Consider the following 57,671-nt stretch of genomic DNA (forward strand, 5'->3'; position numbering starts at 1 on the left):
AATTTTATACCGAAGGATTTTATTGAAAGATTAAATGATAATTCAGAAAAGAAAAATAATAAACTTATAACGTTATTGATAGTACTTAATATAATGTTTTTTCCGACAACCTTTAACAAAGTTATAATTAATAAGAAAGAAATCAATGAAGAAAAACTTAAAGTAGAAAAAGACTCAAATTTAGAAAAAGATATAAAAAGGGAAAACTTAAAGTATTGGGTAAATTCTATTAATTCAAACATAATAAATATGAAGATTCAAAATAGTAGTGGAATTATAAAGATAAAAGGAGAAGAAGAAGTATTCAAAATAGAAGCTGAAGAGGAGTTTAAGATTAAATCAATAATAAAAGAGGAAAATAACTCATTTATATTAGAGGTGAGCTTATGAAGAAAGTAAAAATAATATACTTATTAGTTATTTTTATAACAATTAGTCAACTTTTATTAGTAATTCTGAATAAAAAAGAAGAATCCAATAACGCTATTCAATGTATAACAGAAGTAAAAAATGCTAAATATATAAAGGACATAGAAAATGAGTTCAAAAATATAAATAATTTAACAATATTGAGTTATAATAAAATTAATGAAACAAATTGGGTAATTAAATGTGTTTTAAAGGGCAATAAGGATCTGATAATAAATGATTTAGAAAAAATAAATGGTTACTATGTTAATGAGTATAATTTAAGTTATGATAAAGAAAATATTTTATTAGAGTTGGAATTAATAAGTAAATAATGACAATATTTCTTTTTAGTTCGTATAAGTAATTGCATTTATTTGTGAATTTTGATAAAATATTTTTGTTATGTCATAAATATTGTTGAAGTTATGACGAATTAGATAACAAAAGGTTATGCTAAATATGGAATAAAGTTTTTGGAGGTATATTTAATGATATCAGCAGGAGATTTAAGAAAAGGTGCTACTTTCGAGTATGAAGGACAAGTTTATACAGTAATAGACTTCTTACATGTTAAACCAGGTAAAGGTGCAGCATTTGTAAGAACAAAATTAAGAAATGTTATTTCTGGGGGAGTTACTGATACGACATTTAACCCAACTGCTAAATTACAAGAAGCAGTAATTGAAAGAAAAGAAATGCAATATCTTTATTCAGATGGAGAATTATATTACTTCATGGATCAAGAAACTTTTGAACAAATACCACTAAACTATGAAAAAGTAGAGGATGCTATAAAGTTCATAAAGGAAAATATGTTTGCTATAATTAAGTTCTATAAAGGAGAAGCTTTCTCAGTAGAAGCTCCAAACTTTGTTGAATTATTAATAACTCAAGCAGATCCAGGAATAAAAGGTAATACAGCAACAAATGCATTAAAGCCTGCTACATTAGAGACAGGTGCAGTTGTTAATGTACCTATGTTTGTTAATGAAGGAGATGTAATAAGAGTAGACACTAGAACTGGTGAATACATGGAAAGAGTATAGTATAGTGATAAGGGGATGTCTGCGACATCCCCTTAATTTAGAATATAAATAAAAGAATAAAATTTTTTATAGATATTATCCAATTTTAGGGTATAATTTGAATAGATAGTATTTCTATTTAAAAGGAAGTGAAGATATGAGTAATATAAAAAATAAAATAGAAAAAATAAGAATGAACATTCATAGTATTAATGATGATAAATATAGTAATATCTTCAGCAATATTTTGTCTGTTTTAGATGATATGTCAAATGAAATTGATAATATGAGGGAGAGACAGGATTATTTAGAAGAAAGTGTTCAATATATGGATGAGGATATTACTGGGTTACAAGATGAGTTATTTGAGGAAGTTTCTATAGAAGATCTTATAGAAATGGAAGATGAATACATAGAAGTAAATTGTAAAAATTGTAATAAACCTATTTTTGTTGAAAAGGAATCTATAAATAATAATAAAGTAATACCATGTCCTTTTTGTAATAAAGAAGCAATGTAATTTAATAAATAACTTTAATACCTGCCAATTTTTTAATTGGCAGGTATTTTATTTTAGCTTAAATTTTTTTAGGTTAAATAAAAATATTTTACATATTTAATTATAAGTATGAATATTATTTGATAGAAAGAAATAAGTTTAAATATAACACTACAAAAGGAAGTGATAAAGTGAGGTATGAGGAAGAAATTTTAAAGGTACTACCTTTAAAAATAAGCAATGAAGTTAAAGAAATACTTTTAAAGGAACCTGTTCAAGAAATAAGAATAAAAGTTAATAAATCCATAATAATTAATACAGCACATAAAGAAATAATATTAAAATATGTTACTACAATTGAGGACATAAAGCAGATATTGGTAAAGGTATCTAATTATTCATTATATGCATATGAAGAAGAGATAAAACAAGGTTATATAACCATAAGGGGTGGACATAGAATTGGTATAGCAGGAGAATGTGTTTTAGTAAATGGAGAAGTTAGAACTATAAGAAATATCTCCTCTTTAAACATAAGAATATGTAGAGAAGTAATTGGATGTTCTAATGAAATTATGAAATACATAACTAAAGAAGATAGAGTGTTTAACACTTTAATAGTATCTCCTCCTAAATGTGGTAAAACAACAATTCTAAGAGACATAGCAAGAAATATTTCGTCAGGAATGCCACTTATAGATTTAAAGGGGAAAAAGGTATCTATCATAGATGAAAGAAGTGAAATAGCAGCTTGCTTTAATGGTGTGGCTCAATTGGATGTTGGGATAAGAAGTGATATTTTAGATAATTGTTTGAAAAAAGAAGGAATGATTATGGCCATTAGAAGCTTATCTCCAGATATACTTATTTGTGATGAAATTGGTACTGATGGAGACGTTGAAGCATTGCATATGGCTTTTAATTCAGGAGTAAATATTATAGTAACAATACATGGTTATAGTATAGAGGATGTTTATAAGAGAAAAGTATTTAAGGATTTATTAGAAAACTCTATTTTAGATAGAATAGTTGTATTAAGTAATAGAAAGGGTGCAGGAACAATAGAACAAATATATTCAATAGGAACGGAGGGGGAGTTTAAGTGCTTAAGATAACAGCAGTTATTATTATTTTTCTATCTTGTACTTATATAGGATTTTATTATGGTGAAAGCTTTAAAAAGAGAAGTAGGCAACTTAACTCAATACTGAAATCAGTATTATTTTTAAATAATGAAGTAATGTATACTAATACACCTCTGCCAGAGGCTTTAAAATATATTTCATTAAAGGTAGAATCACCTGTTAATTATGTTTTATCTAATGTTTCAGACAAACTTTTAAAAAGTGAAAGTACAAGCGTATATGAGGCTTTTGAAAAAGAATATAAGAAAAACAAATCAGAATTCTATTTGCAGGATGAAGATAAGAGGATAGTTAAAGATTTTTTAAGATCTCTTGGAGAATCTGGAGTATATGGACAAGATAAACTATTTAATTTGACAATAGAAAATATGAAATTAAATTGTAAATCTGCTGAAGAATTGGCAAAAAAGAATATAAAAATGTATAGAGTACTAGGAATATGTATAGGTGCGATGATATCAATTTTTTTAATTTAATAGGAGGGTAATAAATGCTAGATGTAAGTATTATATTTAAAATAGGGGCTATGGGGGTACTAATTATAGTTATTGATAAGGTTTTAAAGGCAAGCGGTAAGGATGATATTGCTGTAATAACCAATATTGCAGGAATAGTAATTATATTAATTACTGTAATAGGACTAATAAGTAATCTATTTAATACAATAAGAACCATGTTTATGCTATAGGTGTTATTATGGAGATTATTAAGATTGTTGCCTTTGCTTTTGCAGCATTATTTATATTTCTAGTTTTTAAAGATAGAAGAAGTGATATATCAATACTAATATCATTATCGGCAGGTGTAATAATTTTCTTATTCATCATTACACAACTTAATGATGTAATTTACTTTATAAAAGATATAGCTAATAAAGCTAATATTGATATGGTATATATAGGGGTTGTTTTAAAAATATTAGCCATAGCGTATTTAGCTACTTTTTGTAGTGAAATATGTAAAGATGCAGGTGCTTCTAGTATAGCAAGTAAGGTTGACTTTTCCGCAAAAATATTAATATTAACATTAGCAATACCAATACTTATGGCTGTACTTCAATCAATTTTACAAATATTGTAGGTGTTTTTATGATAAAAAGTATGTTTACAAATAGAGTTATATTAGTAATAAGTATAATTATCATAACTTTTATAATTCTTCCAGGTAAAAGTGTTTTAGCTAATGAAGATAATACAAACAACATAGAGATTAATACTGAAAAAAATATAGAGGAATTTAAATTAGAAAATGAAGAAATAGATGGTAAGTTAAATTCACTATATAACTATATAAATAATATGAAGTCTGATATTGAAATAATGAATGATTTGGATCCAGTTGAATATATAAAAGGCTATATTAAAAATGGAGAAGGAAATTTATCCTTTAAAACCATTAGTAATGCAGTTGTAAGCTTTCTATTTAAAGAAGTAAAAACAGTTTTAGCATTATCAGTAAGCATAATAGTAATTGCAATAATATGTGCACTACTTAAAAATTTACAAGCTGCTTTTTCAAGTGAAGGGATATCAAACATAGCATTTTTTGCATGCTATGCATTGTTAATAGTGATTTTATCAAAAAGCTTTATAGTTTCTATAAATATAGCTGTTGGTGTAATAAAAGATTTATCTGATTTTATGTCGGCTATTTTACCCGTATTGGTTATGATGATTGGTACAATAGGTGGATTTACACAAGCCGCAACTATGGATCCTATAGTTATTGGAGCTACACTTATTATTCCAAGAATTTATACAACTGTAATTATACCTTTAATACTTGTAACCTTTGTATTAGAGTTTGCAAATAATATTTCAACTGAAAATAAAATAAGTAATTTGTGTAAACTTACTAAGCAAATAACAATATGGTTTCAAGGAATAATATTAACGATATTTATAGGATTATTAACAGTAAGGGGAATAACTTCATCAACAATAGATGCAGTTACGCTAAAAACAGCAAAGTTTGCAATAGATAATTTTATTCCAATAGTTGGAAAAGCTTTTTCAGATGCAATAGCATCAGTTGCAGGATATTCATTAATAATAAAAAATGCTATAAGCTCTGTTGGGTTAATCATAATAATACTTATGATGTTGTATCCAATAATTAAAATAATCTTGATTTCATTTGTGTATAAAATAACTGCAGCCATAATAGAACCAATAAGTGATAAAAGAATTACAAATTCAATAGCAGCAGCTGGGGACTCATTAATACTAATACTATCATGCGTATTGTCTGTAAGTTTAATGTTCTTTGTACTACTTGCAATCATGGCATCGGCAGGGAAATTTGTTATAGGAGGGTAAAGAGAACAATGGAGGAATTAAAGGAATTTGTTATAACCCTAGTTACAATGCTTATATTGATGACTGCAGTAGAATTAATAGCGCCAGATAATAACATGAAAAAGTACTTAAAATTTGTTTTAGGGTTAATATTTATAGCAATTATGTTATCTCCTATAATTTCTGTCTTTACAAAGGGTGAAGAAAACATTTCAATACAGATACAAAAGTATATAGATCTAAGCAAAAATCAAAGTATTGAAGTTAATAAGGAATATAACAATAATAGCCAAAATACATTTAAGAAAAATTTAGAAGAAAATTGTAATAGAATTTTAAAAGAAAAATTTGATAATAATGAATTTTCAAGTGAAATAGATTGTGACGTTGATATGGATAACATTAAATACTCCATTAATACAGTTAAAGTTGGAGTTAAAAATAAAGATGTATCAAAAATACAAAAGATAATTATAAATACAAAAGAAGATAGCCAAAGCGTGTACTCCCAAGAAGATAAAGTAGAAAAAGAAGATGAAATAGTGAGTTACTTATCAGAAACACTAAATGTTTCAAAAGACAAGATAAAAGTTTATAAAGTAAATTGATAGGAGTGAGAAAATGGGGAAAGGTGATTGGAAAAAAGAGCTATCTACTATTATAAATGATAAAAAGTTTTTAAATGCAGTATGTATTGCATTAGTTTTAGCTTTTGTTTTATTAGCTATTAGTTTTTTAACTAATGCAAGAAAAAAAGAAGACAAACCAACAAATGGTACTAGTATTACAAAAAACTCATCAGATTTACAAGAACAAGTTGAAGAAACTATGAGTAATTTTGAAGCACAGGAAAAAAAGGAATTAAAAGATCTTTTAAGTAAAATTGAAAACGTAGGAGAAGTTGATGTTAAAATTCATTTTAAAAGTGGAGAAGTAAAGATTCCTGCAACAGAAGAAACAACCCAAGAGGCGACGACAGAAGAAACTGATAATCAAGGTGGAAAGAGAAAAAATACTAATCAAACTGATGGAACTAAAGTTGTTATGTCTGTAGATAATGGAAAGAATGAACCATATATTCTGCAAATAAATAAACCAGAGATAAGTGGAGTTATGGTAGTAGCAGAGGGTGCAAGTAGTGCAAAGGTTAAATACGATATACAAGTAGCTGTATCTGGATTATACGGTATTTCAATAGATAAGGTTAATGTATATCCTATGAAAAATTAGCATATAATTAAAATGAAAAATAGATGGGGGGAACCAAAAATGACAAGAAAACAATTTGGAATTATTTTCACGCTAATGGCTCTTATAGTATGTGTAGGAGTTATAGCAGCAAGACTAAACAAGACAGGACTAAATGATCCAACAGACTTTAGCCAAGTAATATCACAAGGAACAGAGGAAAATAAGGATAATGAAAAGAAAGATGATAAGGAAACATTAGGAACACAAGATTATTTTTATAGTTTAAGAAGCGAAAAAGAACAAAAGGATGCAGCAACACTTCAACAATTAACATCAATGAAAGACGATGAAAATGTATCACAAGAGCAAAAAGATATCGCTAATAACGAATATATAGAAAAAACTATGCTTATAGATCAAGAAGGAAGAATAGAAGTAAATGTTAAAAATCAAGGTTTTGAAGATGTACTATGCTCCATAGAAGGAAATAAGGTTAGAGTAGTTGTTAAAGCTGAAGAAATAACAGATGCTGACAGTTCAGCAATTCAAGAAATAGCAGAAAATGTTTCAGGAATAAGTGATGTTATAATAGAGTCAAAGAAATAATTCGTTGTAATATAATTATTGGTTTGATATAATGAACATAAGAAAAAAAGAGTTTTGTCATCAAAACCTTTAGGAGGTAAATATATGGAAAATAAAAATTATGATGATAATTTAGGAATAGTAAAAATTTCTGATGAAGTTGTTAGTGTAATAGCTGGAATTGCAGCAGAAGAAATTAAAGGCGTAGAAGACTTACAACAATTAGGTGGTAACAACATATCACAATTATTAAAAGGTAAGAAGAATATAGGAAAAAATGTTAAAGTAACATTAAATGAAAATAGTGCTGTAATAGACCTAAATTTAGCGGTAGAGTATGGAATAAAAATACCTGAAGTAGTAAATGCTGTTCAAGAAAATGTTAAAAGAACAGTAGAAACAATGACTGGATTAAACGTTGATTCAGTAAACATAAATGTTCAAAGCATTTATATACCAAAAACTGAAAAAGAAGAAAGTAAGGAAAATTAATTTCACCCTCTGATTTTTCAGAGGGTGTTTTCCTTGTGCTTTAAATAAATTTGTTGTAGTATATTTATGATTAGAAAGTTATAGAAAGTTAATAATAATAGTATGTAGATACTAAGGAGGATAAAATGAATAGAAAGAAATCTAGAGAAATAGCAATGGAATTGCTTTTTGGAATGACTTTAAGCAAGAATACATTAGAGGAAACCATTGAAACATTTATAGAAGATTATGAAATGAATTTAAAGACTATAGATTTAGAGTACATAAAAGAAATCTTGGCTAAGGTTGAAGAAAATATAAATGAAATAGACAAAAAAATTGAAGGCTCATTAATTAACTGGAAGTTAGATAGAATATCAAAGGTTAATATATCAATACTTCGATTAGCTATTGCAGAAATGATGTATTTAGAAGATGTTCCAGAAAAGGTTGCTATAAACGAAGCAATTGAGATAACAAAAAAATATTCAGATGAGAAAAGTGTTTCATTTATAAATGGAGTTTTAGATAGAGCTTTTAAAGAGTTATAAAAAATAATGGGGGAATTTTTTATGGGGAAAATTATAAATGGTAAAGAAATAGCAAAGGATATAAAAGAAGAAATAAAGGAATACATATTAAAAAGAAAAGAAAAAGGTTTTAGATCTCCTAAGATAGTATCTATTTTAGTAGGTAATGATGGAGGGTCTATATATTATATAAATAATCAAGAAAAGGTTGCGATTTCCTTAGGATGTAATTTTGAAAAATTGTTACTAAATGAAGAGATATCAGAAGAGGATTTGATTAAAGAAATAGAATTGCTAAATGATAATAAAGATGTGGACGGAATAATATTACAATTACCTCTTCCAAAATCATTTAATGAAAAGAAAATAATTAATATAATTTCCCCAAAAAAAGATATAGATTGTTTAACATATATTAATCAAGGAAAATTATACTGTGGTGAAAAAACATTTATACCTTGTACACCTAATTCTATTATAAATATTTTAGAAAGATCTAATATAGAGTTAGAAGGAAAAAATGTTGTAGTTATAGGAAGAAGTAATATTGTAGGAAAACCTGTATCACAATTATTATTAAATAAAAATTCTACTGTGACCATTTGCCACTCAAAAACAAGAAACTTAAAAGAAATTTGTAAATCAGCGGATATAATAGTTGTTGCAATAGGAAAACCTAAATTTTTAAATGAAGAATACGTAAATAGTAATTCAATAATAATAGATGTAGGAACTTCAGCTGTAAATGGTAAAATTACAGGAGATGCTGATTTTGATAAAATTTCTGATATAGTCAAAATGATAACGCCAGTTCCAGGTGGTGTTGGAGCTTTAACAACAACATTGCTTATTAAAAACACATGTGAGGCATTAGAAAATAATGAAAATTAAAACATTAACAGTTAGTGAACTTAATAGCTACATAAAAAAAACATTAGACAATGATTTTATATTAAATAATCTTTTAGTAAGAGGAGAGATATCTAACTTAAAGTATCATAGTAGTGGACATATATATTTTTCTTTAAAAGATTCAACAAGTAAAATTAATTGTGTAATGTTTAAGAGTAATAGTATAAGTTTAGATTTTAAATTGCAAGAGGGAATGGAAGTTATAGCTAATGCAAGATGTTCTATCTATTCAGAAACAGGTTCTTTGCAATTATATATAGAAAAATTACAAAAAGAGGGTATTGGTGAACTTCATATAAAGTTTGAAAAATTAAAAAAACAGCTGCAAAAAGAAGGCTACTTTGATGAAATTCATAAGAAAGCTATACCTAAAATGCCAAGAAGAATAGGTGTAGTTACATCAGAAACTGGAGCTGTAATAAGAGATATAATTAATGTTTCAAGAAGAAGAAGCAGCTTTGTTGATATTGTATTATATCCAGCTTTGGTTCAAGGAGAAAAGGCATATAAAACAATAATAGATGGAATAAAATTTTTTAATACAAATAAGAATGTTGATGTTATAATTATTGGTAGAGGTGGAGGATCAATAGAAGAATTATGGAATTTTAACGAAGAAGAATTAGCTAAGGAAATATTTAATTCTAAGATTCCAATAATATCTGCCGTTGGACATGAAGTTGATTTTACAATTTCAGACTTTGTAAGCGATTATAGAGCATCAACTCCATCTCAAGCTGCAGAAATTGCTGTACCATTAGAAAGTGATATAATAAAAGAAATAGAAAACTATAATAAAAGAATAAAGGAAATAGCCTTTAATAAATTTAATTATGAAAAAGAAAGATTATTTAATTATAAAAAAATATTACAATTAAATAATCCAGAGGTTACATTATCTAATTCTTATTTAGAAATAGATAATATACAAGATAAAATGAAAAAAATAATTAACAATAGAATAGAAAAAGAAAAACTAAAACTAAGATCTTTAAATGATATTTTAGAAGCGCATAATCCTATAAATGTTTTAAAAAAGGGATATACAATTATAGAGGATAATGATAAAAATATAATTTCATCTAAAAAAGCATTAAAAGACTTTGAAGAAATTAACATAATATTCAAAGATGGAAATGTTAAGGGGAAAATTATTTCTATTGAATAAGGAGTTGAGAATTTTTGGCGAAAAAAGAATCTTATGAAGATATGATAAAAAATCTTCAAGTTATTTTAAGTAATATGGAAAATAGCGAATTGCCACTTGAGGACTTAATGAAAGAATATGAAGCTGGAGTTAAACTTATTAATAAATTATATAAAACAATAAATTCTTTAGAAGGAAAGCTAATAACTATAAAAGAAAATATGGAAGTGGAGCTAAAGAATGAGTAATATTATAGATAATTATAGAGAAATTATAAATGATTATTTAACAGTATATTTTAAAGATAAAGGAAGTTATAATAAAATCATATATGATTCAGCAAGTTATAGCTTAAATATAGGAGGAAAAAGAATAAGACCTATATTATTTTTATTAACTTATAATCTATATAAAGATAATTACAAAGATACAATAGAAATGGCCTCAGCAATAGAAATGATTCACACATATTCACTTATTCATGATGACTTGCCATGTATGGATAATGATGATTTAAGAAGAGGAATGCCAACCAATCATAAAAAGTTTGGAGAAAATATTGCTGTACTTGCAGGTGATATGTTACTAAATGAGGCAATGAGTTTAATGATTAAATTTTCCATTGAACACGGAGAAAAAGCTTTAAAAGCAGCAAGGGAAATAGCAGAAGCAGCAGGTCCAGAGGGAATGATCGGTGGTCAAATAGTAGATGTTATAAATGAAGGAAAGTCCATATCTAAAAAAGAACTTCTTTATATGCATAACAAAAAAACTGGAGAATTAATAAGAGTATCTATTGTAGCAGCAGCTATTCTTGCAGGAGCTCCAACTAAAGATATAGAAATTTTAAATAAATTTGGAAATAAGCTTGGTTTAGCATTTCAAATAAAAGATGATATATTGGATATAATAGGAGATGTTTCAAAACTTGGCAAAAATATCAAAAGTGACGAGAATAATCATAAATCTAACTTTATAACATTATATGGACTAGAAGATTGTAAAAAAGAATGTGAAAATTTAACAAATGAATGTCTTGAATTGTTGAAGGGCCTTTCGGTAGAGTCTATTGATTTAGAAAATTTAACTTTAGATTTATTAAATAGGGAATTTTAACAGAAAGAAAGGTTTAATTATGGGAAGAATATTAGATAAAATTACTTCTCCAGAAAAGGTCAAAGAACTATCAAATGTTGAACTAGAAGTTTTAGCAGGAGAAATTAGAGAATTCTTAATAGATAGTGTTTCTAAGACTGGAGGACATTTGGCCTCTAATTTAGGAGTTGTAGAATTAACTATAAGTTTATTTAAAAGTTTTAATTTGGAAAAAGATAAGATAGTTTGGGATGTTGGACATCAAAGCTATATACACAAGATATTAACAGGAAGAAAAGATAAATTTAATGAATTAAGAAAATATAATGGTTTAAGTGGGTTCCCAAAAAGGTGCGAAAGTAAATATGACTGCTTTGATACAGGACATAGCAGCACCTCCATATCTGCTGCTTTAGGAATGGCAAGAGCAAGAGATATAAAAAAAGAAGATAGAGAAATAATTGCAGTTATAGGCGATGGAGCATTAACTGGTGGTATGGCTTTAGAAGCATTAAATGATGTAGGTTTTAATAAAACAAAGATGATTGTAATTTTAAATGATAATCAAATGTCTATTTCTCAAAATGTAGGTGGATTATCAACTCATTTAAATAATTTAAGAATGGCACCAAAATACAATAAATTGAAATCAAATATAAATGAAACTTTAAAATCTTCAAAAGCAGGCACAAAGGTCGCAAGTTATATATCTAGATTTAAAGACAGCATAAAGCAATTTGTAGTACCATCAATGCTTTTCGAAGATATGGGATTGAAATATATAGGTCCTATAAATGGACATGACATACAAACCATGACAGAAGTATTAGAGAAGGCAAAGAAAATTGATGAGCCTGTTATAATACATGTAGTCACAAGTAAAGGAAAAGGATATGATCTTGCAGAAAAAAATCCAAATAAATTTCATGGAGTAAGCCCATTTGATTTAGAAAGTGGAGAAGCTTATATTCCAAGTTCAAAAACTTATTCAAAAGCATTTGGAGATGCTATGATAGAACTGGCAAGAAGTAATGAAGATATCGTTGCTATTACAGCGGCAATGCCTGATGGAACAGGACTTAAAGACTACGCAAAAGAGTTTCCTAAAAGATTCTTCGATGTTGGAATTGCAGAAGCTCATGCAACAACTCTTGCAGCAGGATTAGCAAGTGCAAACTTAAGACCTGTATTTGCAGTATATTCTACATTTTTGCAAAGAGCATTTGATCAATTGATTCATGATGTATGTATTCAAAATATGCCTGTTGTATTTGCAATAGATAGAGCTGGGTTAGTTGGAGAAGATGGAGAAACACACCAAGGTATTTTTGATTTATCTTATTTATCACAAATACCTAACATGACAGTATTAGCACCAAAGCACTTAGATGAAATAAAAGTTATGTTAAAATGGGCACTTTCTCAAGATGGACCAGTTGCCTTAAGATTTCCAAGAGGAGCTGATTGCTGTAAAGAAATATTACCGTTAACTAAAATAGAATATGGTAAATGGGAAAAATTAATATCTGGGGAGAAGATAGCTATAATAGCAGTAGGAAAAATGCTTCAACACGCTTTATTAGCTAAAGATATATTGGAATCTAGGGGGATTAATCCAACTATAATAAATGCGACATTTGTAAAACCATTAGATACTAATATGATACAAGAACTTGTAAATGATGGATATAACATAGCTACAATTGAAGACAATATAACAAACGGTGGATTTGGCAGTTATGTGTTAATGAAATTAAATGAACTAGGATTTAAAAATAAATTCAAGTCATTAGGATTTAATGATAAATTTATACCACAAGGTGATGTAAACTTACTTTATAAAGAAAATAAATTAGATCCAGAAGGAATAGCAGAATCTATTATAGAACTTAACAAATAAAGGAGATAAAGATGTCTGGGAAAAAAGAAAGATTAGATATACTATTAGTTGAAAAGGGTATATTTACATCAAGAGAACGTGCAAAAACAAATATAATGGCAGGAAAGATTTTTGTTGATGGAAGAAGAGTTGATAAAGCAGGAGAAAAGGTCAATATTGATGCAGATATAATTTTTAAGGGACAAGAAATACCATATGTCAGCAGAGGTGGTTTAAAACTTGAAAAAGCTATAAAAGAGTTTGGGGTGAACTTAGAAAATAAAGTTTGTATGGATATTGGAGCATCTACAGGGGGATTTACTGATTGTATGCTTCAAAATAATGCAAAAAAAGTATTTTCTATTGATGTTGGTTATGGACAATTTGCTTGGAAGCTTAGAACCGATCCAAGAGTAGTCTGTATGGAAAGAACAAATATAAGATATGTTACCCCAGAAGAGTTGGGTGAAACAACAGATTTTGCTTCAATAGATGTATCTTTTATTTCATTAAAAAAAATAATGCCAGCTACTTTAAGTTTGTTAAATGATAATGGAGAAGTTGTGGCATTAATAAAGCCACAATTTGAAGCAGGAAAAGAAAAAGTAGGGAAAAAAGGCGTAGTAAGAGAAATAAGTGTTCATAAAGAAGTAGTAATAAATATAACTGAATTCTTAATTAGCCAAAACTTAAATATTTTAGCGGTAAGCTATTCCCCAATAAAGGGACCAGAAGGAAATATTGAATACTTAGTTTATTTTACTAAAGATGCAAAAAGAGAATCAAAGTTTACATTAGATGATATAGATAGAATAGTAAATGAATCTCATAATATATTGTAAAAATTATTATAGAATTAGTATATTTAAGGCTTCAAAATATTTTGAAGTCTTAAATGGATATGTTTGACTTGTAAAATAAAAATAAGGGGTGCTTTTGGATGAAGAGAGTTGCTATTGCAATAAACCCATCTAAAGATAAAGACAATAAAGTGGCTATAAAGGTTAGAGAAAAGCTTTATAAACATTTTAATAATATAGAGATAATTATGTTAAATAGTTATGATATAATAAATTATAAGTTTAAAGAACTGCTCGACCTTATAATAGTTTTGGGGGGAGATGGAACTATCTTAAGTGTTGCTAGAGGAATAAACGGCAAACTAGATGTACCAATCTTAGGAATTAATATTGGAAACTTAGGTTTTATATCAAGCATAGAAGTTTCTGAAATTGATAAAGCCTTTACAAAATTAAAAGAAGGGAGCTATATATCTCAAAAAAGAATGCTTTTAACTTGTGAATTACCACTAGAAAATATAAAAAGCGAATCCTTAGCATTAAATGATATAGTTGTAGCTAGAGGAACCTTGTCAAGAATGGTAAAATTTCAAATTTTTATAGATGGGAAAAAATATTATAGCTTCAAAGGTGATGGACTAATTATTTCAACTCCAACAGGCTCAACTGCTTATTCATTTTCAGCTGGAGGACCTTTTATTTATCCGGATGTTGATGTTATTGCACTAACTCCAATATGTCCTCATCCTAAGGGAATGCAAACTATAATCTTAAATAGTAGCAGTGAGGTTGAAGTTAGAGCAGAAAATGGGGATGAAGAGTTATATATAACATTTGATGGGCAAAAAGCAATAAAAACTACTAGTAAAACCATAATAAAGATAAGAAAAGCAAAAGAATATGCTAATATAGTTTTATTTGATGATTATGATTATTTTAAGGTACTACGGTCAAAAATTCTAAATAACTGGGAAGAATGTGAAGGTGATTAATTTGAAATTGAAAAGACATAATAAAATTTTAGAAATAATTAATGAGAAAGATATAGAAACTCAAGAAGAACTAGCAGAAGAACTTAAAATGGCAGGTTTTGATGTAACTCAGGCAACTGTATCAAGAGATATAAAAATATTAAAGCTAATTAAGATGCAAGGAGCTTCAGGCAACTATAGATACGTTGCATCATCAAAGGAATCAAAGGATATAAACGACAAATTATCTAGTATATTATCAAATGCAGCTATATCAGTAGAAAATGTAGATAAGTTTGTCGTAGTAAAAACTTTGACAGGATCAGCTATGGCAGTTGCAGAAGCAATAGATACATTATTTGATACAGAGGTTGCTGGAACCATTGCTGGAGATAATACAATTTTTATATTAGTTAGAAGTTTAGATAAAGCAGAAGAGTTAGTAGACAAAGTTAGAAAAATGATTTTATAAAATTAAAGGTGATTAATATGCTGTTACAATTAAATATAAAAAACTTTGCATTAATTCAAGAATTATGCGTAGAATTTGGAGAAGGTTTCAATATATTATCAGGAGAAACAGGTGCAGGTAAATCTATATTAATTGATACTATAGATTATGTATTAGGTGGAAAGTTTTCAAAGGATTTAATAAGATACGGAGAAGAAAAAACTTTTGTAGAAGCTGTTTTTTCAATTGAAAATGACGAGGTTATTGAAGTTTTAAAAGAATTAGATATTGAAGATGAAGGTATGATTATAATATCAAGAGAAACTACTTTATCGGGAAAAAGTATAATAAAGGTTAATGGAAAATCAGTAGTACTTTCTTATTTAAGAAGAATAAGAGAAGGACTATTAGATATTCATGGACAACATCAAAATCAAAACTTACTAAACAGAGCCTTTCACATATATTATTTAGATGATTTTATAGGAGAAGATTTAGATATTTATTTAAAAAAATTTGAGGACTTAAGAAAAGATCATAATTCAATTTTAGAGAAGATAAAAGAGCTAAATGGTAATGAAGATAGAGAAAAACTTGTTGATTATATAAGATTTCAAATTGAAGATATAGAAAAGGCTAAACTAAAAGTTGGAGAAGAAGAAAGTTTAAATGAAGAATTTAATCTACTTTCTAATGCAGAAAAGATATCTTTAGCCTTAAATAAAACCTACTCTCTTTTAGATAATCAAATGGAAGGTATTTCAGTTATAGAAGGTATATCAAAGGCTATAAATGAATTATCTATAGTTGAAAAACATTTTGAAAAGTTAAAAGATAAAAGAGAGAGAATGGAAGAAGCTTTATATACTCTAGAAGAAATATCTAGAGAAGTAAGAGATTTATCATCAGAAATACATTATGATGAATTTGAACTTGAGAAGATTAATTCTAGAATATATGAGATTAGTTTATATAAGAAAAAATATGGTGAGTCTGTAGAAGAAATTTTAAATTATTTAGACAAATTAAAATTACAATATGATGAAATGATTAATTCTGAAGAAATAATAAAAGAATTAAATTTAAAAAAAGAAATTATAGAAGAAGAAATGAGAGCAGTATCAGAAGAAATGCATAATATTAGAGTTACTAATGCAGTTAACCTTGAAGAAAAGGTTAGATATGAATTAGCTTATATTGGTATGGAAAAATCTCAAATTAAAATATCTATAGAAAAAAGTAAAAATTTTAATTTAAGAGGATTTGATGAAGTTTCCTTTTTAATTTCTACAAATCCAGGCGAACCATTAAAGCCATTAGAAAAGGTACTTTCAGGTGGAGAGCTTTCAAGAATTATGTTAGCACTTAAATGTGTTTTTGTTGATAAAGACAAAATCCCAACTCTTATATTTGATGAAATAGATACAGGTATAAGTGGAACTATAGCAAAGAGAGTTGGAGAAAAGATGTATCAGGTTTCTTGTAAGCACCAAGTTTTATGTATAACACATTTACCTCAAATAGCAGCTTTATCGGATTGTCATTATTTTGTTTCGAAAAAAGTTGAAAATGAAAAAACATTTACACAAATAAGAACACTAGATAAATACGATAAAATTAAAGAAATAGCAAAAATGACTAGTGGCGATGAAGTAAGTGATGTTACCTTAGAAAATGCATCAGAAATGGTTGCTTTTGCAGAATTAAAAAAACAAGAAATATTAAAAAGTTATTTATAAGTGACATACATAACTTATAAAAAAATGAACACACTAAAATCATGGTTATTTACCATGATTTTATTTTTTTATATTTTTAAAGTTATATACTAAAAATTTTTAACGTTTTTAACAAACTTAATACAGCATATAAGAATTAACATGAGGGAAAGTTAAATACAGAAGCAAAGGAGGAGGTAATATGAGAATGAAAAAATTTAAATATTTAGTTGTAATAATAACTCCAATGTTGATTCTGGGTTTAATTACTTTCTTTAGTTTAAGTAATATTCCGGAAAAAATATATATAAATGAGGCTATTCCAAGCTCAGATTTAATAGTATCAAATAATATTTTTATGAAAAATACTAAAATAAATAAGGATAAGCTTCAAATAAAATTATTAGGATTAATTCCTGTAAAATCAGTTTCAGTTTCAAAAATAAATGATTTAGAAGTATATCCAGGAGGAATAAATGTTGGTATAAAGTTATCTACTAAAGGTGTATTAGTAGTTGGGCATTCCGAAATACAATCAGTTGAAGGTAAAATAGAAAGTCCAGCAAAAACTTCAGGAATAGAACTTGGTGATGTTCTTATAAAAATTAATGGAGAAGAAATACAAAGTTCAAAAGATTTATCTAAAAAGGTAAAAGGCTTAAATAAATCCAAAATAAGCGTAGATTATCTTAGAAATGGGAATGTTGAAAGTAAAGAAATAGATTTAGAAAAAGAAAACAATGAGTATAAATTAGGACTTTGGGTGCGAGATTCAACAGCTGGAATAGGAACTCTTACTTTTTATGATAAAAACACTTCAATATTTGGTGCATTAGGTCATCCAATAACTGATGGAGACACAAATAAGCCATTTACAATAAGTGATGGAGATTTATTAAATTCATCAGTAATAAGTGTTAGAAAAGGAGAAAAGGGTTCTCCAGGCGAACTAAAAGGATTATTTGTAAATGAAAAAGAAAGTTTAGCTAAGATACAAAAAAACACTGAATCCGGTATATTTGGTGAAGCAAAAGTAGACTTGACTAATCCAGTATTTGATAAACCATTAAAGGTAGGTTTCAGAAATGAAATAGTAGAAGGACCTGCACAAATAATAACTACAATAGATGAAAATGGTCCTAAAATGTATGATATAGAAATAATAAAAATATTACCACAAGAAGAACCAGGACCAAAAAGTATGGTAATTAAAGTTACTGATGAAAAATTGCTAGAAACAACAGGTGGTATAGTTCAAGGAATGAGTGGAAGTCCAATAATTCAAAATGATAAATTAGTTGGAGCTGTTACTCATGTGTTAATTAATAAACCAGATGTAGGGTACGGAATATATATTGAGTGGATGTTAAAAGATGCCGGTGTAATAGAATAATAAGAGTTATTAATATTTTAGGTGTTATAATATAAATTAATGAGGATATATAAGTATTCTCATTAATTTGCTGTCATAAAAGTGAAGTTTATTAAAAGTTAAAATAAATTTTATAATAATATTTTGAAAAAATTGTAAAAAAACTATTAAAATTAAATTAATTGTGCTATAATTATATTAAATTTATTCTGTAAAGAATTGTTTTTTTATGTAATGTCTATATATAATATTTATAGATGAATTTAAAAGATAAATTAAAAAGGAACTTAGTATGGTACTCTTAATAAATGGAGTATTTTGGGAAGATGGGGGAGAAAAGTATGAATGATTCAAAAATTTCAGTTCTAATAGCTGATGATAACAAAGAATTTTGTAGTATCTTAAATGATTATTTATTAAATCAAAGAGATATAGTGGTTACTGCTGTTGCTAAGGATGGAAGGGAAGCCTTAGCCCTTATTGAGGAAAAGCAACCAGATTTAGTGGTATTAGATATAATAATGCCACATTTAGATGGTTTAGGAGTCTTGGAAAGACTTAATTCTATGAACTTAGAAAAAATGCCAAGAATAATAGTATTATCAGCAGTAGGTCAAGACAAAATTACTCAAAGAGCTATAACATTAGGTGCGGATTATTATGTTGTTAAGCCTTTTGATATGGATGTTTTTACTAAGAGAATAAGAGAAATGTTTAATGGGTCTTCTAATGAAGTGGTTAGAAAACCAACTACAGTAGTTGAAACAGAAGTTAGAAGTCAAAACAAAGGACCTATAGATTTAGAAACTGAAATTACTAATATAATTCATGAAATAGGTGTTCCGGCACATATAAAGGGATATATGTATTTAAGGGAAGCAATAACCATGGTTGTTAATGATATGGAATTATTATCAGCTGTAACTAAAGAATTATATCCATCAATAGCTAAAAAGTATAATACAACTGCCTCCAGAGTTGAGAGAGCAATAAGGCATGCTATAGAAGTAGCTTGGGGCAGAGGTCAAGTTGATGCAATAAACAAGCTATTTGGTTATACTATCCATAACGAAAAGGGTAAACCTACTAATTCTGAATTTATAGCTATTATAGCTGATAAATTAAGACTTAAGAATAAAGTATCTTAATATTGGTGTTTAAGCCATTATTTAAAAACCTTTATTTATTGACGTTTTGTCAGTAAATAAAGGTTTTCATTAATTTATTAAAAATTATAAATATAAAAGACAACAACCAATCATTAGAAAAAAATGATAAATTGTTGCCTTTTTTAGATTATGACTTAGAAATACATGCTTTAACATTTTTTATTACTTCATCAAGTTTATTCTTAAATTGATCTTCTGAATAAACACTTTGAGCAGTATATAAGCTTTCTGATATTACTTCTAAATCACCTATTGCGACATTAGGGAGAGCATCGGATAAATATTTGAATATTTCTTTTTTTGACAAGGGTACCTCCTAAATTGAAATATTTTGCGAAGCAAAATATTTCAGTTCACAGTGCACAATTCACGGTTCACAGTTTTTGAGATAAGGGAACAGGTAAAAGGGAACAGGAAACAGATTGTGATATAAATTGCAAAGCAAAATAGTGAATAGTGATGGAAAAAATCTTTATAGGATTTTGGAATAAAGAGTACTTAGTATAAAAACCTATCTACTGAAGCTTGCCCTAAAGTAGGTGTCTTTAATTTTTAATTAAAGTTTACACTTAGTACTTGATATCTGTTCTCTGTTACCTAAAAAGTGGAAACAACTGTAAACTGTGTCTTGTGAACTGTGCACTAGAAAATTGCTTCGCAATTTATTTATATTCTTTTAAATATAGAAAAGTACCTTTTAAAATTATAGATTATAAATTACCTGATATAAATATAGTAGAGATTCAGAGAATGTTATAGTGGAAAATATTTTTGATATTAAATTTTGGTAATGGTAAAATAAAGTAATAAGTTTATTTTATTATTTCTTGTCTTGAGTTTTAAGTAATTATCTACTTGGAAATAAAGAATAATTGAACTTATAGATATTTTATATTAAGGAGAAGGTTATGAATTTAAATGAAAAGATATTAAGCGAAAGATTAATTCACAAAGGAAATTTCATAGATTTTATAAATAAAGAGGTAGAATTGCCAAATGGAAGTAAAACCAATAGGGATATTATAAAGCATCCAGGAGCAGCAGCAATTATAGCTTTTTTAGATTGCGAAAATATAATTTTGGTAGAACAATTTAGATTGCCTTTAAATAAAGTAATTTTAGAAATTCCAGCAGGAAAGCTTAATAAAAATGAAGAGCCTATGGAATGTGCAAAGAGAGAACTTACAGAAGAAACTGGATATATTGCAAAGGATATAGAATATTTAGGTTCTATTGCAACAGCTCCAGGATTTTGTGATGAAATTATATATTTGTATAAAGCTTATAACTTAACTTTGGGAGAAAAGAATGAAGATGAAGATGAATTTACAAATGTAAAGATTTATAATATAAAAGATGTTAAGGATATGATAAAAAAAGGCGAGATTATAGATGGTAAGACTATAAGTATATTTACTTTCTTATAAAATTTAATATTATAGAAATAATAGTGCTTTACTTTTAATTTTTATGTGGACATATATAGTGTTGTATTGCTTTAAGTAGTTAATACAGCACCATATATGTCCATTTTTTATAAAAAAATATTTTACATATATTCAATTATGAATAATAGGGGAATTTACAACATATTATGTTCTATAGCAACTATGGAGGAGGAATAATATGAATTTAATAGAACGGATAAATTCAAACTTCAGAGAAAATAGAATATTTTATTTACTAGTACTAACATTTTTCTTTGTAGGTATATTACTGGGTTCATATACCATAAAATATATGGATGGAGTAGATGCAAAAGACCTAGCGGATTACTTTACAGGATTCATTAAAAGTATAAATGTTGAAGAATTAAAAACTAATGAACTGCTTATAGGCATAATAAAAAATAATTTAATAATAATTTTACTTATAATAGCACTTGGTTTTACTGTTTTTGGGGCACCCATAATATTGATTATTGATTTAATAAAAGGATTTACATTAGGATATACTTTTAGCTTTTTATTAACTACTTTCGAGGGAAAAGGAATTTGGATTGCTCTAGCATCAACAGTACCACAAAACATATTTTATATACCTTTTTTCATAGGAATAAGTATTATTTCTTTGGAATTATCTTCAATAAAATTAAAAGGGAAGTTCTTTAATGGAGTTGGAGGCAACAAGCTTAGTATAAATGGACTAGCAATGAAATTAGGTTTTTTTGTTTTATTATTCGCCATAGGGGTTTTAATCGAGTGCTATGTGAGCCCTGGGATAATAAAAATGGTAATTACTAAAGTTTATAAATTAACCTAATCCAATGAGAATAAAGAAGGAATAAGAGTGTTTTTGTCGAATTAATAATATATTAGGATAGGGGAGAATTATGAAAGAAATTGTGAATAATTATAAGGAAGCTTTATTGAAAAGTCATAAAAGTGAAAACACTGTTTATGCTTATGTAACTGACGTTAACTTATACGTTAAATATTTAAATAGTAAGAATATGAGTATTAATGAAACGGATAATGTATCGGTACTTGGTTATATACAACACTTACTTAGCCAAGGTAAATCTGAGAGGTCTATAAATAGAATAGTTATAAGTCTTAGAAGTTTTTATAATTATTTAAAGGATCAAAAAGTTGTAAATGAGATTCCTAAAATATATTACAAGAATACATCTACAACTAAAAAGTTACCTGAAATATTGACTATTGATGAGGTAGACAGAATAATTAAAATCGTCGATAAGGACTGTAATAAAGGAGTAAGAGACAATGCTTTATTAGAACTTATGTATGCTACAGGCATGAAGGTTTCTGAGATAATAGGATTAAAGGTATATGATATTAACTTAGAGTTAAACTTTGTGAAATGTCACGATAATAAAAATTATGAGAGACTTATTCCAATAGGAAGAAGTGCAATAGAAGCTTTAAAAGAATACTTAAAGATACGAGATCAAGTGGCATGTGCAGGAGTTGAAAACTTATTTGTTAATTTAAATGGAAACCAATTAACAAGGCAAGGCGTATGGAGAATAGTGAAAGAGTATTCTCATAGAGCTGGAATTAAAAAGGAAGTTAATCTAAATACTTTTAGACATTCCTTTGCAGTACATTTATTACAAAATGGAGCTAATGTAAGAGCAGTTCAAAAACTTTTAGGAAATCAAGTTTTAACTTATATGGACACATATTATGAAATAATTAATAACGATAAGATAAATATTGTATATAAAAACTCCCATCCTAGAGCATAATAATAGAGAATAGTTAATTCTAGGCTTTATATTTGAAAGGAGTAGGTAAAATGAAAAGAGTAATATTAGTAGTAATGGATAGTCTAGGAGTAGGTGAATTGCCAGATGCAGATCTTTATGGAGATGTTGGAAGTCATACTCTAGACAACACTTATAAAGCCTGTGGGGGATTAAAAATAGACAATCTTGAGAAATTAGGATTTGGAAATATAGAAGGGGTAAAATATTTAAATAAAGTTAATAGTTCAATTGGAGCTTATGGTAAGCTTATGGAAAAATCAAGAGGTAAAGATACAGTAACTGGACACTGGGAAATTGCAGGGGTAATATTAGAAACTCCACTTAACACTTACCCAAATGGTTTTTCAAAAGAAATAATTAACGAATTTTTAAATAAGGTTAATAAAAAGGATATTTTAGGAAACTGTGTTGCATCAGGTACAGAAATTATAGAGAGACTTGGTGATGAGCATGTTAAAACAGGATATCCAATAGTTTATACTTCAGCAGATAGTGTGTTTCAAATTGCAGCTCATGAGGATATAGTTCCTTTAGAAGAATTATATAATATGTGTAGCATTGCAAGAGAAATGCTTGTTGGAGAAAATATAGTTGGGCGAGTAATTGCAAGACCTTTTATTGGATCAAATGGGGAATATAAAAGAACATCTAATAGAAGAGATTATGCTTTAGATCCATTTTCAAAAACAATGCTTGAATATTTATATGAAGATGGAAAAGAAGTTGCAGCAGTAGGTAAAATAGAAGATATATATAATAAAAAGGGTGTTACAAAGGCAGTTCACACTAAAAATAATATGGATGGAGTGGATGCTACCTTAAGATATATGGATGAAGTTAAAGAAGGACTTATATTTACTAATTTAGTGGACTTTGACATGTTATATGGACATAGGAATGATCCTAAGGGATATGGAAAAGCTATAGAAGATTTTGATAATAGATTAGAAGAAATATATAGCAAGATGTCAGATGAAGACATATTAATATTAACTGCAGATCATGGATGTGATCCAACAACAGAAAGCACAGATCATTCAAGAGAATATATTCCTCTATTAGTTTATGGAAAAAATATAAACCCTTGCAATATTGGAACAAGAAACAGCTTTACAGATATAGGTAAAACAGTTTTGGATTATTTCAATATTAAAAATGATATAAATGGTGAAAGTTTTTTATCTAATATATTAAAATAGGAGGATTACATCCTTATGAGAATGTATGATATTATATTAAAAAAAAGAAAAGGCTTAGAATTATCTAAAGAAGAAATAGATTTTTTGTAAAGGGATTTACAAATGGAGAAGTGCCAGATTATCAGGCTTCAGCATTACTTATGTCAATATTTTTTAATAAGATGAATAAAAGAGAAACAGCTGACCTTACTATGGCCATGGTTAATTCAGGAGATAAAATTGACTTATCTTCAATAAATGGAGTAAAGGTAGATAAACATTCTACTGGTGGTGTTGGAGATAAGACTAGTATTTGTTTAACACCTTTAGTTGCATCTCTTGGAGTTCCAGTTGCTAAGATGTCTGGTAGAGGTTTGGGGCATACAGGTGGAACTATTGATAAATTAGAAGCTTTTGATGGATTTTCAGTTGAACTTTCTGAAGAAACATTTATAAATAACTCTAATACAATAGGAATAGCTTTAACTGGTCAAACAGGAAATATTGCTCCAGCAGATAAAAAAATATATGCCCTTAGGGATGTTACAGCAACAGTAGATAATATGTCATTAATAGCATCAAGCATAATGAGTAAAAAAATCGCATCAGGAGCAGATGCTATAGTTTTAGATGTAAAAGTTGGAGATGGAGCATTTATGAAAACCCCAGAAGATGCAAAGGCTTTAGCTAGAGAAATGGTAGACATAGGAACTTCAGTAGGAAGAAAAACAATAGGTGTAATTTCTGATATGGATCAACCTTTAGGATATTCAATAGGAAATTCGCTTGAAGTTATAGAAGCTATAGAATTATTAAAGGGAAATGGCCCTAAAGATTTAGTAGAGTTAACACTAGCTTTAGGTAGTTATATGCTTGTTTGTGGAAATAAAGCAAGTAATTTTGAAGAAGGAAAAGCATTATTGCTAGAAAATATAAATAATGGTAAGGGATTAGAAAAGCTTAAAGAATTTGTTAAGGCTCAAGGTGGAGATGCAAGTTTTGTAGATGATACTAGTAAATTTCCTAAAGCAAAATATATAGTCCCTGTAAAAGCTAATGAAAGTGGTATAATTTCAAAAATAAATGCCGAAGCTTTTGGATTAATTGCAATGGAACTTGGAGCAGGAAGAGAGACAAAAGAAAGCACAATAGATTTATCTGTAGGTATAGTTTTAAACAAAAAAAGAAGTGAAGAAGTAAATGAGGGGGATATACTAGCTTATATTCATAGTAATGATGAATATAAAGCAGAAAAGGCAAAGAAAGATATATTAAATAATATTATTATATCTAAATCTTTAGATAAAGACATTCCTCTAATATATGATGTAGTACAATAAATAAAAACATAAATATGATAAGAAGAAATTAGTTCTTTTTATCATATTTTTATTTTTATTGGTAATAATAAGCTTGAAGGGAGGCAATATAATGTACAAAAAAACTATAAATAAAATTGTTGCAATTGTTTTAAGCTTATTATCTATAGCTGCAATTCCGGTTAAAGCAGATGTAGAACCATATGATACTTCAACAGAAACTTATGAAGAATGGACTATGGAGGTTTTTAGTGATGAAGGAATAACAGTAGATGCAAGATCTGCATTACTAATAGAACCAACAAGCGGAAAAATCCTTTATGAAAAAAATATCGATGAAAAATTTGCACCAGCTTCTGTTACCAAAATAATGACTATGCTTTTAACCATGGAAGCTGTAGATAGCAACAAGATATCATTACAAGATAAAGTAACATGTAGTGAAAATGCAAAGAAAATGGGTGGAAGCACAATGCTTCTAGATACAGGTGAAGTAAGAACTGTCGAAGAACTTTTAAAAGGAGTTGCAATTGCATCTGGAAATGATGCAGCAGTAGCCTTAGCTGAATATTTAGGAGGCACAGAAGAAGCTTTCGTAGGAATGATGAATAAAAGAGCTCAAGAGTTAGGAATGACTAACACAACTTTTAAAAATAGTAATGGATTGCCTATAGAAGGTCATTTATCAACTGCAAGAGATATTTCAATTATGTCAATGGAGCTTTTAAAACATCCAACAATTTTAAAATATTCAGGAATATATATGGAAACAATATCTGAAGGCAGAAAATCTCCAATAGAATTAGTTAACCATAACAAGCTTGTAAGATTCTTTGAAGGTTGTGATGGACTAAAAACAGGTTATACTGAAGAAGCCAAATATTGTATTTCAGCTACTGCAAATAGAAATGGTGTAAGAATGTTATCTGTTATTATGGGAGCACCAACATATAAAGTAAGAAATAGAGATGCGGGAATGTTATTAAATTATGGATTCTCCAAATTTGAAGGCAAGAAGATTTTTGCTAAAGATGAAGACGTAGAAAATATTTATTTAAGTAAGCAAACAGATAAATTCTTAATAGCAAAAGCAAAAGATGACTTAGTTGCAATTGTGCCAAAGGGAACAAATGCTGAATTAGAAAAGAAAATAGTAATAGATGAGGTTAAAAAAGAATATAAACAAGGTGAAATCGTAGGTAAGTGTGAAATTTATTTAGGAGAAGAAAAAATTGGCGAAATAGAGTTATATTCTGATAGAGATATTAAACTAGGTGGATTATTCGAAAACTTCAAGTTTAATATGAAGAATATGTTTAAAAAAGGAATATAGTAAAAAATAGTTATACCTTCAAATACATATAAAATATTGGATATTAAGTATAGATGATACTTATATCCAATATTTTATTTTTTATGCTTAATTATTGTAAGGGTTATGTTTAGTATATTATAATTTATCACATAAGAAATAAAACTTGAAATAAATATTAAGTTATAGTTTATAAGGAGAATTATCATGGAATTATGGGATATATACGATAAAAATAGGCTTCTAACAGGTAGAACTATAGAAAGAGGGAATAAATTAAAAAAAGGTGATTTTCATCTTGTGGTTCATGTTTGTATTTTTAATTCAAAAAATGAAATGCTTATTCAACAACGTCAACCATGGAAAGAAGGCTGGCCTAATATGTGGGATATAACTGTAGGCGGAAGTGCTTTAGCTGGAGAAGATAGCATAGAAGCTGCTGAAAGGGAAACACTTGAAGAAATAGGATATAAAATTAATTTATCAAATGAGAGACCATTTTTCACAATAAATTTTGAGGTTGGTTTTGATGATTATTATCTTGTTGAAAAGGAAATAGATATTGAAAGTTTAACCTTACAATATGAAGAAGTTAAGGCAGTTAAATGGGCAAGTAGAGAAGAAGTTTTACAATTAATTGAAGAAGGAAAATTTATTAATTATTGGTTTAGCAATAATCTTTTTGATATGAGAAAACAAAGAGGCTCTTTTAATAAAATATAACTTTCCATTTTACTTGATATCAGTACTTTAAAAAAGGTTGTCCTTTACTATTAAAATTGATATTATATACTGGAAGGAATATAGAGTTATTAAAGGAAGCTGATGTTTATGGAAATGCCAAAAGTAAAAGTAGCAAATTTCGAAGGGCCTTTTGATTTATTGTTACATTTAATAAAAAAAAATGAAATGGATATATATAATGTAGAAATATATAAAATTACAACTCAGTACTTAAAATATTTAGATGAAATGAAGATTATGGATTTAGATATAACTTCTGAATTTATAGTTGTTGCAGCTACACTTATAGAAATAAAATCTAAAAAGCTTTTACCTAATACAAAAGTGGTAGAAGAAAACGAAGAAGATATTGAAAAAAACCTTATGGAAAAGCTTATAGAATATAAAAAAATTAAAGGAGCAGCTTTATTTTTTAGAGAAAAGTACATAAATTCTGGAGATATATATACAAAAAAGCCAGAAATAATTGAAGAAACTAAACAAAATAAAAAAGATGAAGATATTCTTAAAAACATTACATTAATAGATTTGTATAATATCTACAATAAATTAATAGATAATTTTTTTAAGAAGCAAAATAAAGAAAATATAATACAAAGAAAATATATATAGATAAATATAAAGTTGAAGATAAGATGGAAGAGTTATTAAGTAACATTGAAATAAAAAAGATTATTAAATTTAGGGATATAATAAATGAAAGTGAATGTAAATTAGAGGTAGTAGTAACATTTTTAGCTTTATTAGAACTAATAAAACTTAGGATGATAAAAGTATATCAAGATCAAAACTTTAATGATATCCTAATGGAGAGGAGAAAAATAAATGAGTAAATTTGAAATTGCTCAATATGAGTTTGAAGAGATTTCATCAAAACCAAAGATTAAATCTGCAATTGAAGCATTGCTTTTTGTAAGTGGAGATCCTTTAACTGTAAAAGATTTAAGTAATTCTCTAGAAGTCTCACCAAAGTTTGTTGCTAATTTATTGAATGAAATGGTTTTAGAATATGAAGATGAAAAAAGAGGAATTAAATTAATATCTATAAATGGAGAATATCAATTAGTAACTAAAGCTGAAAATAGTGATTATATTCAAAAGTTACTAAGAAAGAATAAAAGACAATCATTATCACAAGCTTCTTTAGAAAGCTTAGCTATTATTGCATATAAACAGCCTATCACTAGAGTAGATATAGATGAAATAAGAGGAGTAAAATCTGAAAGTGCTCTTCAAAGATTATTAGAAAAAGATTTAATAAAAGAAGTTGGAAGATTAGAAGTTCCAGGAAGACCTATATTATTTGGAACTACTGAAGAATTTTTAAGACAATTTGGATTAAAAGAATTAAAGGAATTACCTTCATTAGATTTATATTCAGATGGTGAAGAAGCTGCTATAGACGCTATTAATGATGTAATTAAAGATTTATAAGATACAGGACTGTCGCATAGACAGCCCAATTAAGAATTAATAATTAAAAATGGATAATTATTGATGTAATTTATTCCAAATTACTAAAAATAATTTAGTTTTGAAAACTCCTAAAGGAGTTTTTTTATTAATTTTTCATCCTTAATTTTTAATTTTCGACAGAGCTCCATATCTTATAAATTTCTAAAACAAGCTATTTGAAGAAGAATCAGTATCATCACATAAATCAGGATTACATGTTTTATCTTCAACATTAACTTTAGAATCTTTATTTTTCTTCTTATCGCTGTTAAAAGCACCTTTTATCATATCAAGAATTTGAGGTACAGAGTCAACAATTCTATCATATGTATTATCTTGATCAACAGGAAGAATCCTTACAGCATCATCTCTAAGAACTAAAAATGCTACAGGCTTAACTGTAACACCAGCACCAGAGCCACCACCAAAAGGATAATTTGCAGTATTTTCAGGTGATATTTTACATTGATTCCCAAATTCACTTCCTCCAGATGCAAATCCAAAGGTTACTTTTGATATAGGTATAATATAGCTACCATCTCGTGTTTCCACTGCATCACCAATAACTGTATTTACATCTATCATATCTCTCAGATTTTCCATGGTACTTCTCATTAAATTTTCAACAGGATGTTCATTTGACATATTATCTCCCTATTCGGGAGCCACCTCCTTAATTTCAAAAGATTTAGATATTAAATATAAGATATATATAATATTAGCAATATTAAAGTAAAATATACTAGTTATTCCAAAAGATATAATATTGGTGTTGAATTTAGGAGTAATACCAAGTTTTATATCTTTAACTATAAAAACCTTATCTAAAATTAATCTTAATAAGGTAGGAATATTATTCATTAATCCATAAAGTATTGCACAATAAGCTGCATCTTCAATTCCAAAATTTAAATGCCCTTTTATTTTTAATAAGGGCTTAAATTTATTACAAGAAATATTATTGTATAGCTTTTTTATAGAAATTTTCTTTACTATTTTTTTTTCTTAATATGCCAGGAGTTAGAAGAGTTTTTATCTTTATATTTCTTTGTAGTTTCTTTTTTGAAATCTAATTTATTTCTGTAAACAAGCTTTTTAAGTAATTTATTTTCAATACCTTTATTTGAAGAAAATATATTTGAATTAAATAATTTTAAATTAAATACATTATTGTTAAAACTTATTTCAATCTTTAGAGGAATAGGAAAAACAAAAAGTAAAATTAAAAATATAAAAAATAATATTAAAGGCATATCTTCACTCTTTTCTACAGTATTCTAATAATTTCCATAAGTAAAAATAAAAAAATAACAAAAATATGTTTAAAAAATAACTTTTAGAACAAACTACTCATAGATGGTTAGTATAGAAGGTGATAACATGAAAATTATAAAAAAGTTATTTTTACTATTTTATTAGTATTATTGACAACAGTATGTAATGTTTATACAGCAGAAGCATTTATTGAAGATGATATAGATATGGATGATGAAACAGTAGAAATGCTTGATGAGGATTTTATTGATATAGATGGAAATAAAGTTGATAAAAAGTTACCATTAAGAGTATCTGCAAGAAATGCCATAGCTATAGATGGGAAAAGTATGGAAGTTTTATGGGGACAAAAAGGTTATGAAATAGTTCCAATGGCAAGCACTACTAAGATATTGACATCCCTTATAGCAATAAATTATGGAGATTTAGATAGAAAAGTAACCATCAGTAAAAATGCTTCATCTATTAGGGGTTCAACAGTAGGCTATAAAGCTGGAGAAGAAGTAACAATGCGAGAGCTATTATTTGGGCTTATGTTTAGATCTGGAAATGATGCTGCAATAGCAATAGCAGAAGATATAGGGGGCTCTATAGATAATTTTTCTAATATAATGAATGATTTTGCAAGAAGTTTAGGAATAATAGATTCTCATTTTGAATCACCACATGGTTTAGATAGTGCAAAACATTATTCTTCAGCATATGATTTAGCAATTTTAACAGCTAAAGGCATGGAATCTGATATATTTAGAGAAATAGTAGGGGAAAAGGTTATATATAAAGATAAATATAATTTTACAAGAGATTATCAAAACATAAATAAAATATTATATAGAATACCAGGTGCTAATGGGGTAAAAACTGGTTATACAGGAGGGGCAGGCAAATGCTTAGTTTCATCTGTAAATTATAATGATAGAAATATTATAATAGTAGTACTAAATTGTCCAGATAGATGGAATGTAACTGAAAAAATATTTAATTATGTAACTAGCTGCAACACTTTTATGGATATATCCAATAAAGAAATTTTAGAAAAAGAAAATTTAGCAGGACTTGGAAAAATCATTGAAGAAGAAGATATAACTTATGGCTATAAAGAAAAAGACATAGTAGAAGTGGAAGTTTTTAATAGATATTCTGATGTAGAAAGTGGAGATATTCTTGGAAAAATATCTATTAAAGAAGAAGAGTATGAGAAAGATAAATTTCCATTAATAAGTAATATAAATATGAGTAAAGAAGAGTTTGAAAATATAATATTTAGTAAGGAGTAGAAGAATTTTTTTCTACTCCTTTAGTGCTTTTAAAAATATAAGATTTCTAGATACTTTAAAAATGATAAAAATACATATCTTTAAGGGAGATTTTACACTATATCAAAATATAGTGTAACAAAATGAATAATAGAAAATAATCTATTATTATGTAAGAAATCTAATGGGGAGATTAAAAATATGAAAGAAACTGTAGATTGTATAGATTCAGGGACAGAGTTTTGCCCGTGCCATCTTGCTGAGTCCAACGAATGTATCCTTTGTTCTCAATTACAGGGTAGTTGTTTTTGTGATTGTCTAAATTGGAATGGAGTGTGCATATATCATGAATTTATTAATAATGGATCTAAGGCAAAGGAAGGAAGAAAGACATATAATTGTTTAGTTGAAAAGAAAGTTTTATATCAATCAGATGTTTTATTAATTAAATTTAAAGTTCCACATAAGCTTGCAATAGATCTAGTTAAACCAGGAAGCTTTATTTTTATAAGAACCAATGAAAATATTTATTTTGATGTACCTATCTCTATTTTAGAGTCTAATATAGAAACAAATATAGTAACTATAATGATAGAAATAAGAGGAATTAAAACAAAGAAATTATTAGATATAAAAGAAGGTGGAGAAATAACAATTAGAGGGCCATATTGGAATGGAGTATTTGGCTTAAAAAATCTAGATAAGCAAATTAATAAAAATGTGCTAGTTATAGCAAGAGGAATAGGAATGGCTCCTATGATGCCAGTAATAAGAAAGTTATCATTAAATAATAATAATGTAAATTTAATATTAGATAAAGCTCCTTATAGTGATAATTATGTTAAAGAATTTTTAGCAGAATATGATTTAAATATTATAGAAGAATCAGTATTAGATAAGGGAGAGTTAACTGATGAAGTTAAGGTAATTATAAAATCTTATATAAAAGAAAAAAATGTAGGATATATTCATATAGCAGGAGCAGATATATTAACAGTTAAGATGATAGAGTATTTAAATAGTATAGGTGGGGAAGATATTAAGCTATCTTGCTGCAATAATATAAAAATGTGCTGTGGGGAAGGGGTATGTGCGCACTGTACTAGATTGCGAAATATTAGCATACTTTTCCAACAGTGCGTCTATTTTTTTTTAGATAGCTTGTAGACTATGTTTAGGTCTCCTGTATCTTCATCCCATACAACTTTTTCTAGCACAGAAGCTAGGAGTTTTCTTTTTTCATCTATTGTGGATCCATTGAATAGATATTTGAAGTTATCTAGTTTTTGAAGAATACTTTCTAATTCATAGTGTTCTATTGAGTCATTAACTTCTTCTTCTAATTCAGTATTCAATTCCTTCTTTAATTTAGAAACTTCTTCTTTGTACTCTTGTATTTGTGATAATATTAATCTTGATATTTCTATATCGTCAGTTAAGGAAAGTTTTTGAAGTAGTCGTTTTATTTTAAGCTCAACTGCTTTGAAGGTTTTTTTCCATGTCTTTTCTATTATCTGATATATGTTTTTTATGTTTACTTGCAATCTCAATTAGTTGATGAAGCAATTCATTTTTGTTATAGGCACATAGTGCATCTATTACTAATTCTTCAGTTAAAGAACCATTTAAATTTTTAACTGTACAATTTACCCCAAAGGATTTTGATTTGTTGGAACAAACGTAGTAGAAAGGTCTTTCTTTTTTGTTTTAGCACCAGTATATTTAACTATCATATTAGCACCACATTTACCGCATTTTAAGAGTCTTGTTAATATTGCAGTATTTGATATGCTAGGATTAGATCTAGGACTTAAATTTGATGTTAGGATTTCTTGGACCTTTAACCAATCAGAGCCTTCAATAATGCCTTTATGGATTGATACAGCTGCTATTTTCTCATTAGTCTCCTGGGAGTACCTCATTATTCCATTACCATTAGCAACACCAAATACAGAATAGCCAATAGACTTTAAATAATCTAGTACTTCAGGTGTGGATTTTACATAAGCAGGATTTTGAAGAATAGAACTAACACCTGATTTTTCAAGTTCACCACCTAATTTTCCGCTTATATTATTTTTAATACAAAATCTTGATACCTCATTTAATGTTTTGCATTCAAGATATTTATTAAATATCAAATTTACTTTTTTAAGTTCCTCTTCATTTTCTACAAATCTACTTAAACTCTTTTCCTTAAGATTTTCATCAATATAAGTTTCGCGTACTGCATCAAAACCAAGTGGGGGAGTACCTCCAAGCCATCTGCCTGTTTTAGAAAGCTCAATCATATTATCACGAACTCTTTCAGCTATGGTTTCTCTTTCAAGCTGTGCAAATACTGAAGCTATATGAATCATTGCTCTTCCCATTGGGGTACTTGTATCAAACTGTTCCTTTATAGAAATAAAATCTACATTATATTTTTGTAATAACTCTAAAGTAGTAGAGAAGTCAGCTACATTACGAGATATTCTATCAAGCCTATAGCAAACTAGTGAATTGATTTTCTTGGCTTTGACATCAGCTAATAATTTTTGGAACTGTGGTCTTTGAGTATTTTTACCTGAAAAGCCTTCATCTTCATAAATTATAAAATTAACATCAGCATTAGCAGTCATACGTAAATAGTAGTCTTTGCATAAATCAATTTGATTTTCTATACTATCTCCAGTAGATGTATATACTGATTTTCTAGAATAGATTGCTATATTCAATAAATTCACCTCCAAATTCATTTAGGCAACAAAAGTTGCCTATAATATATCTATGCTACATAAGTAATTAAATTATTCAATTTAATAAACTAGCTAAAAATTTCTTTTGGAAACTTAAGCTTTAATATATATTCAGGAACATTATATATAGCAGCTACTTGATTTAATGTATAATCACTATACTGAGTATAGTCATCATCAATTAATAGCTCAGAAGCGAAGGTATTTGCCTCAGTTTCTATAATATTTGTTTTATCAAATATATTATTTGCTAGACATAGATAATTTTCATTAGGATGTAATATAGCATGTCCTAATTCGTGAGCTAGTACATAGGTTTTAAAGCCTTCTTTTAGTTTATTATTTATATGGATTATTTTAATTTTACCAGCTTTTTGATAGAATCCATTAATATTACCTAAATCATGAAAAATAATACCAATACCAAGATTCTTTATTATTTCTAAAGGATCTCTAGTTTTATGTTTTTTAATTAATTTAGTTACTTGTTTTTTAATAAGCTCATCCTTCGTATAAATACCCTTTATTTTCCCCATAAAATTCCCCTAAAGATATTTACTTCCTTTAGTCCTTTCTATATTTCTTAGGTGTATGTTTAAGCTTATTTTGCATCTTTGCATATTCTAATCCAGCTTTTATTGCCTGAATTATAAATTGCATATCTTCCTCATCAACTACATTACCGCTTAATAATAATCCATCTTGTGTTTCAAGTTCAGCAATAGTAGCAGCAAGTTTTTTTTCTATGTCTTTTTCATCTTTTTTATTTAAAGATGTATTAAGGCCTTTAGATTGTCCATCTTGTGTAATATCTCTAGTATCAGTTAGTCCATTTAAATAATCAATAGAACAGTTAAAATATTTAGAGCATCTAAGTAGAAATTCTCTAGATGGCTTACGTAAATTATTTTCAAATCTACTTAATGATGATTTTGTAACCTCAAGTAGGGGAGCTAACTCATCTAAAGTCATATTTTTTTCATTTCTAAGTAATCGTAACCTTTTGCCAAATATAGAATTTACATCTTCCATTTTATTCACCTCACATATGCATTTAATGATATTAACATCTCTATTATAATAACTTACCCAAAATTAATATTTATAAAAGGTAAAAGTAAAAAATAGAGTGAAAATAGATAAATTCATACTTTGAAAAATATTTCATTGTATATATAATACTACAAAGTTGACTGTAAGGAAATATATTTATATAAAAATATATAAATATTTCCAATTATTCTAATGTAAGAAGAAAGTGATATTAATTTTTAGAAAATTCTTAAAATAGTTATTTACAACTTAAGTTTATTATAATATAATTAAATTAATAAGTTGACAACAAGGTAACAAAAGGGTGATTTTAGAATTATGAAAGGAGATAAATATGCCATATATTGAATTGAAAGTTTTAAGATGTAGGAACAAATTAAGTCAAGGAGATATAGCTAAAAAGCTAGATATTACAACGGCTTCATACAATAAAAAGGAAAACGGAAAGCAAGCCTTTTCTTTGCTTGAAGCAAAAAAATAGCAGCTATTTTTAATTTATCAATTGAGGAAATTTTTTTTGCAAAATAAGTTGACTATTGGACAACAAGAGATCAAACAAACATCAAACAAAAAAACTAAAGCATTTAAATTTGAAAAGAAATATAGCTTAATAAAGTTGAAAAGCAAAAATTTTTTGACAATTAGTTGACTTGAGGGCAACTAATAAATAATGATAATGCAATTATTAATTTCAGAATATCAAGTTAGTAGTAACAAGATATTAGATGATGAATAGTATATAAGAAAAGTTTTTAGGATGGGGATGCAATGAAACCCTTAAGAGCAGTAAATGTTAATGCACCAGATAAAGAGTTTTTAGAGGAGTTTCATAAAATTCTAGCTAAAAGCATAGTTAGAAGATTAGGTGAAGAGAATTCTAGAAAGTTAGTGGAACTTGCAACAGAAGGGGATAAAATAGCAGCAAATACATAAGAGGAATAGGCTATATAGCCTAAGGCAATAAGAAAAAATGCATATAGTATCTATTTTATTTTATGAAGGAGATCAAAAATAAATGCAAACATTAAAAAATTTTACAATAGCTTGCAAGGTAAAGGATTTAAAGAAAGAACTTAAAAAAGTATTAGAGAGGAGTGTTTTTATGAGCAATTTTAGTTTACCTGATTTAAGTTATGACTATTATTATCAGTTTGATGATGAAAAGGAAATAGGTATTTGTGATCATTGTCATGACAGTATTACAAGTAATCATGATGCATATAAGTTTGAGGATGATTTGATTCATAGCGATTGTCTTTATGATTATATGCAAAAGTTTAAAATTTAAAGGATTATAGGAGGTAAGATTTTGGAGAGTTTAAATTATCAGAATAATGAAAATATACAAGGGTGGATTTTTGAAAAAAGAAGAAGTATTAAGGATGGAATAAAGTATTGCAGAAAGTTCTATGGCTTAGATTGTGATATTTTACTTAAGACAACGGATTTGGACCATGAGGAATGGCTTAAGGCTAGAAAGACTGGAATATCAGGAACTGATGTTGGAGCAATAGCAGGAATAAGTAAATATAAATCACCTATGGGTGTTTACTTAGAGAAAACAACAGATGAAATAACACAGGTGGAAAATGAAAAAATGTATTTTGGAAAGGTTATGGAGTCAGTAGTCGCTAAGGAATTTGCCCTTAGAAATCCTGGATTTAAAATAAGCAAAGTTAATGCAGTATTAAAACATAAAGACTATGAATTTGCCATTGGTAACATTGACAGGCTAATTAGAAATGAAAATGGTGAGAAGGGCATATTAGAGGTTAAAACAGTATCAGAGTATATGAAGGGCTATTGGAGTGATGATGAAGTACCTTTTGAGTACATGGTCCAATTACAATGGTATATGTTTATCTCAGGAACTAACTTTGGATATTTCGCAGCACTTATTGGTGGAAATACATTTATTCAAAAGTATGTTGAAAGGGATGAAGAGCTTATAGCAATGCTTAAAGATATATCTATGGACTTTTGGGAAAATAACATTTTGAAAAAAGAAGCACCTGCAGTTGATGGAAGTGAAGCTACCACAGAAATATTAAAGACTATGTATCCAGAAAGCAATGAATTAGAAATAGAGCTAGAAAGTGATGCACTTGAGCTTATTAACAAAAGAGGTATCTTAAAGGATGAGATTAAATCATTAGAAGCAGAAGTAGCAGAATGTGAAAATAAACTAAAGGATCTTCTAAAAGATAATGAAGTTGGAGTAATAGAAGATAGAAAGGTTATATGGAAGAGTTATACAAGAACTAGCCTAAATTCAAAATCATTTAAGGAAGAAGAACCAGAGCTTTATAAAAAGTATTCCAAAGTATCAAATTATAGAAAATTTGAAATTAAATAAAGAAAGGTGATGACAATATGACAATGCAAAATGTTGCAAGTACAGAAAGTGTAAAGAAAGCTATTAAAAGTAAAGGAGAAGAAAAGATACTAAATAAAGAAAATAATTTTCAAGTAGTAATAAGCAATCAGCTTAAAAATCAGTTTAAGGCAATATCCACATTAGTTCCAAAGCATATTACACCAGAAAGGCTTTGCAGAATTGGATTAAATGCAGTGTCTAGAAATCCTAAGCTTATGGAGTGTCATCCAGCGAGCATTGTTGGATCAATAGTTAATTGTGCCACATTAGGACTAGAGCCTAACCTCCTAGGCCATGCCTATATAGTACCTTTTTACAATAATAAAACTGAACAAATGGAAGCTCAATTTCAAATAGGCTATAAAGGAGCATTAGATTTAATTAGAAGAACAGGCCAAGTGAGTACAATATCAGCTCATGAAGTCTATGAAGGTGATAAGTTTGAGTATGCTTATGGGTTAGAGGAAAAGCTTATTCATATACCATCTGGGGAAGATAAGGAAGATAAGATAACTCACTTTTATGCATGTTATAAGCTTAAAGATGGTGGAACTGGATTTATAGTAATGACTAAAAATCAAATAGATCAACATAGAGATAAATTCACAAAGTCAAAAAATAAACAAGGAGGAGTATTTGGACCATGGAATGAGCATTATGTATCTATGGGGTTAAAGACCGTATTATTAAGGCTTATAAAGTATATGCCAATATCTATAGAGCAAGAACAGGTGCAGCAAGTGATGGAAGGTTTAAATAAAGACAATACTGTTATTACAGTAAAGGATCCAGGTGAAAATTTAGGCTTTGGAGAAGCTTTTATAGATAGTGAATATGTAGTTAATAAAGGAAATGAAGAATAAAAAAGACACCTTTCCAAAGGAAACTCAACGCCTGGTAGCAGTTGAGTAAGTTCGAAGAGCTAAATCAAAGATTTAGATTCTCACTTAAGGTGCCTTAGATAAATAAAATTGTTTGAAGATAGGTGCTTCTGCAAAAGGTAGCTATCACATAAGAATTATAAAACAAAGTTAGATGAAACTCAACTCATATGCAGTTGAGTTAATTAGAAGACTTAAAATGTCCAAGTATATAAATTAAAAAAGTTAATTAAGGAAGCTCAACTTCTCTGTCGTTGAGTAAGTTTGAAGAACTAAATCAAGGATTTAGATTATCACTTAAATAGAGGTAAATAGATATGGCTATTTTTAGAACAGTAAAAAATAAAAACTATTCAATAATGCATAATGGATTTTTAACTGATAACAGGTTAAGTATGAAGGCTAAAGGGTTACTAGCATATTTTTTAAGTAAGCCTGATGATTGGGAATTTTATAGCAATGAAATAACTAAAAACTGTAGGGATGGAAAAGATAGTATAGCCACAGGTATTAAGGAGCTTGTAAATGTTGGATATATAGAAAGGTTTTATAAAAGAAATGAAAATGGAAGGTTTGAAGGTGGCTATGAATACTTAGTATATGAAACAACATCACATAAGGAAAAGTTTTTCATTGAGGAAAGTACAGAAGCGGAAAAGTCCAAAGTGGAAAATACAGTTTCGGAATTAACCAAAATGGATTTTGCCAATTCGGAGAATCCGCCCCTACTAAATACTGAATATATACTAAGTACTGAATATAAACTAAATACTAAAACACCACCACCAACTGAATATAAACTAAATACTGATAGTCATGAAAAAAATAATAATATAGGTACAAATAAAATTAATAAAGAAGAGTGGTGGAGGAGTAGTAATAAAGATATATATGAATTTTATATAAATAATGGCTTTGGAAAAATAAACAGTGTAATAATAGATGTCTTAGATCACAATATAAAAAAATACTCAAAAGAAGCTATTAAGATAGCTATGATAGAAGCAATTAAAAATAATAAATATACATTAAGCTATGTTGAGGGGATATTAAATAAAAGTAAGGGAAAATTTAGAGGTAAAAAAGGGGAGTTTAAAATTGGAGATAGTACATCAAGTGATGAAGGACACATTAGAGAAGAAGGATATATCCTTGACATTGATGACTTGTAAAACTTGTGGAGATAATATTGAAAAATTAGTTCAGCTCTTTGGGAAAACAATTAAAGTTAATATTATATGCAGCTGCAGAAAGAAAGAGCTAGAAGAAAAGCATAAAGCAATAGAAAAAGAAGAAAAGAATCAAAGGCTTAAAACCATTAAGAAAAACTCACTAATGGAAAAAAGCTTTTATAATAAAACCTTTGAAAATTGGGATTTTGAAAAAGGTGATAGAAAGCTTTATAACTTAGGAATTAAATATATTGAGAACTTTAAAGAGATAAAAGAAGAGGGACTAGGCTTATTAATAACAGGTGGAGTAGGGAATGGGAAAAGCTATTTATCCTTTGCTATTGCAAATGGACTTTTAAAAAAAGGTGTGCCAGTAGTTTGTATTAGCATAAATGGATTACTAGAAAGAATAAAAGAAACTTATTCAACCTGGGGAAAAGAAGGCGAATGGGAAATAATAAAACTTCTAGGAAATGCAGATCTTTTAGTAATAGACGATTTAGGAACAGAACAAAATACTGAATGGAGCATATCAAAAATTTACACCATCATAGATAGTAGATATAGAAATAAACTGCCAACAGTAGTTACAACAAACTATCCAGTCGACATATTAAAAGATAGGTATGGAGAAAGAACAGTGGACAGGCTGATAGAAATGTGTACAACCATTGAAAGTAAAGGAAACAGCATTAGAAAAATCAATGCATTAGAAAATAGAGATAACCTAAGAAATTTACTTAAGGAATAGAGAGGTGTATGGGTATGGAAAAGAATTTAACAGTAATTATGGAAAGAGCAGTACTTGGGAAGAATTTTAAAATCTATGGTACTTATGAAAACCCATTGTTTTTGGCAAAGGATGTTGCTACATGGATTGATTATTCTATTAGTAATGTTAGTAAGTTAGTAAATGTAGTAGATGAAGAAGAAAAGGTTCGTAACATTATTACTACCCCTGGAGGTAATCAAGAAACATGGTTTTTAACAGAGGATGGATTATATGAAGTATTGATGCAAAGTAGAAAACCTATAGCTAAAGCATTTAAAAAAGAAGTTAAGTTGATACTTAAAGATATAAGAAAAAATGGTATGTATGTAAATTCAAAGCTTTTAGATGATATGTTAGAAAATCCAGAGTTTTCAATAACTATGCTACAAAAATTAAAGGTAGAAAAAGAAAATCAAAAAACATTAACTAAAGCTATAGAAGAGCAAAAGCCAAAGGTTGTATTTGCAGATGCAGTTACAATATCATCATCTACTATTCTAGTTGGTGAACTTGCAAAGCTTATTAAACAAAACGGAGTGGATATTGGTCAAAATAGACTATTTCAATGGCTTAGAGATAATGGATATTTAATCAAGAAAAAAGGTGTTGATTATAATATGCCAACTCAAAGAGCCATGGAGCTTGAATTATTTAAAGTTAAAGAAATAATTATAACTAAAAATAATGGCCAAAATGAAATAAGCAAAACTACAAAGGTAACAGGCAAAGGACAAATATATTTTATAAATAAGTTTATTATTGGAGGTTCTTATGGATACAGCAATTAATATAAATAGTCCAGTTTTTAAATGTTTACTAAATGATATAGATGAAGAAATAAAAAGATGCTTAGGCCATGTAATAGGAAATAGCTTTGAAGGGGCAGAAATTAATGTAAAGCTAATTATAGATATTCCTGAAACAGAAAGGGAAGTTCCTATGGTTGATGAAGATGGAGAAATTACATGTAGAATATATAAATATAGAAAACCAAATATACAACATAAAGTAACATCAACACTAAAGAAACAGTACAAGCGTCAAGGGTGCTATACAGAAAATAAAGCAGTTGTAGAAAGGGATGGAGAATATTTAGCAGTAGCTATAGAAGAAGAGGAACCACTATTGTTAGTAGGAGATAAAAATTTTATTGTTGACTAAGATTTAATCACTAAGTTAAATGAAAATGTTGCAAGAATTAAATTAAGAAAGAAGCCCCAATATGATAGAATATTAAAAGTTGAGCCTGGTAATAATCTAGAATTAGATGAAACAGTATAAAAAGTTTAAACACTAGAGGGACAAGCCACTACCATAGGCTCTTAGTGGCCCAAGCTCATATTGGGATATTCTTTGTCAATAAAAAAATTTATTTAAAAGAATATTCAGAGTTTTATCTAAGAGCATTTATTCCGCTATGTCTATGAGGCTTGCCCGAGTGGACAGAAGCAAATATACATCTAAAGGTTAAATAACAAGAAAATGTCCTTTGATAAATATCAAAGGTGGGCCCCTTTAGGGAGTTCAAATGCAGAAACATGATAATAATAGTTTAGTGGCAATAAAATATTTGGCTTTAAATTCTTATTTAGATGGAACAGCTGTAGCTAGTACACCTAAATGTGAATTTAAAGGTAGCACATATAAGATATAAATGAAAAGAAAACAATGAAAGACCTATGCCAGCACCTTGTGCGCTAGTATAGGTTTTTCTTTGTGATAAGTATGAATCATTTATAGTTATATAGAGCACTGCACCCTGTCGGGTACCCAAATAAAGTACTAGTATTATGCTTAGAGATACTTGCGGCATAAAGGGTTCGATTTTGAGAAACCTCTATGCTGCTAGTAGAGCTAGCTAATGACCTGTCCTTTTTTTGTGACAGTTAAGGTGCAAAGTGGTTGGTTGTATATTTTTGGTAAATATAATAAAATAGAATTAAAATTATAGAATGGAGTATAAAAATTCTAAAGGTAAATGAATTTATTAAATCATAAAGTATATTCTTACATAGATATTAAGGAGGCAATTATGGAGTTTGAAGTCTTAAAGGACCTTAATGATGAGCAAAAGGAAGCTGTAACATCAACGGAAGGGTATGTACGTGTGATAGCAGGGGCTGGTAGCGGTAAAACAAAAGCATTAACAAGTAGATATATATATCTTGTAAAAGAGTTAGGGATTTCAACAGCTAACATTTTATGTGTAACCTTCACAAATAAAGCGGCAAAAGAAATGAAAAAACGTATACGTAATATTATTGGAGATAATGACACAGGTTTGATTTGTACATTTCATAGTTTTTGTAGACAACTATTAAGGGAAGATATTCATGTAATAAATTATCCAAGTAATTTTATTGTAATGGATACAGAAGATATGAGTTCAGTATTGAAAATTGTGTACGAACAAGCAAATATAACTTCAAGACAATATACTTTTTCTAATTCTAAAGATATGATAGGTATAAGAAAAGGAAGGATGGAGCACATACCATATATACTAGAGATGGATAGTAATGTATTAAAACAAAAATTCATATCTTCAGAAAACATTGATGATAAAATATTTTTTGGGTATCTGTATCAACAAAGAAAAAGCTTTAATTTAGATTTCAATGATTTAATTACGATTGCATTATATATATTAAATACTTTTCAAGAGAAACGAGAAAAGTGGCAAAAAAGATTAGAGTATGTTATGGTAGATGAATTTCAAGATGTTAGTTCATCACAATATGTAATTGCAAGCTTACTAAGTGAGTATCATAAAAACTTATTCGTTGTTGGGGATCCAGATCAAACTATTTATTCATGGAGAGGGGCATGTATTGAATTTATATTAAATTTTGATAAGCAATTTTCAAATGTTAAAACAATAATAATGAACACAAATTATCGCTCTAGTGAAAATATTTTAAACGCATCGAATTCTTTAATAAATAAAAATGAAAAGAGAATAAAGAAGGAATTAAGAGCTATTAAAAAATCTAAAATTCCAGTAATTTATAATCACTCTAAAACAATATATGATGAAGCAAGATGGATTAGTAATCAAATAAAAGAAATTATAAAATCAGGAAATAAATATAATGATGTATGTATATTGTATAGAGCTCATTATGTATCTAGAAGTATTGAAGAAATATTAATAAAAGAAAAAATGCCGTATGTTTTATATAGTGGAGTAGGATTTTATGAGAGAAAGGAAATAAAAGACGTACTAAGTTATTTAAGGATGATCGTATTTGAAGATGATTTATCATTAATTCGTATAATTAATGAGCCAAAGAGGAATTTTGGAAAGAAGCGAATGGAAATAATCCGAACATATTCTGAAAAAAATAATTGCTCATTATTTAATGCTTTAAAGTACAATATTGAAGATAAACTTATTTTAAAAAGTAAAGTAAGTGAATTTGTCGATTTAGTAGAAAAATATCAAAAAATATATAAAGAGATGACAATAACAGATCTATTAACAGCAGTATTGAATGATAGCGGGTATGAAGCTATGTTGAGACAGAGTGGAGAAGATGAGCGTCTAGATAATCTAGCGGAGTTAAAGAGTTCTATTGTAGATTATGAAAGTAGTGCTGGAGAAGAGACATCTTTAGAAGATTATTTACAAGAAATTGCTTTATATTCAAATTCTGATATGAAGGAAGAGCAAGATAAAATAAAAATGATGACTATTCATACTGCAAAAGGATTAGAGTTTCCATATGTATTTATTTGTGGTTTAAATGAGGGAATATTTCCAAGTCAAAGAGCAAATACACAAGATAAGTTAGAAGAAGAACGTAGATTGGCTTATGTTGGATATACACGCGCTGAAAATGCATTGTTTTTAAGTGAATCTGAAGGTTTTAACTATGATGGTTCATGTCGCTATCCATCAAGATTTATTTTCAATACTGATAAGAGATATTTAAATTATACTGTTAAGTTAGATAAAAACTTAATAGAGGATGCGAATGATTTCATTAATATTACCGAAAAAAAATTAAAAGGAACTAACGATATAAAATTTAAAATTGGAGATAAGATAATTCATAATATATTTGGGGTAGGTACTATAAAAGAGATTAATAGTGAAAATCTATTGTACATTATTAAATTTGATAAGACTACAACTAATAGAAGTATTAGATTTTCAGCAAAATTGTCAGAGGATAACAATAATATTAATTCTAATTTTATTTCGAATAATGATGACTCAAAAATAAGAGCAGAGCAAGAGAAAGAAAGAAGAGAGAAAGAAGAAAAAATAAGAGCTGAGCAAGAGGAAGTAAGGAGAAAGAAAGAAGATAAAATAAGAGCAGAACAAGAGGAAGCAAGGAGAATAGAAGAAGATAGATTAATGGCAATACTAGAAGCTGTGAAAAGCATAAAAGAAGAGAATTTAAGAGCGGAACAAGAGAAGGTAAGGAGAGAGAAAGAAGAAAAAATAAGAGCGGAGCAAGAGGAAGCAAGGAGAAGGAAAGAAGAAAAAATAAGAGCAGAAGAAGAGAAAGTAAGGAGAATAGAAGAAGATAGATTAATGGCAATACTAGAAGCTGTGAAAAGCATAAAAGAAGAAAAATTAAGAGCTGAACAGGAGGAAGTAAGGAGAAGAGAAGAAGAAGATGAAGTTAAAAGACTTGATGAAAAGAGATTAAAAATAGAACAAGAAAAAAAAGAGATAGTAAATGCTATTAGAAAACATGAAGAAATAATTAATAAAAATAAGTATACCTTTTTTGGAAAAGGTGTAAGAATGAAAAAACACTCAAAAGAGCAAATTATTATATTGAAAACTAAATTAAATATGTTTAAATAACTATAGCAAACTAAGTGGGGTAAGAAGTTCGTGGGATAAACATTTTTAGGTACAAGCAATATGTTAAATTGAAGTTTATTGGTGCAGTGGTGCTACAGAAGAAAAGAGATTATCCATCGTAAGTTGCTACTATCCTTTTTTGTGACAGTTAATATGCCAGAAAATGAAATTGTAGTTATATTATTAAATAGATAATTAATGGTAATAATCCAACTAATAAGATTGAAAGAGGCAAGAAAAAAGGAAAAAGGAAATCAGAATATCGGTCTATAAAATACTTTAAAAATAATGATGGTGAGAATTAATTATGGAGAGGGAATATTTTATATCAGTTCCTTTAAATCAAGATAGTATTGAAGAATGTAATTATTGGCAACAAAATTCTAAAAACATAAAGGTTTATACGTTAAAAGAAAAAGAGTTTGATTAAATATATGAGACTGGAATATTTGACTATATAAACAATAAATGCGATATTTTAATTGATGTTTATGAATCAGAAGAAGTTAAAGGTGATAATTTAAATAAAGCATTAAAAATTGCAAAAGATAGAGAATGTGAAGTATTAATACAAGCTTTAGAATTAGCAATAGAAAAGAATACATTAGTTGGATTAGACTTTTAATGAGCACTTACTTAGATAAAGAGTAGGTGCTTTTATTATGTTTAAAATTAAGGAGGAATAAATGAGCTAAACAATTATAAAAGAAGAACCAACACAAAGGAAAAAGTTAGATAGTAAATTCGAAAGCAAACTTCACCTAGTAGCACCTCTGGGTGTCCAATGTTTGCTTAGTGCAAGTACTAGCTAATGCTCTGACCTTTTTTTGGTGACAGTTAAAGTGCTCTTAAATTAAAAGAGAAAATTAAAACCTTTTATTAGGAAAATTGTTACAATATGATATAATTGTTTGGTATATGAGAGTTAACTATTGGTAGTATATATAATAAATAGTATTTAAAATACTATGATTTTATAAAGAAACGTAACTTGTTATTGTTTACACTTATAACACTTCATTTAAAGGAGGATGAGTTTTGGAGAATAAAAGCAAGAGAAAAATTTATAATGGGTTGTTAAAATCAAAAGCTATAGTTAAAACTGCTGCTGGTGGAGCATTAAGTTTAGTTGATCCAACAGGTGTTTTGGCAGAAGGGCAAAAAAAGGTATTGACGTTTTAATTAATAAAATTGCAAATGAATTTGATACACGAAAGTTAACAGAACTTGAAAGTGATAGAGTAAAAGAGGTTATGGTTTCTGCTATTGAAAAGATAGAAAAAAATCTTTTAGAAGGAAAAGTTATACGTGATGATAATTTCTTTTATGACGAATTTAATGATATAAGTGATGGCGAGGAAATTTTTGAGGCGATAATAATTTCATCACAAAGAGAAGCACAAAAAATGAAACTAAAATTTTATGGTAATTTACTTGCTAATATGGGATTTTGCAAGGAACTTAGCAGTGATGAGGCTATACAGATTATAAGTTTTGCAGAAAGATTAAGTTATAGGCAATGTTTATTATTGACTGCTATATTTATTAATACTGCGCAATATCGTGTATCCGGAAAGGCTAGTTTTTTGGCTAATAAGTTCATAACCGATGGTATGGAAAAAAATATACCATTTGATAGGATTTCTTTATATCAAGATGTTTTAGAGCTATATAGAATGGGATTGGTTTTTGAAGTAAATGGAAATCTACTATTAACTATTGGACAGGTTAATTTACATTCAATTATAGTTGGTGGAATAGGAGATAAAATAGTTACATTAATGGAATTAGATAGGGTAATGGATAATGAATATACAGAGAATCATATTAATGATTTTATTAAATTACTGACTGTTATAAAGAATGAAAATTAAAAAATTAGTCTGAGAAATGAAAACTAAAGTGATATTAATAATTAGTTTATTTTACAAAAGGTATATATAAATTAAATGGAGATGAGATTATGGATGTTTTAGGTTTTGTAATTAGTGTATTTAGTGGAGTTGTTGGAAATAGCGTATATAATTTTATTACGGAAGAGGATATTGAGTTAAAATTAACAAGAATATATCATTTGGTTGAGAATTTGTTTTGTGAAAAATATGGAAATAAATATGGAGATTATTCAAATAGCTTTCTGCTAGGCAAGAGAATATTCATTATATAATTAACTCATTTAATTATAATGAAAAAGATTTATTAGATGGTAATGGATTTAACACAAATTCTATTGAGGGTGAAATTGAAATAGCCAATAAGGAGGATATTGATTGGTTTATAGAGAGATTAAAAAAGGAGATAAAAAATGATAGGGAGCTAGAAAGGTTATTGCAAGAAAAAGAACATATTATAGAACAAAAAAATATTCATAAAGATATAACACATATGCATATGAACCTTGAAGAAAAAATTAATCAATTAATTGCTTCTCAACAAAATGATTTAGATATTAATTATAATGAAATAATTGAAATATATGAAGAGAAGGATCATAATGAGCAGGAATTTAGATTAATTACATGGTTAAATAAAAATAAGGGCCATAAGGAAGGTGTTATATTAAAAGCTTATATTGCCTATGATAGAGAAGAATGGAGTTTGGCATATAAGTTATATAAATATGTGGTTGATATATATAGTGAAGAGTTTGAATTTAATAATACATTAGGATTAATATATGAAAAATTAGGTGATTATAAAAAAGCAGAAGAGAAGTATATTTTGCTTTTAAATCATGATTACAATAACTTATTTGGATTATTCAACTTGGGAAATTTATATTATAAAGTATATAGTAATGTTAAAAAAGCGTTATATTATTTATTAAGAGCTAAAGATATAGAACCAGAGGATAGTGAAATTTTAAATAATATTGGTGTTATTTATAAAGAATTAGGAGATTATGAATTAGCAAAGGAATATTTTGAATTAGGAATGAAATATTCATCTAATAATCCATTGCCATTTTTAAATATGGGCGAGTTATATATGGATGTGCTTAATAAATATGATGATGCAATTATTTGTTTTAAACAATACCTGAAGTTTCCAGCTAAACAAAAAGATAAGATTTATAATGTGCTTGGGTTAATTTATGGAAGCGTTGTATATAAAGATAGAGATAAAGCAATAGACTATTTTAATGAAGCTTTAAAAATTAATCCTTACTTAAAAGAAGCTAAAATTAATTTAGAGATTATAAAAGGTAGTGATTTGTATTTCGATAATTTGCTGACATTTTCAGGGGATAGAGAAATAGACTTATTGAAACAAGGATATGTTCAATAATAAAGATGACTTATATTTAAGTTATTGTACAAAGCATTTTCACATGGAAGTTTCTTCAGCAAATGTATATTGAAAAGATTAAGAAAAAGAAAAATAAAAGAGTTTTATCAGGAGATATAAAACCTACTGAGTGTATGAAATTATTAGGTATAACAAGACCTACGTAGTATAGATATAGAAAAGAATATGAAGATATATATAAGTGGGTATTTTAAATAGAGGATATTGCCAAATTCTGTAGAATTAGTTCTATGGAAGGAGGTGATCACATGGAAAAAGATATATTTAATAAAAAGGAAATTATTAGAGCAAGGAGAGATATCCAAGGATGCATGGAAGATATTCTGAATAATTTTGGAAGAACTATGTACCATGTTAATATAAAAAGGTTTATTAATTTAATAGAATTTAATAGAGTCCTAAAGTTTTTAACAGCTCCTTTCTATGATTTAGATACAAATAATATTGAAGAAGATGATGATGGCTGGATAGAGTTAAATATTTCAGATTCTATAGACTATCAAATTGCGTATGTATTTAAAAAGTTTAAGTATTTTTCAAGTGTTGATGACCAGCTAGTGGAGTATAACTTTTTATATGATGTGTTTAGAAATACTTCAAGCTATGAAAATGTAGAAATATGGAATAATGAAGTTGTTAAACCTTGTTTTAGAGAAATTTTATTTAGAATAGATGATTTAATTGAAGATCTTCCAAAAGAAGAGGAGGTAAATGCTAAATATATGAGTATAATAAATATTGGAAGTATAAGTAATGCCAACGGAAATTTAGCTATAGGTGATAAAAATATACAAAACAATAATTCAGTAGATTTATTTGAGGATATTATTAGACTAATTAATGAAAATATTAATGATGACTATGAGAAAGAAGAGGCTTTAAGGATAGCAAATGAACTTAAAGATAATCAGAATAAAGGCAGCTTTAAAGATATTGTTCCAAAGTTTATAGCAGCAACAGCGAAATATGGACCTATTTTTTTAGGAATGTGGCAAACATTACAAAATATTTGTGATTAATGAAGGAACTCTCAATAATGAGGGTTCTTTTTATATAGGAGGAATTATGATTGTATTATACTAGTTTTAAATGAAAAGGTGTGGTAAAGAAATTATATTATTAACAGAACCACTAAATAGCACATTGAAGGATGGTAAATATATATCATGTTCTCATTGTGGTAGTAAAAATTTATTTAAAGAAACTGAAACTGATGATCTTAGGGAATGTATGAAAGCTAGAAGATATAAAAGAGATTCTAGGGGTTGTATTGAACAGTATTAAAAGGAAATTTATTAATCTTGTAGAATATTAATTCTATGGGAGGGATTGGTTGTGGATGAGAAGTTAAATAATTTAATAATAAAATTCGGAGATGAAAAATGGATAGATAAGTTGTATTCAGGTGAAATTTTTATGCAACCATTAAAATCTTATATAGATTTAGAGAGAGAAGAAAAGAGGAAGGGACAAGGAGATAAAAATGAAGCATCATTAAGAAGTAAATTAATTGACTATAAATTTTCTTGTGAAAACTCTAGTGAGCAAATGGATTTATTTCTTAATTTATTAAATAATGGAGAAGATGCTACTTTTACATTTAGATACAAAGATGATGAAAGGTATTTAACTTCTTGTTTTTATAAGGTAGATGCTGAAAGATTTGTTTTTATTGGTGAAGAAGATGATAAAAAATATTATCAATATAATTTTACTAATGAAGAGAAAGAAATTTTTAGTTCTTGGGGTAATAGTGCTTTGATTATTAATAGTAAAGTATTTTTTAATGCTATAAAGACTTGTTTATCAAATATAGACAGTAGATTAGGTAAGGTGAATTATTATTGTGAAGATAACTTACCTGAAGAAGCACTTTTAGATTACCAACAAAAGAAAGTAAGTAGATTGTTTTGGAAAGATGAATTTTTTAAACATCAAAATGAATATAGATTTGTAATTGCTGAAAAATCAGATAAAGGAAAAGTTGTTGCAAATTTAGGTAGCCTTAAAGAAATATCTATGAAATATAATTCTTCTCAATTAGTAACAGATGGATTTATTTATATAGTATAATTAAGAGGAGATGATAAAGCATGAATATACTATTTGAATTTCCTAGTGATGAAGCTCGTAATAAATGGCTGCTTTATCACTACTTAAAAAACTCTAAAAATTTGTTTGGTTACCATAGGTAGTATGGAAATTAGAACAAATAAGTTTAGAGTTTTTTACAAGATATATATCTACAAAAAGAAGATAATACTGCAACTCCTATTAGAGAGTATGAACCCAAAAAAAAGTATATTTTGAGTGTAGCGATAAAAAAGTTGGCTTTAAATTCTTATTTAGGTGGAACAGCTGTAGCTAGTCCTCCTAAATGTGAATTTTAAGCCAGCACATCTAAAATATAAATGAAAAGAAAACAATGAAAGACCTATGCCAGCACCTTGTGTGATAGTATAGGTTTTTCTTTGTGATAAGTTAAAAACATTTAGAGTTATATATAGCACTGCACCCTGTCGGGTACCCAAATAAAGGACTAGTCTTATGCTTAGAGATACTTGCTGCATAAAGAGTTCGACTTTGAGAAACCTTTATGCTGCTAGTAGCTCTAGCTAATGACCTGTCCTTTTTTGGGTGACAGTTAAGGTGCATTAATTAGAATTGAAATAGTATTATTGATTATTAATATTAAATTAATCTTTGTAAGGAACTAAATAAAAGCATTTAAAAGTTTGTTTTATAAACTTTCTGTAAAAATCACGTAATATATAATAACTGATGATTTGTAGACAATAATGAAAGGATATATACTTAATTTTAGTGAGGTACATACGTATGCAGATCAATTAGATATGAAAATATTATTTAGAGGGGAAATAGTTATGAGTTATAAGTTTTATTCAAAAGAAGAGGTTAGAGATAAATATATCGCAAAGGGGAGTTTTTACAGTGTTGAACAAGGTTACTATAAGGGATATCGTAATGATCTTCATATATTAGACAGAAATTTAGTGGAGAGTGGACTAAACTTAACATATAGTAAGCCAGACATTTTATTTATAATGATGAATCCTGGAGGTTCAGAACCAATTAATAAACAGATCAACAGTTTAACAAAAGATAATCTTGTTAAGTGGTTATTAAAAGACAATTTAGTTGATGCGATACCAGATGAAACTCAAGATCAGATAATGAGAATAATGTGGAATACGGGAGCACAGCATAGTAGAATAATTAATATATCTGATATTAGAGAAGGGAGCAGTAAAAAATTCTATCCACTAATTAAGGGCATTGAGGATATCCATAGTATTTTTTCAAATGAGAGAACTAATGAACTTGATAATGTGTTTGGAAATTTTGACTCTGATACTTTTATATTTAAGGCATGGGGAGTAAATGAGAACTTATCTTTTAGAAGCCTTGTAGGACAATGTCTTAAAAAATTATCTAAAGAGGCTAATGTAATAGGATTAGAAAAAAACAATGACGAGTTCTTATGTTATCATCCATATTCACCTAATCCAAAAGTTTTAGAGTTATGGTTTAACAATGCTATGGAATTAATTTACAAAGAGATTCCAGAAGAATGGTTTTCGATGTTGAAAAGAAAATATGATAAACTTCCTAGCAAAGCAAGCAACACATAACAAAATTTCTATTTGAAGTTGCTTTAATGAACATAGACAAGATATACATACAAAATTATAAGCTTATTAGGTTAAAATTAGTAACTAAAGTTTCAGGAGTATAGTGAAATGATAGGTAACTTAGAATATTGTATCATGAAACGTGCTCTAAGAAATTTAGGTTTTTGATAGAAATGGGAAAATACATTTAAAATGAGAATTATTTTCATCTTCAAATTCTACTAAGTACATACATTTTTATGACAATATTCTTGATGTTTTTTAGAGAAATTCAAATTTTCTTGATTATCAGAAAGTATATTTACATCATCGATATAGTTAACAGCACTATTTAATATTTCTATCTATTCCATATATTTATCTCCTAACAATAAAATCCTATAATTTAAATAACTTTATATATATTTCTTCAGTATAACTATAGAAATATATATACTACTGGAATGATGAATAAGCTATAAAAAATTTTCTTAGAAATAGAATATCAAGAAACCTACCTTTAGTCTTTTCTAATCATATATCTTAAGAGCTTTTGATTATGTTCAGGTAAATTTGATTCATGAATAGAAGAAAGCGGATAATGTCAATAATTAGAACAAGATATTGTATTTTAATAGTATAAGAGAAGCGGGGTTTTAGGAAATGCTCAAGTTGGAAGAGTATATTGTTAAGAGAAAAAGGGAAGATAAACTTGATGAATTCGATTTTAAGAAACATTCAGAAAATATGGCAAATATTATTAAGTATGTAACAGATTATTTTAATAATTATTTGAATTTAGAGGATTACGATTATGAAAAGATAAAAACACAACAAACAGTAGATAAGTTTAAGAATGATATAGAAAAAAGATATCCAGAAACAAATGAATATATAATATCTTATTATTTAGATAATAAAAAAGATTAGATAAATATGTTGCTAAAGCTTTTGAAGAAATGAAAGATAGTGAATTATTTTATAAAGAAGAGGATTTTAAAAAAGTTGCAGAGTACGTTATTGAGAAAAAATTATATGTTCCTATGAATGAAACCTTAAGTAATAAATTAACTATAATGGCACAAGAATATAAACAAAATGAAAGTGAAGCTCCATCTATTTCAGAAATGAAGGAGCTTGATAATTCAGTAGTAGATTGGGTAAAGAGTGTATTTAGAAAATATAATGTAAATTTACTGAATTATGCAAGTGCGGTTGCATATCATTATTACGAAACTTATGTTGTAACAGAATATAATAGAGATACAAATACTTTTTATCATATTAATAAGTACGACTATAGATATCAAGAAAATCCATTTGATATTAATGATATTTACGCTAGAAATGAGCATAGAGAGTTCATTAAGGAACATAGGGGTGAACTTGAAATGCTGATAATGTATTGTTGGCTAAATGATGAAATAAAAGATTTAGATTATTGGCCAGAATATGTTCAACTTTGCATTGATTCAAATAGAGTAAAGTTATCCAAAAGAAAGCGTGTGTTTAAGCCAGTTCAGATTTCTAATATTAATTATCCAAATGAAATAGTTACTGGATGTAAGTATATTGAAACAGCTAATGGTTTAATTGAAAAAGATCCCGGAAAGGATTATATATTAAGGATAGTTTATAGAAAAAATAATGATGAAATATGGAAAGATAAAATGTTATTAGAGTCTATAATCAAAAATATAAAAAGTAGCTTTAATAGATATGGAGCTGCTAGTCTTATAGAATTTCAATCACCATATAAATCGGTAGAATATAGTAAAGAAAAGTTTTTTGATTATTATAAAATATTTGAAAAAGGTTTATGTAGATTTAAAAATACTAAAATAGCTATAATAAATGGATACATAAAAGGTAGCAAAGGAAAAGAATTTTTATTTTCAAATATAGATGACATTGTTAATTTACATAATATCTGCAAAGAGTTAAATCTAAAATTAAAGTTATCAGTTGATTTTACTGATAGTAATAGAAAAAATATTTTAAAAGAAAAATTGGAAGATACAATTAATGCTTTAGCTTCAATTAGAAGCTTTATAGTTGGAATTCATCTTAATAGTATTGATGATTGGAGTAATTATAGGGATATATATGTTGAAGACAGTAGACATGAATATATGAGTATTTATGAATATCCAACAGTATCAACTTTTATGAAAGGGTTAGCTACAATTGTACAGGATGGTAAAATTAGATATTTAATTCCAGAGAAAGTTAAAAATGAAGAGGTACTTGAAGCCTTAATAGATTTATTATATCGTGCTGGATTTAGTTTTGAAAAAGGTGTTGGTGCTGATGAATAGTAGTGAAATAAATATATATGATGAAATTGAATTTGATGCATGGGTTAAAAAGATTAATACTATATTAGATGAAAAGAATTATTGCCATATAATTGAAGAACATTGTCGTGAGATGGACTATAGAAAAAATAAAAGGAAAGATAATTATCTAGAAAATTTACCTCCTAATATTAGTTGGAAGTTGAAAGGAGAATTTTTTCTTTACCAAAAGGAAAAGAAAAAAATGTATTAGATATTAATACTTCAGAAAAAAAGAGAGATAAAGCATATAGATTTATGAGTATATTTATAAGTTGTATTTCAAAAATTGGCGGTAGAGTATATGTTGATTCAATGGAAAATAACGATAACACAATGATTACTTTATTGGGAAGTAAATATAAATGTAGTTTATATGAAAAGCAAGTTAAGTTAAGAGATAAGGCAAAAACCGAAGAAAGAAATATGAGACCTTTATATGATTTAGAATATACTGGAGAATTATACTTTAAAATTTTAGGCGAAAATAAAGATATAAATAAAAAGGATACCTGGGAATTGTTGCAGACAATAGAAATTTCTAATTCAGGGGATATAAAAGGTAAATTAATAGAGCTGTTTTATAAGTTAAGAGATGATGTTATATCTAAAAAGATTATTATAGATCAAGAAATGGAAAAGAAACAAGAAGAGATAAAAAAAGAAATTAAAAAATTGGAAGAAGAGAAGATACGTGAAGAGCAAGTTCGTATAGAAAAAGAAAATTTGATAAAAAAACAAAAGATGCAAGAAAATATAAACAATCATATGGATAAATGGGAGCATATTAATAAAGTTTTAATGTATGTTAATAACTTACGTTCCATGATAGGTGCAAGTGACAACGAAAAAAATCTAATTTTAAAGTATTGTGATTATGTTGAAAAAATCTATAGTAAATCAAAGTTTTATGAAGAAATATTAGAATTTTCACAAAAACTAGACTAATAAGAAGAATAAGTTAAGTAGTTGGTGAAGTAAGTTAAAAGATGAGAAAAAAGAAAAAATTAAGCAGTATAGTGAAAATGAAAAATATATTTTAGTTTAACCTCATCTTTAGATTCCAAGGCACAGGGAAAAGAGGAGAATAGCGTTGCTACTATTCCCCTCTTTTCTTTGTGTCTTGGATTATTAGAGCTCAATAGTTTCGTCATTACCCTGGGTTAGGGTGGGAAACCCCTTTAAAATCAAAGTAATAGATAAAAATTACTGAAGCGAGTTTCGAGCTTGAGTAAGATTTTAGATATTGCTACATTATGATTGAGTAATATTGAAGTAATTACAATTAATGATAATGAAGTTTTCCAAGCAAAATCAATTAGTGTGTATATACTTAGGGCATAATTCAATAATCTTTGATAAATACCAGGATTCGGGTTATTTGTTGATGAATTTGGTAGAATAATGAAGAAATAAATCATGCGGGTTTATAGTGCAGAATGTAGAAGAATACATTTCTAGGAAAAAGAAGATAAGATTAATATACTTTAACATATCAGTTTATAAACAAAATTATAGTTATTATATTTTATTAAAAAAAAATTATATTTATGTTAAAATATATATATTGAGGATAAAAAAGGCGGATTATATTAAATAAGAAGGGGGAAATATGAGGAGTAAGAAAGAAAAGAAAACCAGTAAAATAATAAAAGTAATATATTTTGATGAATGTTCGGCTACAGATTTTTTAGAAATTACAAATGGTGGAAAGGTTAATGTGGTAGATGAGGAGTCTAAAGGGAAAACAAAACAAGTAGATTTTAATATTGCAGAAAAGTTAGGAGTTAAACTGAAACTATTCTCATTTGTAGATACAGGCGTCGAACAGAAATTAAATGGTCAAGCAAAATATTTAGGACAAAGCTTGATGAAAACAACATTATCCAATACTGTTTTATCTGATTACATAAATACGGTAGCGAATGAAGAGAGTATAATGGTATTTAAGGGATTCAAATTGAGTGCATATCCAAATTCTTTAGCTCACTTCAAAATGTTTTCACCTTATAGTATTTTAAATAATGATGACAATGGTAGTTTAAATATATCAAAGCTAGATGAAGCATTAGAAAGTGCAAAAGGATATTATGAATTAATTGCAGAAAATGGAGATAATCCAAAGAAGATTTTAAGATTCAATATAAAGGCATTTAGAAATAATTATGGGATTTCAGATGTAATAAAAATGGACCTAACATATCATGCTATAAAAGTTGGAAGTTTTCCAGAAGAAAGATTAACAATGGAAAATGAGTTCCAACAGTTAAAAAATGATTTAACAGTAATAGAAACATTAGATAATAAAAAGAAAGAGAATATATTGGATGTATATGATGTAATATTAGCGGGGGTAACTAATGAATAATATTACTATTTTTAATGGTCCAAGCTATAAGTTTAAAGAGATAATACCCAATAGAGATATATGTACATTCTTGGAATTAGTAGATGAAGATGATTCAGATAGAAGAACATATTTACATACTGTACCTGGGCAAAATGATATAGACAATAAGGAAAAAGAATATATCAAGAATTTAATAATATATTCAACAGACTATGCTAGTGTAAATAAACATGTAATTTTAAACTTTACTAATTTCTTAGAGAAATGGGAAATAGAAAATATATATGTTCAAAACCCCCAGAGACTCTAGTAAATAATTTATATAAAAGAAATAAGAATATAAAGATAATAAATCATGAATATAAAAAAATTGAACTAGATTTAATAAAAAAAATTATCAATCAATTTTCATTTAAAATCATTGGGCAAGATAGTATAAAGGATGAATTAGGTGCTACACTTTATCAAAATTTAAGGATGGAAGAAAATAAGCCTTTAGTAGTTATGTTATATGGGGAATCAGGTGTAGGGAAAACAGAAAGTGTTAAATTTATTGCAAATTTATTAGAAGAGGACCTGTTTAGAAAACAATTTTCAATGTTCCAAAATGAAGCATATTCTACATATTTGTTTGGAGGAAAACATAACGAACTAAGCTTTGCTCAAGAATTATTAGAAAGAAAATCAAATATTATATTACTTGATGAATTCGACAAATCAAATAATATTTTCTATAGTGCCTTTTATCAAATGTTTGATGAAGGAATTTTAGAAGATACTAATTATAAAG

67 protein-coding genes and 3 pseudogenes (1 of these 70 running past the window's edge) are annotated in these 57,671 nt (G+C 27.5%); 63 read left to right on the forward strand and 7 right to left on the reverse strand.

Translation table 11 applies throughout. The features are described 5' to 3' along the window. From A500_RS20830 to spo0A, 25 genes and pseudogenes are all read left to right on the forward strand, one after another. Window positions 1–390, forward strand: a pseudogene (locus tag A500_RS20830) (hypothetical protein); the annotation flags it as partial. After that, window positions 387–743 carry a hypothetical protein gene (locus A500_RS16185; RefSeq protein ID WP_016208643.1) on the forward strand — a complete coding sequence of 119 codons (357 nt, stop codon included), beginning with the start codon at window positions 387–389 and terminating at the stop codon, window positions 741–743. The pseudogene A500_RS20830 and the gene A500_RS16185, both read left to right, overlap by 4 nt. Before the next feature lie 156 nt (window positions 744–899). Next, entirely contained in the window at window positions 900–1,457 is a 558-nt protein-coding gene (efp, locus tag A500_RS16190) for an elongation factor P (RefSeq protein WP_016208644.1), read from the forward strand. 136 nt (window positions 1,458–1,593) lie between these two features. Beyond that, window positions 1,594–1,956, forward strand: coding sequence for a CD1247 N-terminal domain-containing protein (locus tag A500_RS16195; RefSeq protein ID WP_016208645.1), 363 nt, complete (start codon window positions 1,594–1,596; stop codon window positions 1,954–1,956). Between the two features lie 170 nt (window positions 1,957–2,126). Continuing rightward, on the forward strand, window positions 2,127–3,050 hold the full coding sequence (gene spoIIIAA, locus A500_RS16200) for a stage III sporulation protein AA (protein ID WP_040437045.1): 924 nt from the start codon (window positions 2,127–2,129) through the stop codon (window positions 3,048–3,050). After that, the gene (spoIIIAB, locus tag A500_RS16205) at window positions 3,038–3,556 is read left to right on the forward strand and encodes a stage III sporulation protein SpoIIIAB (protein ID WP_016208647.1); all 519 of its coding nucleotides are present in this window, start codon (window positions 3,038–3,040) and stop codon (window positions 3,554–3,556) included. Before spoIIIAA ends, spoIIIAB begins: the two co-directional genes overlap by 13 nt. A gap of 14 nt (window positions 3,557–3,570) precedes the next feature. Beyond that, window positions 3,571–3,768, forward strand: coding sequence for a stage III sporulation protein AC (spoIIIAC, locus tag A500_RS16210; RefSeq protein ID WP_016208648.1), 198 nt, complete (start codon window positions 3,571–3,573; stop codon window positions 3,766–3,768). Between the two features lie 8 nt (window positions 3,769–3,776). Beyond that, on the forward strand, window positions 3,777–4,160 hold the full coding sequence (gene spoIIIAD, locus A500_RS16215; protein ID WP_016208649.1) for a stage III sporulation protein AD: 384 nt from the start codon (window positions 3,777–3,779) through the stop codon (window positions 4,158–4,160). A gap of 8 nt (window positions 4,161–4,168) precedes the next feature. After that, on the forward strand, window positions 4,169–5,398 hold the full coding sequence (gene spoIIIAE, locus A500_RS16220) for a stage III sporulation protein AE (RefSeq protein WP_016208650.1): 1,230 nt from the start codon (window positions 4,169–4,171) through the stop codon (window positions 5,396–5,398). 8 nt (window positions 5,399–5,406) lie between these two features. After that, entirely contained in the window at window positions 5,407–5,985 is a 579-nt protein-coding gene (gene spoIIIAF / locus A500_RS16225; protein WP_016208651.1) for a stage III sporulation protein AF, read from the forward strand. Between the two features lie 13 nt (window positions 5,986–5,998). Then, window positions 5,999–6,607: a stage III sporulation protein AG gene (gene spoIIIAG / locus A500_RS16230; RefSeq protein ID WP_016208652.1), complete on the forward strand. Its 609-nt coding sequence runs from the start codon at window positions 5,999–6,001 to the stop codon at window positions 6,605–6,607. A 39-nt stretch (window positions 6,608–6,646) separates the two neighbouring features. Next, complete coding sequence (locus tag A500_RS16235) at window positions 6,647–7,174, forward strand: SpoIIIAH-like family protein (protein WP_016208653.1); 528 nt, start codon at window positions 6,647–6,649, stop codon at window positions 7,172–7,174. Window positions 7,175–7,258: 84 nt separating this feature from the next. Continuing rightward, on the forward strand, window positions 7,259–7,645 hold the full coding sequence (locus A500_RS16240) for an Asp23/Gls24 family envelope stress response protein (protein ID WP_016208654.1): 387 nt from the start codon (window positions 7,259–7,261) through the stop codon (window positions 7,643–7,645). 125 nt (window positions 7,646–7,770) lie between these two features. Next, window positions 7,771–8,175 (forward strand): transcription antitermination factor NusB, encoded by a 405-nt coding sequence (gene nusB / locus A500_RS16245; RefSeq protein ID WP_016208655.1) that lies wholly within the window; start codon window positions 7,771–7,773, stop codon window positions 8,173–8,175. 21 nt (window positions 8,176–8,196) lie between these two features. Further along, window positions 8,197–9,045, forward strand: coding sequence for a bifunctional 5,10-methylenetetrahydrofolate dehydrogenase/5,10-methenyltetrahydrofolate cyclohydrolase (locus tag A500_RS16250; protein ID WP_016208656.1), 849 nt, complete (start codon window positions 8,197–8,199; stop codon window positions 9,043–9,045). Further along, window positions 9,035–10,234 carry an exodeoxyribonuclease VII large subunit gene (gene xseA / locus A500_RS16255; protein ID WP_016208657.1) on the forward strand — a complete coding sequence of 400 codons (1,200 nt, stop codon included), beginning with the start codon at window positions 9,035–9,037 and terminating at the stop codon, window positions 10,232–10,234. Before A500_RS16250 ends, xseA begins: the two co-directional genes overlap by 11 nt. Window positions 10,235–10,248: 14 nt before the next feature. Then, window positions 10,249–10,461 carry an exodeoxyribonuclease VII small subunit gene (gene xseB / locus A500_RS16260; RefSeq protein WP_016208658.1) on the forward strand — a complete coding sequence of 71 codons (213 nt, stop codon included), beginning with the start codon at window positions 10,249–10,251 and terminating at the stop codon, window positions 10,459–10,461. Beyond that, complete coding sequence (locus tag A500_RS16265; RefSeq protein WP_016208659.1) at window positions 10,454–11,329, forward strand: polyprenyl synthetase family protein; 876 nt, start codon at window positions 10,454–10,456, stop codon at window positions 11,327–11,329. The genes xseB and A500_RS16265 overlap by 8 nt, the downstream gene beginning before the upstream one ends. Window positions 11,330–11,348: 19 nt before the next feature. After that, complete coding sequence (gene dxs, locus A500_RS16270) at window positions 11,349–13,208, forward strand: 1-deoxy-D-xylulose-5-phosphate synthase (RefSeq protein WP_016208660.1); 1,860 nt, start codon at window positions 11,349–11,351, stop codon at window positions 13,206–13,208. A gap of 11 nt (window positions 13,209–13,219) precedes the next feature. Then, window positions 13,220–14,029: a TlyA family RNA methyltransferase gene (locus A500_RS16275; protein WP_016208661.1), complete on the forward strand. Its 810-nt coding sequence runs from the start codon at window positions 13,220–13,222 to the stop codon at window positions 14,027–14,029. Between the two features lie 98 nt (window positions 14,030–14,127). Next, window positions 14,128–14,979, forward strand: coding sequence for an NAD(+)/NADH kinase (locus A500_RS16280; RefSeq protein ID WP_016208662.1), 852 nt, complete (start codon window positions 14,128–14,130; stop codon window positions 14,977–14,979). A 1-nt stretch (window position 14,980) separates the two neighbouring features. After that, complete coding sequence (locus tag A500_RS16285; protein WP_016208663.1) at window positions 14,981–15,430, forward strand: arginine repressor; 450 nt, start codon at window positions 14,981–14,983, stop codon at window positions 15,428–15,430. A 17-nt stretch (window positions 15,431–15,447) separates the two neighbouring features. Then, complete coding sequence (gene recN, locus A500_RS16290) at window positions 15,448–17,148, forward strand: DNA repair protein RecN (protein ID WP_016208664.1); 1,701 nt, start codon at window positions 15,448–15,450, stop codon at window positions 17,146–17,148. 181 nt (window positions 17,149–17,329) lie between these two features. Then, window positions 17,330–18,520, forward strand: a complete 1,191-nt coding sequence (gene spoIVB, locus A500_RS16295) for a SpoIVB peptidase (protein ID WP_016208665.1) — start codon at window positions 17,330–17,332, stop codon at window positions 18,518–18,520. A gap of 320 nt (window positions 18,521–18,840) precedes the next feature. Then, window positions 18,841–19,647, forward strand: coding sequence for a sporulation transcription factor Spo0A (gene spo0A / locus A500_RS16300; RefSeq protein WP_016208666.1), 807 nt, complete (start codon window positions 18,841–18,843; stop codon window positions 19,645–19,647). Between the two features lie 148 nt (window positions 19,648–19,795). On the opposite strand, the gene A500_RS16305 is transcribed toward spo0A, so the two are convergent. Continuing rightward, on the reverse strand, window positions 19,796–19,975 hold the full coding sequence (locus A500_RS16305; RefSeq protein WP_040437047.1) for a hypothetical protein: 180 nt from the start codon (window positions 19,973–19,975) through the stop codon (window positions 19,796–19,798). A 601-nt stretch (window positions 19,976–20,576) separates the two neighbouring features. Between A500_RS16305 and A500_RS16310 the strand changes: the two genes are divergently transcribed. The 9 genes and pseudogenes from A500_RS16310 to scpB all read left to right on the forward strand — a co-directional run bounded on the left by A500_RS16310 (window position 20,577) and on the right by scpB (window position 28,887). Continuing rightward, window positions 20,577–21,095 (forward strand): NUDIX domain-containing protein, encoded by a 519-nt coding sequence (locus A500_RS16310; RefSeq protein ID WP_016208667.1) that lies wholly within the window; start codon window positions 20,577–20,579, stop codon window positions 21,093–21,095. A gap of 199 nt (window positions 21,096–21,294) precedes the next feature. Then, window positions 21,295–21,930: a stage II sporulation protein M gene (spoIIM, locus tag A500_RS16315; RefSeq protein WP_016208668.1), complete on the forward strand. Its 636-nt coding sequence runs from the start codon at window positions 21,295–21,297 to the stop codon at window positions 21,928–21,930. A gap of 70 nt (window positions 21,931–22,000) precedes the next feature. Continuing rightward, window positions 22,001–22,879: a tyrosine-type recombinase/integrase gene (locus tag A500_RS16320; protein ID WP_016208669.1), complete on the forward strand. Its 879-nt coding sequence runs from the start codon at window positions 22,001–22,003 to the stop codon at window positions 22,877–22,879. A 50-nt stretch (window positions 22,880–22,929) separates the two neighbouring features. Next, window positions 22,930–24,099 (forward strand): phosphopentomutase, encoded by a 1,170-nt coding sequence (locus A500_RS16325; protein ID WP_016208670.1) that lies wholly within the window; start codon window positions 22,930–22,932, stop codon window positions 24,097–24,099. A gap of 15 nt (window positions 24,100–24,114) precedes the next feature. Further along, window positions 24,115–25,418, forward strand: a pseudogene (locus A500_RS16330) (pyrimidine-nucleoside phosphorylase). A 91-nt stretch (window positions 25,419–25,509) separates the two neighbouring features. After that, a complete protein-coding gene (locus A500_RS16335; protein ID WP_016208673.1) occupies window positions 25,510–26,730 on the forward strand; it encodes a D-alanyl-D-alanine carboxypeptidase family protein in 1,221 nt (406 codons plus the stop codon). A gap of 186 nt (window positions 26,731–26,916) precedes the next feature. Next, window positions 26,917–27,432 carry an NUDIX hydrolase gene (locus A500_RS16340; protein ID WP_016208674.1) on the forward strand — a complete coding sequence of 172 codons (516 nt, stop codon included), beginning with the start codon at window positions 26,917–26,919 and terminating at the stop codon, window positions 27,430–27,432. A gap of 108 nt (window positions 27,433–27,540) precedes the next feature. After that, a pseudogene (locus A500_RS16345) lies at window positions 27,541–28,286 on the forward strand (segregation/condensation protein A). Next, entirely contained in the window at window positions 28,279–28,887 is a 609-nt protein-coding gene (scpB, locus tag A500_RS16350; protein ID WP_016208675.1) for an SMC-Scp complex subunit ScpB, read from the forward strand. The pseudogene A500_RS16345 and the gene scpB overlap by 8 nt, the downstream one beginning before the upstream one ends. Before the next feature lie 183 nt (window positions 28,888–29,070). Here the strand turns inward: scpB and ytfJ are convergent, their stop codons facing one another. Both ytfJ and A500_RS21455 read right to left on the reverse strand, forming a co-directional pair. Then, window positions 29,071–29,553, reverse strand: a complete 483-nt coding sequence (gene ytfJ / locus A500_RS16355) for a GerW family sporulation protein (protein ID WP_016208676.1) — start codon at window positions 29,551–29,553, stop codon at window positions 29,071–29,073. 9 nt (window positions 29,554–29,562) lie between these two features. Continuing rightward, on the reverse strand, window positions 29,563–29,904 hold the full coding sequence (locus A500_RS21455) for a DUF2953 domain-containing protein (protein WP_083935714.1): 342 nt from the start codon (window positions 29,902–29,904) through the stop codon (window positions 29,563–29,565). A 506-nt stretch (window positions 29,905–30,410) separates the two neighbouring features. Here A500_RS21455 and A500_RS21940 point away from each other — a divergent pair. Continuing rightward, the gene (locus A500_RS21940; protein ID WP_479723491.1) at window positions 30,411–31,460 is read left to right on the forward strand and encodes a D-alanyl-D-alanine carboxypeptidase family protein; all 1,050 of its coding nucleotides are present in this window, start codon (window positions 30,411–30,413) and stop codon (window positions 31,458–31,460) included. 180 nt (window positions 31,461–31,640) lie between these two features. After that, window positions 31,641–32,606, forward strand: coding sequence for a sulfide/dihydroorotate dehydrogenase-like FAD/NAD-binding protein (locus tag A500_RS16375; protein ID WP_016208680.1), 966 nt, complete (start codon window positions 31,641–31,643; stop codon window positions 32,604–32,606). On the opposite strand, the gene A500_RS19715 is transcribed toward A500_RS16375, so the two are convergent. The 4 genes from A500_RS19715 to A500_RS16390 all read right to left on the reverse strand — a co-directional run bounded on the left by A500_RS19715 (window position 32,582) and on the right by A500_RS16390 (window position 35,209). Further along, complete coding sequence (locus A500_RS19715) at window positions 32,582–32,983, reverse strand: hypothetical protein (RefSeq protein WP_016208681.1); 402 nt, start codon at window positions 32,981–32,983, stop codon at window positions 32,582–32,584. The genes A500_RS16375 and A500_RS19715 overlap by 25 nt on opposite strands. Before the next feature lie 102 nt (window positions 32,984–33,085). Continuing rightward, window positions 33,086–34,156 (reverse strand): recombinase family protein, encoded by a 1,071-nt coding sequence (locus tag A500_RS16380; RefSeq protein ID WP_016208682.1) that lies wholly within the window; start codon window positions 34,154–34,156, stop codon window positions 33,086–33,088. A gap of 89 nt (window positions 34,157–34,245) precedes the next feature. Beyond that, window positions 34,246–34,713, reverse strand: a complete 468-nt coding sequence (locus tag A500_RS16385; RefSeq protein WP_016208683.1) for an ImmA/IrrE family metallo-endopeptidase — start codon at window positions 34,711–34,713, stop codon at window positions 34,246–34,248. A gap of 28 nt (window positions 34,714–34,741) precedes the next feature. Then, on the reverse strand, window positions 34,742–35,209 hold the full coding sequence (locus A500_RS16390; protein ID WP_016208684.1) for a helix-turn-helix domain-containing protein: 468 nt from the start codon (window positions 35,207–35,209) through the stop codon (window positions 34,742–34,744). A gap of 355 nt (window positions 35,210–35,564) precedes the next feature. On the opposite strand from A500_RS16390, the gene A500_RS20105 reads away from it, so the two are divergent. The 27 genes from A500_RS20105 to A500_RS16495 all read left to right on the forward strand — a co-directional run. Further along, complete coding sequence (locus A500_RS20105; protein WP_016208685.1) at window positions 35,565–35,711, forward strand: helix-turn-helix transcriptional regulator; 147 nt, start codon at window positions 35,565–35,567, stop codon at window positions 35,709–35,711. Window positions 35,712–35,998: 287 nt separating this feature from the next. Beyond that, a complete protein-coding gene (locus A500_RS20540) occupies window positions 35,999–36,163 on the forward strand; it encodes a hypothetical protein (RefSeq protein ID WP_157453686.1) in 165 nt (54 codons plus the stop codon). Window positions 36,164–36,245: 82 nt separating this feature from the next. After that, on the forward strand, window positions 36,246–36,518 hold the full coding sequence (locus A500_RS16395; protein WP_016208686.1) for a hypothetical protein: 273 nt from the start codon (window positions 36,246–36,248) through the stop codon (window positions 36,516–36,518). A 21-nt stretch (window positions 36,519–36,539) separates the two neighbouring features. Beyond that, complete coding sequence (locus A500_RS16400) at window positions 36,540–37,586, forward strand: YqaJ viral recombinase family nuclease (protein WP_016208687.1); 1,047 nt, start codon at window positions 36,540–36,542, stop codon at window positions 37,584–37,586. 17 nt (window positions 37,587–37,603) lie between these two features. After that, complete coding sequence (locus A500_RS16405; protein WP_016208688.1) at window positions 37,604–38,470, forward strand: recombinase RecT; 867 nt, start codon at window positions 37,604–37,606, stop codon at window positions 38,468–38,470. A 335-nt stretch (window positions 38,471–38,805) separates the two neighbouring features. Further along, the gene (locus A500_RS16410) at window positions 38,806–39,660 is read left to right on the forward strand and encodes a DnaD domain protein (RefSeq protein ID WP_016208689.1); all 855 of its coding nucleotides are present in this window, start codon (window positions 38,806–38,808) and stop codon (window positions 39,658–39,660) included. After that, window positions 39,587–40,411 carry an ATP-binding protein gene (locus A500_RS16415; protein ID WP_040437051.1) on the forward strand — a complete coding sequence of 275 codons (825 nt, stop codon included), beginning with the start codon at window positions 39,587–39,589 and terminating at the stop codon, window positions 40,409–40,411. The genes A500_RS16410 and A500_RS16415 overlap by 74 nt, the downstream gene beginning before the upstream one ends. Before the next feature lie 14 nt (window positions 40,412–40,425). Then, window positions 40,426–41,220, forward strand: a complete 795-nt coding sequence (locus A500_RS16420; RefSeq protein ID WP_016208691.1) for a phage antirepressor — start codon at window positions 40,426–40,428, stop codon at window positions 41,218–41,220. After that, entirely contained in the window at window positions 41,204–41,593 is a 390-nt protein-coding gene (locus A500_RS16425; RefSeq protein ID WP_016208692.1) for a hypothetical protein, read from the forward strand. Before A500_RS16420 ends, A500_RS16425 begins: the two co-directional genes overlap by 17 nt. Window positions 41,594–41,960: 367 nt before the next feature. Further along, complete coding sequence (locus A500_RS21775; RefSeq protein WP_278245133.1) at window positions 41,961–42,086, forward strand: hypothetical protein; 126 nt, start codon at window positions 41,961–41,963, stop codon at window positions 42,084–42,086. 378 nt (window positions 42,087–42,464) lie between these two features. Then, the gene (locus A500_RS16430) at window positions 42,465–45,254 is read left to right on the forward strand and encodes an ATP-dependent helicase (RefSeq protein WP_016208693.1); all 2,790 of its coding nucleotides are present in this window, start codon (window positions 42,465–42,467) and stop codon (window positions 45,252–45,254) included. Between the two features lie 307 nt (window positions 45,255–45,561). After that, complete coding sequence (locus A500_RS21780) at window positions 45,562–45,684, forward strand: hypothetical protein (RefSeq protein WP_278245134.1); 123 nt, start codon at window positions 45,562–45,564, stop codon at window positions 45,682–45,684. Window positions 45,685–46,292: 608 nt separating this feature from the next. Continuing rightward, a complete protein-coding gene (locus A500_RS20545; protein WP_157453687.1) occupies window positions 46,293–46,436 on the forward strand; it encodes a hypothetical protein in 144 nt (47 codons plus the stop codon). A 71-nt stretch (window positions 46,437–46,507) separates the two neighbouring features. After that, the gene (locus A500_RS16435; protein ID WP_016208694.1) at window positions 46,508–47,128 is read left to right on the forward strand and encodes a hypothetical protein; all 621 of its coding nucleotides are present in this window, start codon (window positions 46,508–46,510) and stop codon (window positions 47,126–47,128) included. Window positions 47,129–47,217: 89 nt separating this feature from the next. Beyond that, on the forward strand, window positions 47,218–47,421 hold the full coding sequence (locus A500_RS16440) for a hypothetical protein (protein ID WP_016208695.1): 204 nt from the start codon (window positions 47,218–47,220) through the stop codon (window positions 47,419–47,421). Between the two features lie 161 nt (window positions 47,422–47,582). Next, window positions 47,583–48,542 carry a tetratricopeptide repeat protein gene (locus A500_RS16445; RefSeq protein WP_016208696.1) on the forward strand — a complete coding sequence of 320 codons (960 nt, stop codon included), beginning with the start codon at window positions 47,583–47,585 and terminating at the stop codon, window positions 48,540–48,542. A 269-nt stretch (window positions 48,543–48,811) separates the two neighbouring features. Then, window positions 48,812–49,582 (forward strand): hypothetical protein, encoded by a 771-nt coding sequence (locus tag A500_RS16450; protein ID WP_016208697.1) that lies wholly within the window; start codon window positions 48,812–48,814, stop codon window positions 49,580–49,582. Between the two features lie 70 nt (window positions 49,583–49,652). Continuing rightward, window positions 49,653–49,847: a hypothetical protein gene (locus A500_RS16455; RefSeq protein ID WP_016208698.1), complete on the forward strand. Its 195-nt coding sequence runs from the start codon at window positions 49,653–49,655 to the stop codon at window positions 49,845–49,847. A gap of 51 nt (window positions 49,848–49,898) precedes the next feature. Continuing rightward, on the forward strand, window positions 49,899–50,636 hold the full coding sequence (locus A500_RS16460; protein ID WP_016208699.1) for a hypothetical protein: 738 nt from the start codon (window positions 49,899–49,901) through the stop codon (window positions 50,634–50,636). A gap of 812 nt (window positions 50,637–51,448) precedes the next feature. Next, window positions 51,449–52,216, forward strand: coding sequence for a hypothetical protein (locus A500_RS16465; RefSeq protein WP_157453688.1), 768 nt, complete (start codon window positions 51,449–51,451; stop codon window positions 52,214–52,216). A 651-nt stretch (window positions 52,217–52,867) separates the two neighbouring features. After that, entirely contained in the window at window positions 52,868–53,125 is a 258-nt protein-coding gene (locus tag A500_RS21460; protein WP_040437054.1) for a hypothetical protein, read from the forward strand. Between the two features lie 29 nt (window positions 53,126–53,154). Then, entirely contained in the window at window positions 53,155–54,513 is a 1,359-nt protein-coding gene (locus tag A500_RS16475; RefSeq protein ID WP_040437055.1) for a hypothetical protein, read from the forward strand. Beyond that, a complete protein-coding gene (locus tag A500_RS16480) occupies window positions 54,506–54,745 on the forward strand; it encodes a hypothetical protein (protein WP_016208701.1) in 240 nt (79 codons plus the stop codon). Before A500_RS16475 ends, A500_RS16480 begins: the two co-directional genes overlap by 8 nt. After that, complete coding sequence (locus A500_RS16485; protein WP_016208702.1) at window positions 54,688–55,479, forward strand: hypothetical protein; 792 nt, start codon at window positions 54,688–54,690, stop codon at window positions 55,477–55,479. The genes A500_RS16480 and A500_RS16485 overlap by 58 nt, the downstream gene beginning before the upstream one ends. Before the next feature lie 664 nt (window positions 55,480–56,143). After that, window positions 56,144–56,899, forward strand: a complete 756-nt coding sequence (locus A500_RS16490; RefSeq protein ID WP_016208703.1) for a DUF6414 family protein — start codon at window positions 56,144–56,146, stop codon at window positions 56,897–56,899. Continuing rightward, window positions 56,892–57,191: a hypothetical protein gene (locus tag A500_RS19720; protein WP_051993187.1), complete on the forward strand. Its 300-nt coding sequence runs from the start codon at window positions 56,892–56,894 to the stop codon at window positions 57,189–57,191. The genes A500_RS16490 and A500_RS19720 overlap by 8 nt, the downstream gene beginning before the upstream one ends. Further along, window positions 57,146–57,671 carry the 5' portion of an AAA family ATPase gene (locus A500_RS16495; RefSeq protein ID WP_051993188.1) on the forward strand. The gene runs 332 nt beyond the window's last position, so only the first 526 of its 858 coding nucleotides appear in the window; the start codon lies at window positions 57,146–57,148; its stop codon lies beyond the right edge, outside the window. The genes A500_RS19720 and A500_RS16495 overlap by 46 nt, the downstream gene beginning before the upstream one ends.

Origin of the sequence: Clostridium sartagoforme AAU1, from assembly GCF_000401215.1 — a bacterium.
Lineage (GTDB): Bacteria > Bacillota > Clostridia > Clostridiales > Clostridiaceae > Clostridium > Clostridium sartagoforme.

What these genes read in the sequence shown, in the direction of transcription:
- A500_RS16410 (WP_016208689.1), top strand. Translation starts at nt 38,806, where the DNA reads ATGGCTATTTTTAGAACAGTAAAAAATAAAAACTATTCAATAATGCAT.
- A500_RS16490 (WP_016208703.1), top strand. Translation starts at nt 56,144, where the DNA reads ATGAGGAGTAAGAAAGAAAAGAAAACCAGTAAAATAATAAAAGTAATA.
- efp (WP_016208644.1), top strand. Translation starts at nt 900, where the DNA reads ATGATATCAGCAGGAGATTTAAGAAAAGGTGCTACTTTCGAGTATGAA.
- A500_RS16435 (WP_016208694.1), top strand. Translation starts at nt 46,508, where the DNA reads ATGGTTTCTGCTATTGAAAAGATAGAAAAAAATCTTTTAGAAGGAAAA.
- A500_RS16240 (WP_016208654.1), top strand. Translation starts at nt 7,259, where the DNA reads ATGGAAAATAAAAATTATGATGATAATTTAGGAATAGTAAAAATTTCT.
- nusB (WP_016208655.1), top strand. Translation starts at nt 7,771, where the DNA reads ATGAATAGAAAGAAATCTAGAGAAATAGCAATGGAATTGCTTTTTGGA.
- A500_RS16465 (WP_157453688.1), top strand. Translation starts at nt 51,449, where the DNA reads ATGAGTTATAAGTTTTATTCAAAAGAAGAGGTTAGAGATAAATATATC.
- A500_RS16265 (WP_016208659.1), top strand. Translation starts at nt 10,454, where the DNA reads ATGAGTAATATTATAGATAATTATAGAGAAATTATAAATGATTATTTA.
- A500_RS16395 (WP_016208686.1), top strand. Translation starts at nt 36,246, where the DNA reads ATGCAAACATTAAAAAATTTTACAATAGCTTGCAAGGTAAAGGATTTA.
- A500_RS16390 (WP_016208684.1), bottom strand. Translation starts at nt 35,209, where the DNA reads ATGGAAGATGTAAATTCTATATTTGGCAAAAGGTTACGATTACTTAGA.
- A500_RS16280 (WP_016208662.1), top strand. Translation starts at nt 14,128, where the DNA reads ATGAAGAGAGTTGCTATTGCAATAAACCCATCTAAAGATAAAGACAAT.
- A500_RS16455 (WP_016208698.1), top strand. Translation starts at nt 49,653, where the DNA reads ATGAAAAGGTGTGGTAAAGAAATTATATTATTAACAGAACCACTAAAT.
- spoIIIAD (WP_016208649.1), top strand. Translation starts at nt 3,777, where the DNA reads ATGGAGATTATTAAGATTGTTGCCTTTGCTTTTGCAGCATTATTTATA.
- ytfJ (WP_016208676.1), bottom strand. Translation starts at nt 29,553, where the DNA reads ATGTCAAATGAACATCCTGTTGAAAATTTAATGAGAAGTACCATGGAA.
- A500_RS16425 (WP_016208692.1), top strand. Translation starts at nt 41,204, where the DNA reads ATGGATACAGCAATTAATATAAATAGTCCAGTTTTTAAATGTTTACTA.
- A500_RS16340 (WP_016208674.1), top strand. Translation starts at nt 26,917, where the DNA reads ATGGAATTATGGGATATATACGATAAAAATAGGCTTCTAACAGGTAGA.
- A500_RS16320 (WP_016208669.1), top strand. Translation starts at nt 22,001, where the DNA reads ATGAAAGAAATTGTGAATAATTATAAGGAAGCTTTATTGAAAAGTCAT.
- A500_RS16250 (WP_016208656.1), top strand. Translation starts at nt 8,197, where the DNA reads ATGGGGAAAATTATAAATGGTAAAGAAATAGCAAAGGATATAAAAGAA.
- A500_RS16450 (WP_016208697.1), top strand. Translation starts at nt 48,812, where the DNA reads ATGGAAAAAGATATATTTAATAAAAAGGAAATTATTAGAGCAAGGAGA.
- A500_RS21940 (WP_479723491.1), top strand. Translation starts at nt 30,411, where the DNA reads ATGCTTGATGAGGATTTTATTGATATAGATGGAAATAAAGTTGATAAA.
- spo0A (WP_016208666.1), top strand. Translation starts at nt 18,841, where the DNA reads ATGAATGATTCAAAAATTTCAGTTCTAATAGCTGATGATAACAAAGAA.
- A500_RS20105 (WP_016208685.1), top strand. Translation starts at nt 35,565, where the DNA reads ATGCCATATATTGAATTGAAAGTTTTAAGATGTAGGAACAAATTAAGT.
- A500_RS16440 (WP_016208695.1), top strand. Translation starts at nt 47,218, where the DNA reads ATGGATGTTTTAGGTTTTGTAATTAGTGTATTTAGTGGAGTTGTTGGA.
- scpB (WP_016208675.1), top strand. Translation starts at nt 28,279, where the DNA reads ATGAGTAAATTTGAAATTGCTCAATATGAGTTTGAAGAGATTTCATCA.
- A500_RS16195 (WP_016208645.1), top strand. Translation starts at nt 1,594, where the DNA reads ATGAGTAATATAAAAAATAAAATAGAAAAAATAAGAATGAACATTCAT.
- spoIIIAE (WP_016208650.1), top strand. Translation starts at nt 4,169, where the DNA reads ATGATAAAAAGTATGTTTACAAATAGAGTTATATTAGTAATAAGTATA.
- A500_RS21775 (WP_278245133.1), top strand. Translation starts at nt 41,961, where the DNA reads ATGCAGAAACATGATAATAATAGTTTAGTGGCAATAAAATATTTGGCT.
- A500_RS16475 (WP_040437055.1), top strand. Translation starts at nt 53,155, where the DNA reads ATGAAAGATAGTGAATTATTTTATAAAGAAGAGGATTTTAAAAAAGTT.
- A500_RS16325 (WP_016208670.1), top strand. Translation starts at nt 22,930, where the DNA reads ATGAAAAGAGTAATATTAGTAGTAATGGATAGTCTAGGAGTAGGTGAA.
- A500_RS16430 (WP_016208693.1), top strand. Translation starts at nt 42,465, where the DNA reads ATGGAGTTTGAAGTCTTAAAGGACCTTAATGATGAGCAAAAGGAAGCT.
- recN (WP_016208664.1), top strand. Translation starts at nt 15,448, where the DNA reads ATGCTGTTACAATTAAATATAAAAAACTTTGCATTAATTCAAGAATTA.
- A500_RS16310 (WP_016208667.1), top strand. Translation starts at nt 20,577, where the DNA reads ATGAATTTAAATGAAAAGATATTAAGCGAAAGATTAATTCACAAAGGA.
- A500_RS16385 (WP_016208683.1), bottom strand. Translation starts at nt 34,713, where the DNA reads ATGGGGAAAATAAAGGGTATTTATACGAAGGATGAGCTTATTAAAAAA.
- spoIIIAC (WP_016208648.1), top strand. Translation starts at nt 3,571, where the DNA reads ATGCTAGATGTAAGTATTATATTTAAAATAGGGGCTATGGGGGTACTA.
- A500_RS16335 (WP_016208673.1), top strand. Translation starts at nt 25,510, where the DNA reads ATGTACAAAAAAACTATAAATAAAATTGTTGCAATTGTTTTAAGCTTA.
- A500_RS20540 (WP_157453686.1), top strand. Translation starts at nt 35,999, where the DNA reads ATGAAACCCTTAAGAGCAGTAAATGTTAATGCACCAGATAAAGAGTTT.
- A500_RS16405 (WP_016208688.1), top strand. Translation starts at nt 37,604, where the DNA reads ATGACAATGCAAAATGTTGCAAGTACAGAAAGTGTAAAGAAAGCTATT.
- A500_RS19720 (WP_051993187.1), top strand. Translation starts at nt 56,892, where the DNA reads ATGAATAATATTACTATTTTTAATGGTCCAAGCTATAAGTTTAAAGAG.
- spoIVB (WP_016208665.1), top strand. Translation starts at nt 17,330, where the DNA reads ATGAGAATGAAAAAATTTAAATATTTAGTTGTAATAATAACTCCAATG.
- spoIIM (WP_016208668.1), top strand. Translation starts at nt 21,295, where the DNA reads ATGAATTTAATAGAACGGATAAATTCAAACTTCAGAGAAAATAGAATA.
- xseA (WP_016208657.1), top strand. Translation starts at nt 9,035, where the DNA reads ATGAAAATTAAAACATTAACAGTTAGTGAACTTAATAGCTACATAAAA.
- dxs (WP_016208660.1), top strand. Translation starts at nt 11,349, where the DNA reads ATGGGAAGAATATTAGATAAAATTACTTCTCCAGAAAAGGTCAAAGAA.
- A500_RS16420 (WP_016208691.1), top strand. Translation starts at nt 40,426, where the DNA reads ATGGAAAAGAATTTAACAGTAATTATGGAAAGAGCAGTACTTGGGAAG.
- A500_RS16235 (WP_016208653.1), top strand. Translation starts at nt 6,647, where the DNA reads ATGACAAGAAAACAATTTGGAATTATTTTCACGCTAATGGCTCTTATA.
- A500_RS21780 (WP_278245134.1), top strand. Translation starts at nt 45,562, where the DNA reads ATGGAGAGGGAATATTTTATATCAGTTCCTTTAAATCAAGATAGTATT.
- A500_RS16185 (WP_016208643.1), top strand. Translation starts at nt 387, where the DNA reads ATGAAGAAAGTAAAAATAATATACTTATTAGTTATTTTTATAACAATT.
- A500_RS16375 (WP_016208680.1), top strand. Translation starts at nt 31,641, where the DNA reads ATGAAAGAAACTGTAGATTGTATAGATTCAGGGACAGAGTTTTGCCCG.
- spoIIIAG (WP_016208652.1), top strand. Translation starts at nt 5,999, where the DNA reads ATGGGGAAAGGTGATTGGAAAAAAGAGCTATCTACTATTATAAATGAT.
- A500_RS16480 (WP_016208701.1), top strand. Translation starts at nt 54,506, where the DNA reads ATGAATAGTAGTGAAATAAATATATATGATGAAATTGAATTTGATGCA.
- spoIIIAF (WP_016208651.1), top strand. Translation starts at nt 5,407, where the DNA reads ATGGAGGAATTAAAGGAATTTGTTATAACCCTAGTTACAATGCTTATA.
- A500_RS16275 (WP_016208661.1), top strand. Translation starts at nt 13,220, where the DNA reads ATGTCTGGGAAAAAAGAAAGATTAGATATACTATTAGTTGAAAAGGGT.